At 70.8% G+C, this 55,866-nt stretch carries 53 protein-coding genes (1 of these 53 cut by a window edge); 25 read left to right on the top strand and 28 right to left on the bottom strand.

Annotated features, from left to right (window positions below; all coding sequences use genetic code 11):
• The 4 genes in view from ITJ57_RS04775 to ITJ57_RS04760 are tightly spaced (each overlapping or abutting the next) and all read left to right on the top strand, a layout consistent with a single transcriptional unit that may run on beyond the window.
• A protein-coding gene (locus ITJ57_RS04775; protein WP_194669080.1) for a hypothetical protein crosses the window boundary here: on the top strand, positions 1–210 show its 3' end. The gene continues 315 nt to the left of window position 1, outside the view; only the last 210 of its 525 coding nucleotides appear in the window; its start codon lies beyond the left edge, outside the window; its stop codon occupies positions 208–210.
• Complete coding sequence (locus ITJ57_RS04770) at positions 207–1,271, top strand: peptidoglycan-binding protein (protein ID WP_194669079.1); 1,065 nt, start codon at positions 207–209, stop codon at positions 1,269–1,271. The genes ITJ57_RS04775 and ITJ57_RS04770 overlap by 4 nt, the downstream gene beginning before the upstream one ends.
• Positions 1,268–1,999: an ABC transporter ATP-binding protein gene (locus ITJ57_RS04765; protein ID WP_194669078.1), complete on the top strand. Its 732-nt coding sequence runs from the start codon at positions 1,268–1,270 to the stop codon at positions 1,997–1,999. Before ITJ57_RS04770 ends, ITJ57_RS04765 begins: the two co-directional genes overlap by 4 nt.
• Positions 1,996–3,207: an ABC transporter permease gene (locus ITJ57_RS04760; protein WP_228506491.1), complete on the top strand. Its 1,212-nt coding sequence runs from the start codon at positions 1,996–1,998 to the stop codon at positions 3,205–3,207. The genes ITJ57_RS04765 and ITJ57_RS04760 overlap by 4 nt, the downstream gene beginning before the upstream one ends.
• Positions 3,208–3,294: 87 nt before the next feature.
• On the opposite strand, the gene ITJ57_RS04755 is transcribed toward ITJ57_RS04760, so the two are convergent.
• Positions 3,295–3,975 (bottom strand): TetR/AcrR family transcriptional regulator, encoded by a 681-nt coding sequence (locus tag ITJ57_RS04755; RefSeq protein WP_194669077.1) that lies wholly within the window; start codon positions 3,973–3,975, stop codon positions 3,295–3,297.
• Between the two features lie 159 nt (positions 3,976–4,134).
• Here ITJ57_RS04755 and ITJ57_RS04750 point away from each other — a divergent pair, with 159 nt between their 5' ends.
• The 3 genes from ITJ57_RS04750 to ITJ57_RS04740 all read left to right on the top strand — a co-directional run bounded on the left by ITJ57_RS04750 (position 4,135) and on the right by ITJ57_RS04740 (position 9,352).
• Positions 4,135–6,984 carry an MMPL family transporter gene (locus tag ITJ57_RS04750; protein WP_194669076.1) on the top strand — a complete coding sequence of 950 codons (2,850 nt, stop codon included), beginning with the start codon at positions 4,135–4,137 and terminating at the stop codon, positions 6,982–6,984.
• 76 nt (positions 6,985–7,060) lie between these two features.
• Positions 7,061–9,175: a YhgE/Pip domain-containing protein gene (locus ITJ57_RS04745; protein WP_194669075.1), complete on the top strand. Its 2,115-nt coding sequence runs from the start codon at positions 7,061–7,063 to the stop codon at positions 9,173–9,175.
• A gap of 36 nt (positions 9,176–9,211) precedes the next feature.
• Positions 9,212–9,352: a hypothetical protein gene (locus tag ITJ57_RS04740; RefSeq protein ID WP_194669074.1), complete on the top strand. Its 141-nt coding sequence runs from the start codon at positions 9,212–9,214 to the stop codon at positions 9,350–9,352.
• A 43-nt stretch (positions 9,353–9,395) separates the two neighbouring features.
• Here the strand turns inward: ITJ57_RS04740 and ITJ57_RS04735 are convergent, their stop codons facing one another.
• From ITJ57_RS04735 to ITJ57_RS04715, 5 genes are all read right to left on the bottom strand, one after another.
• Positions 9,396–10,388 carry an NADP-dependent oxidoreductase gene (locus ITJ57_RS04735; RefSeq protein WP_194669073.1) on the bottom strand — a complete coding sequence of 331 codons (993 nt, stop codon included), beginning with the start codon at positions 10,386–10,388 and terminating at the stop codon, positions 9,396–9,398.
• Positions 10,389–10,461: 73 nt separating this feature from the next.
• Positions 10,462–11,298 carry a carbohydrate ABC transporter permease gene (locus ITJ57_RS04730; RefSeq protein ID WP_056008838.1) on the bottom strand — a complete coding sequence of 279 codons (837 nt, stop codon included), beginning with the start codon at positions 11,296–11,298 and terminating at the stop codon, positions 10,462–10,464.
• Positions 11,295–12,275: a carbohydrate ABC transporter permease gene (locus tag ITJ57_RS04725; protein WP_194669072.1), complete on the bottom strand. Its 981-nt coding sequence runs from the start codon at positions 12,273–12,275 to the stop codon at positions 11,295–11,297. The genes ITJ57_RS04730 and ITJ57_RS04725 overlap by 4 nt, the downstream gene beginning before the upstream one ends.
• Before the next feature lie 6 nt (positions 12,276–12,281).
• Positions 12,282–13,580 (bottom strand): sugar ABC transporter substrate-binding protein, encoded by a 1,299-nt coding sequence (locus ITJ57_RS04720; RefSeq protein WP_056008845.1) that lies wholly within the window; start codon positions 13,578–13,580, stop codon positions 12,282–12,284.
• A 104-nt stretch (positions 13,581–13,684) separates the two neighbouring features.
• A complete protein-coding gene (locus ITJ57_RS04715; RefSeq protein WP_370582196.1) occupies positions 13,685–14,917 on the bottom strand; it encodes an aminotransferase class V-fold PLP-dependent enzyme in 1,233 nt (410 codons plus the stop codon).
• 235 nt (positions 14,918–15,152) lie between these two features.
• Here ITJ57_RS04715 and ITJ57_RS04710 point away from each other — a divergent pair, with 235 nt between their 5' ends.
• Complete coding sequence (locus tag ITJ57_RS04710; protein ID WP_194669071.1) at positions 15,153–15,845, top strand: FadR/GntR family transcriptional regulator; 693 nt, start codon at positions 15,153–15,155, stop codon at positions 15,843–15,845.
• A gap of 21 nt (positions 15,846–15,866) precedes the next feature.
• Here ITJ57_RS04710 and ITJ57_RS04705 read toward each other — a convergent pair whose 3' ends face one another.
• From ITJ57_RS04705 to aztA, 3 genes are all read right to left on the bottom strand, one after another.
• Complete coding sequence (locus ITJ57_RS04705) at positions 15,867–16,808, bottom strand: SDR family NAD(P)-dependent oxidoreductase (protein WP_194669070.1); 942 nt, start codon at positions 16,806–16,808, stop codon at positions 15,867–15,869.
• An 81-nt stretch (positions 16,809–16,889) separates the two neighbouring features.
• A complete protein-coding gene (locus tag ITJ57_RS04700; RefSeq protein WP_056008853.1) occupies positions 16,890–17,231 on the bottom strand; it encodes a chorismate mutase in 342 nt (113 codons plus the stop codon).
• Between the two features lie 61 nt (positions 17,232–17,292).
• Complete coding sequence (gene aztA, locus ITJ57_RS04695) at positions 17,293–17,985, bottom strand: zinc ABC transporter ATP-binding protein AztA (RefSeq protein ID WP_194669069.1); 693 nt, start codon at positions 17,983–17,985, stop codon at positions 17,293–17,295.
• Between the two features lie 50 nt (positions 17,986–18,035).
• On the opposite strand from aztA, the gene aztB reads away from it, so the two are divergent.
• Genes aztB through aztD form a run of 4 tightly spaced genes read left to right on the top strand, consistent with a single transcriptional unit; the run spans position 18,036 to position 22,451 of the window.
• Positions 18,036–19,022 (top strand): zinc ABC transporter permease AztB, encoded by a 987-nt coding sequence (aztB, locus tag ITJ57_RS04690; protein WP_194669068.1) that lies wholly within the window; start codon positions 18,036–18,038, stop codon positions 19,020–19,022.
• Positions 18,914–20,239, top strand: coding sequence for a hypothetical protein (locus ITJ57_RS04685; RefSeq protein WP_370582195.1), 1,326 nt, complete (start codon positions 18,914–18,916; stop codon positions 20,237–20,239). Before aztB ends, ITJ57_RS04685 begins: the two co-directional genes overlap by 109 nt.
• A 2-nt stretch (positions 20,240–20,241) precedes the next feature.
• Positions 20,242–21,174, top strand: a complete 933-nt coding sequence (gene aztC / locus ITJ57_RS04680) for a zinc ABC transporter substrate-binding protein AztC (RefSeq protein ID WP_194669067.1) — start codon at positions 20,242–20,244, stop codon at positions 21,172–21,174.
• A gap of 29 nt (positions 21,175–21,203) precedes the next feature.
• Positions 21,204–22,451, top strand: coding sequence for a zinc metallochaperone AztD (gene aztD / locus ITJ57_RS04675; RefSeq protein ID WP_194669066.1), 1,248 nt, complete (start codon positions 21,204–21,206; stop codon positions 22,449–22,451).
• Between the two features lie 90 nt (positions 22,452–22,541).
• Here the strand turns inward: aztD and ITJ57_RS04670 are convergent, their stop codons facing one another.
• From ITJ57_RS04670 to ITJ57_RS04620, 11 genes are all read right to left on the bottom strand, one after another.
• Positions 22,542–23,936, bottom strand: a complete 1,395-nt coding sequence (locus tag ITJ57_RS04670; RefSeq protein WP_228506487.1) for an FtsX-like permease family protein — start codon at positions 23,934–23,936, stop codon at positions 22,542–22,544.
• Positions 23,933–24,781: an ABC transporter ATP-binding protein gene (locus ITJ57_RS04665; protein ID WP_194669065.1), complete on the bottom strand. Its 849-nt coding sequence runs from the start codon at positions 24,779–24,781 to the stop codon at positions 23,933–23,935. Before ITJ57_RS04665 ends, ITJ57_RS04670 begins: the two co-directional genes overlap by 4 nt.
• A gap of 102 nt (positions 24,782–24,883) precedes the next feature.
• Entirely contained in the window at positions 24,884–25,174 is a 291-nt protein-coding gene (locus ITJ57_RS04660; protein WP_194669064.1) for a hypothetical protein, read from the bottom strand.
• A 130-nt stretch (positions 25,175–25,304) separates the two neighbouring features.
• On the bottom strand, positions 25,305–26,405 hold the full coding sequence (locus tag ITJ57_RS04655; protein ID WP_194669063.1) for an ABC transporter ATP-binding protein: 1,101 nt from the start codon (positions 26,403–26,405) through the stop codon (positions 25,305–25,307).
• Entirely contained in the window at positions 26,402–27,214 is an 813-nt protein-coding gene (locus tag ITJ57_RS04650) for an ABC transporter permease (protein WP_194669062.1), read from the bottom strand. The genes ITJ57_RS04655 and ITJ57_RS04650 overlap by 4 nt, the downstream gene beginning before the upstream one ends.
• Positions 27,211–28,179: an ABC transporter permease subunit gene (locus ITJ57_RS04645; protein ID WP_228506485.1), complete on the bottom strand. Its 969-nt coding sequence runs from the start codon at positions 28,177–28,179 to the stop codon at positions 27,211–27,213. Before ITJ57_RS04645 ends, ITJ57_RS04650 begins: the two co-directional genes overlap by 4 nt.
• The gene (locus ITJ57_RS04640) at positions 28,179–29,288 is read right to left on the bottom strand and encodes an ABC transporter substrate-binding protein (RefSeq protein ID WP_194670300.1); all 1,110 of its coding nucleotides are present in this window, start codon (positions 29,286–29,288) and stop codon (positions 28,179–28,181) included. Before ITJ57_RS04640 ends, ITJ57_RS04645 begins: the two co-directional genes overlap by 1 nt.
• A 246-nt stretch (positions 29,289–29,534) precedes the next feature.
• Complete coding sequence (locus ITJ57_RS04635; RefSeq protein ID WP_194669061.1) at positions 29,535–30,167, bottom strand: GNAT family N-acetyltransferase; 633 nt, start codon at positions 30,165–30,167, stop codon at positions 29,535–29,537.
• Between the two features lie 45 nt (positions 30,168–30,212).
• Complete coding sequence (locus tag ITJ57_RS04630) at positions 30,213–31,328, bottom strand: beta-propeller fold lactonase family protein (protein WP_194669060.1); 1,116 nt, start codon at positions 31,326–31,328, stop codon at positions 30,213–30,215.
• Between the two features lie 42 nt (positions 31,329–31,370).
• Positions 31,371–31,664, bottom strand: coding sequence for a winged helix-turn-helix transcriptional regulator (locus tag ITJ57_RS04625; protein ID WP_194669059.1), 294 nt, complete (start codon positions 31,662–31,664; stop codon positions 31,371–31,373).
• Positions 31,665–31,687: 23 nt separating this feature from the next.
• Complete coding sequence (locus ITJ57_RS04620; protein WP_056008884.1) at positions 31,688–32,974, bottom strand: adenylosuccinate synthase; 1,287 nt, start codon at positions 32,972–32,974, stop codon at positions 31,688–31,690.
• Between the two features lie 252 nt (positions 32,975–33,226).
• On the opposite strand from ITJ57_RS04620, the gene ITJ57_RS04615 reads away from it, so the two are divergent.
• Complete coding sequence (locus ITJ57_RS04615) at positions 33,227–33,979, top strand: HAD-IIB family hydrolase (protein ID WP_194669058.1); 753 nt, start codon at positions 33,227–33,229, stop codon at positions 33,977–33,979.
• Positions 33,980–34,103: 124 nt separating this feature from the next.
• Here the strand turns inward: ITJ57_RS04615 and ITJ57_RS04610 are convergent, their stop codons facing one another.
• Positions 34,104–34,580: a DUF3151 domain-containing protein gene (locus ITJ57_RS04610; RefSeq protein WP_194669057.1), complete on the bottom strand. Its 477-nt coding sequence runs from the start codon at positions 34,578–34,580 to the stop codon at positions 34,104–34,106.
• Between the two features lie 125 nt (positions 34,581–34,705).
• Here ITJ57_RS04610 and ITJ57_RS04605 point away from each other — a divergent pair, with 125 nt between their 5' ends.
• The 3 genes from ITJ57_RS04605 to ITJ57_RS04595 all read left to right on the top strand — a co-directional run bounded on the left by ITJ57_RS04605 (position 34,706) and on the right by ITJ57_RS04595 (position 37,959).
• Positions 34,706–35,365, top strand: a complete 660-nt coding sequence (locus ITJ57_RS04605; RefSeq protein ID WP_194669056.1) for a TetR/AcrR family transcriptional regulator — start codon at positions 34,706–34,708, stop codon at positions 35,363–35,365.
• Positions 35,355–36,011, top strand: a complete 657-nt coding sequence (locus tag ITJ57_RS04600) for a hypothetical protein (RefSeq protein ID WP_194669055.1) — start codon at positions 35,355–35,357, stop codon at positions 36,009–36,011. The genes ITJ57_RS04605 and ITJ57_RS04600 overlap by 11 nt, the downstream gene beginning before the upstream one ends.
• Before the next feature lie 70 nt (positions 36,012–36,081).
• A complete protein-coding gene (locus tag ITJ57_RS04595; protein WP_194669054.1) occupies positions 36,082–37,959 on the top strand; it encodes a YhgE/Pip domain-containing protein in 1,878 nt (625 codons plus the stop codon).
• A 410-nt stretch (positions 37,960–38,369) separates the two neighbouring features.
• Here ITJ57_RS04595 and ITJ57_RS04590 read toward each other — a convergent pair whose 3' ends face one another.
• Positions 38,370–38,690: a hypothetical protein gene (locus ITJ57_RS04590; RefSeq protein ID WP_194669053.1), complete on the bottom strand. Its 321-nt coding sequence runs from the start codon at positions 38,688–38,690 to the stop codon at positions 38,370–38,372.
• A 254-nt stretch (positions 38,691–38,944) separates the two neighbouring features.
• Positions 38,945–39,559, bottom strand: a complete 615-nt coding sequence (locus ITJ57_RS04585; protein ID WP_194670299.1) for a TrmH family RNA methyltransferase — start codon at positions 39,557–39,559, stop codon at positions 38,945–38,947.
• 162 nt (positions 39,560–39,721) lie between these two features.
• On the opposite strand from ITJ57_RS04585, the gene ITJ57_RS04580 reads away from it, so the two are divergent.
• Together ITJ57_RS04580 and ITJ57_RS04575 are read left to right on the top strand one after the other, a co-directional pair.
• A complete protein-coding gene (locus ITJ57_RS04580) occupies positions 39,722–40,516 on the top strand; it encodes an HAD-IIA family hydrolase (protein ID WP_056008903.1) in 795 nt (264 codons plus the stop codon).
• 54 nt (positions 40,517–40,570) lie between these two features.
• Positions 40,571–41,611 carry a zinc-dependent alcohol dehydrogenase family protein gene (locus ITJ57_RS04575; protein ID WP_194669052.1) on the top strand — a complete coding sequence of 347 codons (1,041 nt, stop codon included), beginning with the start codon at positions 40,571–40,573 and terminating at the stop codon, positions 41,609–41,611.
• 63 nt (positions 41,612–41,674) lie between these two features.
• Here the strand turns inward: ITJ57_RS04575 and ITJ57_RS04570 are convergent, their stop codons facing one another.
• The 3 genes from ITJ57_RS04570 to ITJ57_RS04560 all read right to left on the bottom strand — a co-directional run bounded on the left by ITJ57_RS04570 (position 41,675) and on the right by ITJ57_RS04560 (position 47,260).
• Positions 41,675–44,995 carry a hypothetical protein gene (locus ITJ57_RS04570; RefSeq protein ID WP_194669051.1) on the bottom strand — a complete coding sequence of 1,107 codons (3,321 nt, stop codon included), beginning with the start codon at positions 44,993–44,995 and terminating at the stop codon, positions 41,675–41,677.
• Positions 44,995–45,543, bottom strand: coding sequence for an orotate phosphoribosyltransferase (gene pyrE, locus ITJ57_RS04565; RefSeq protein WP_056008912.1), 549 nt, complete (start codon positions 45,541–45,543; stop codon positions 44,995–44,997). The genes ITJ57_RS04570 and pyrE overlap by 1 nt, the downstream gene beginning before the upstream one ends.
• A gap of 160 nt (positions 45,544–45,703) precedes the next feature.
• Positions 45,704–47,260 (bottom strand): amino acid permease, encoded by a 1,557-nt coding sequence (locus ITJ57_RS04560; RefSeq protein WP_194669050.1) that lies wholly within the window; start codon positions 47,258–47,260, stop codon positions 45,704–45,706.
• Between the two features lie 238 nt (positions 47,261–47,498).
• Between ITJ57_RS04560 and ITJ57_RS04555 the strand changes: the two genes are divergently transcribed.
• The 5 genes from ITJ57_RS04555 (at position 47,499) to ITJ57_RS04535 (ending at position 52,810) form a co-directional block, all read left to right on the top strand.
• Entirely contained in the window at positions 47,499–48,866 is a 1,368-nt protein-coding gene (locus tag ITJ57_RS04555) for a glutamine synthetase family protein (protein WP_194669049.1), read from the top strand.
• Complete coding sequence (locus tag ITJ57_RS04550; RefSeq protein WP_194669048.1) at positions 48,853–49,692, top strand: gamma-glutamyl-gamma-aminobutyrate hydrolase family protein; 840 nt, start codon at positions 48,853–48,855, stop codon at positions 49,690–49,692. The genes ITJ57_RS04555 and ITJ57_RS04550 overlap by 14 nt, the downstream gene beginning before the upstream one ends.
• A complete protein-coding gene (locus tag ITJ57_RS04545) occupies positions 49,689–51,044 on the top strand; it encodes an aldehyde dehydrogenase family protein (RefSeq protein WP_194669047.1) in 1,356 nt (451 codons plus the stop codon). The genes ITJ57_RS04550 and ITJ57_RS04545 overlap by 4 nt, the downstream gene beginning before the upstream one ends.
• A 160-nt stretch (positions 51,045–51,204) precedes the next feature.
• Positions 51,205–51,993, top strand: coding sequence for a 3-oxoacyl-ACP reductase (locus ITJ57_RS04540; protein ID WP_228506481.1), 789 nt, complete (start codon positions 51,205–51,207; stop codon positions 51,991–51,993).
• A gap of 52 nt (positions 51,994–52,045) precedes the next feature.
• Complete coding sequence (locus ITJ57_RS04535) at positions 52,046–52,810, top strand: FadR/GntR family transcriptional regulator (RefSeq protein WP_194669046.1); 765 nt, start codon at positions 52,046–52,048, stop codon at positions 52,808–52,810.
• Between the two features lie 103 nt (positions 52,811–52,913).
• Here the strand turns inward: ITJ57_RS04535 and ITJ57_RS19605 are convergent, their stop codons facing one another.
• On the bottom strand, positions 52,914–53,036 hold the full coding sequence (locus ITJ57_RS19605) for a hypothetical protein (protein ID WP_255353622.1): 123 nt from the start codon (positions 53,034–53,036) through the stop codon (positions 52,914–52,916).
• Between the two features lie 71 nt (positions 53,037–53,107).
• Between ITJ57_RS19605 and ITJ57_RS04530 the strand changes: the two genes are divergently transcribed.
• Complete coding sequence (locus ITJ57_RS04530) at positions 53,108–54,058, top strand: LysR family transcriptional regulator (protein ID WP_194669045.1); 951 nt, start codon at positions 53,108–53,110, stop codon at positions 54,056–54,058.
• 16 nt (positions 54,059–54,074) lie between these two features.
• Here ITJ57_RS04530 and ITJ57_RS04525 read toward each other — a convergent pair whose 3' ends face one another.
• Positions 54,075–54,773 carry a DedA family protein gene (locus tag ITJ57_RS04525; RefSeq protein ID WP_194669044.1) on the bottom strand — a complete coding sequence of 233 codons (699 nt, stop codon included), beginning with the start codon at positions 54,771–54,773 and terminating at the stop codon, positions 54,075–54,077.
• Positions 54,774–54,996: 223 nt separating this feature from the next.
• Here ITJ57_RS04525 and ITJ57_RS04520 point away from each other — a divergent pair.
• Positions 54,997–55,866, top strand: an 870-nt coding sequence (locus ITJ57_RS04520; protein ID WP_194669043.1) for an exodeoxyribonuclease III, incomplete at its 3' end; no start/stop codon positions are given.

Below are 55,866 nucleotides of genomic sequence, written 5' to 3'. Positions count from 1 at the left end.
CCCGCGCCGTCGAGCGGCGACGTACCCGTCTCGGACCGGTTCGACGATCAGCTCACGATGGCCGAGTGCTTCCGAGAGCACGGCATCGACGTCCCCGACCCGGTCAAGGGTGAGGCGATGAACATCCCGAGTGACATCCCCGAAGACGTGCTCGACGCCTGCGGCCTCGAGCTGAGCAACGGCAGCTCGCTCGGTTCGACCGACCGATGAGCATCCGTCCTCGGATCATCGCAGCCCTCTGCGTCGGCGCCGTCCTGATCTCGGGCGGCGCCGTCGCGAGCATCGCCGCCCTGTCCTCGGCCGAAGCCACCGGTCAGGAGGAGCCGTCGGACACCGTCCGCACCGGCACCGCGCCGATCACGGCAGGCGACCTCGCCGGCACGACCCAGGCGACCGGCACCCTCGACTACGCCGATCAGCGGACCATCGGCGGCGGAGCCGGTATCGTCACCACGGTCCCCACCCCCGGCAGCACGGTGTCGCTCGGCGGCACCCTCTACGCCCTCGACAACGTCCCGGTCACGCTCCTCCACGGACCACTCCCCGCCTGGCGTGCGTTCGAATCGGGCATGAGCGACGGACCGGACGTCCGGCAACTCGAGATGAGCCTCGCGGCGCTCGGGTACTTCGACCGCGAACCGGACGACGAGTTCGCCGCGTCCACCGCGCGTGCCATCGAGCGTTGGCAGGAGGCCCTCGGCGTACAGGAGACGGGACGACTGGAGCTCGGCTCGGTCGTGTTCATGCCGGGCGACGTGCGGATCGCCTCGGTGGACGCAGCGGTCGGCGCCGCCGCCTCGGAGAACGTCGTCACCGTGTCGTCGCTGATCAAGCGCATCGACGTCCCGTTGAAGCTCGCGGATCAGCGTCTCGGCGTCGTCGGGACGAAGGTCGACGTGAACCTCCCCGGCGGCCAGCGCACGACGGGCACGGTGAGCGAGGTCGGCGTCCCGACCGAATCGGACGCGGACGGGCAGAAGAAGGTCACGATCCCCGTCGGTGTCACCCTGGACGACCCGGCGGCGGCCGCGGACCTCCAACGTGCGACCGTCACGGTCGGCTTCCCCACGGAACGACGCGAGAACGTCCTCTCGGTGCCGGTCGAAGCGCTCATCGCCATCGACGACACGACCTTCGGCGTCGAGGTCGTCGACGGGAAGGGCAAGCACCGCCAGGTCCCCGTCACCACGGGGCTGTTCGCCGACGGGCGGGTCGAGGTCTCGGGCGACGGTGTCCGCGAGGGCCTCGACGTCGTGGTGCCGGTGTCATGAGCGACCTGCTGACGGCATCGTCCGCCACACCGGCGCGGACGGCCAGACCACCGATCATCCACCTCGAGGGAGTCACCCGCGAGTACGGAGAGCCACCCACCCTCGCGCTCGCCGGTGTCGACCTGGCGGTCGAGGAGGGCGAGTTCGTCGCGATCGTCGGGCCGAGCGGCTCCGGGAAGTCGACGATGCTCAACCTCATCGGAACGCTCGACCGTCCCACCAGCGGGACCGCCCGGATCGCAGGCTCGGACGTCGGGCGCCTCTCGGATGCGAAGCTCTCGGCCCTCCGTGCCTACCGCATCGGCTTCGTGTTCCAGCAGTTCCATCTCGCCGACGGCTCGACTACGGTCGACAACGTCGCCGACGGCCTCATCTACGCCGGAGTCCCCCGGGCCGAGCGCCGACGACGAGCGGTCGTCGCCCTCGAACGGGTCGGCCTCGGACACCGTCTCGGCCACCGCCCCACGCAACTGTCTGGCGGTGAGCGGCAGCGGGTCGCGATCGCGCGCGCCGTGGTCGGCGACCCGCCGCTCCTCCTCGCAGACGAGCCCACCGGCAATCTGGACTCCGTGTCCGGGGCGAGCATCGTCGATCTCCTGCACGAACTGCACGAAGCGGGGACGACGGTCGTCGTCATCACGCACGACGCCGAACTCGCAGCCCGACTCCCCCGACAGGTGGCGATCCGTGACGGTCACGTCGTGAGCGATTCGGGGCGGGCCGCATGAACGGGCCCCGCATGGACCCCGACCACGACCGCCGGTCACGGCTCCTCGGTCGCGACATCCTCCGGCTCGGGACGACGGGTCTCCGGGCACGGCCGACGCGTGCGGTCCTGTCCGCGCTGGGGATCGCGATCGGCATCGCGGCGATGATCGCGGTCGTCGGGATCTCCTCGTCCAGTCAGGCGAAACTGCAGGCGCAGCTCTCGGCCCTCGGGACGAATCTGCTGACCGTCGAACCGGGCCAGAACCTGTTCGGCGAGGCGGCGACCCTGCCCGCGAACACCGTCGGCAAGGTGGGACTGATCGACGGCGTCGAACAGGCCGGCTCGGCAGCAGCGCTCGACGGCGTGCTCGTCTATCGCAGCAGCCTCATCGACCGGGCGTCGAGCGGCGGACTCTGGGCGGCCGCGGTGTCGGAGGGTCTCCTCGACGTCGTCGGCGGGACGCTCGCCACCGGCGACTGGCTGAACCGGGCGACGGGCAGCTATCCCGCCGTCGTCCTGGGGTCCAAGGCCGCCGAACGTCTCGGCATCACGACGGTCGGGTCGATGGTCCAGCTCGGCGACCAGTACGTCACGGTGGTGGGCATCCTGGATCCACTCGACCTCGCACCGGAACTCGACACCGCGGCCATGGTCGGCGAGAACGTCGCCACCGAACGCTTCGGGTACGAGGGCGAACCGACCACGGTGTACGAACGGTCCACCGACGAGCGCGTCGAGGCCGTCCGCGACCTCCTCCCCCGCACGGTGAACCCTGCGGCGCCCGAGGAGGTCGAGGTCTCCAGGCCGTCGGACGCCCTCGCCGCCAAGCAGGCCGCCGATCAGGCCTTCACCGGGCTGCTCCTCGGACTCGGTTCGGTGGCGCTGCTCGTCGGGGGCATCGGGGTGGCGAACACGATGGTGATCTCGGTGCTCGAACGCCGCCGTGAGATCGGCCTGCGTCGGGCGCTCGGTGCCACGCGCGGCCACATCCGGTCGCAGTTCCTGACCGAAGCACTGCTGCTCTCCGCCCTCGGTGGGGTCGCGGGCGCCGGCCTCGGAACGGCGGTGACGAGTGTCGTTGCGGCGATGAACGACTGGCCGACCGCTGTGCCGCCGGAGGTGCTGCTCGCGGGCGTCGGCGCCACCCTGGCGATCGGGGCGATCGCCGGCCTCTACCCGGCGATCCGCGCAGCCAGGACCCCGCCGACCTCGGCCCTCAGCGGCTGAGCCGGCCGAGGGACCCGGAACCCGACGCAGCCGTCTCGGGCCCGCTCACGGCGACACCGGAGCGGGCCCGGACACGCGGAACCACCGTCAGTCGTCGACCGCCTCGGTGAGGGCACGGACGATGGCCGGGAGCGTGCGCATGGCGAGTTCGCGCGGCGAGCCCTCGTCGCCGTCCGGGTCCATGAGGACCGCCGTCTGGATCGCCGACTCGTAGAGGGCGACGACGATGTTCGCGATGTCCGGCGTCGGGATCGTGAACCTGACGTGCGCCAGCCCGGCCGCCTGGTCGAGCCACGCAGCGAGCTGCCGGCCCGCGCTCTCCTGATGCTGGAGATACCGGGCGGCGACGTCGGCGTCGCGCATCGCCAGCATCCGGAACTCCGACTGCACGAGGCACCAGCGGCGGTCGTCCGGCTGGAGTTCGAGGAATGCGCGGATCAGGGCTTCGAGCGATCCCTCGGTGTACCGACCCGCCGCGTCGAGGAGCGACGGGCTGACGGTCTGCAGTCCGGCCTCCAGGCGGTCGAGCCGGAGCTGGTTCTCGCGCGACTCGAGCGCGAAGAAGAGCTCCTCCTTCGAGTCGAAGTTCGAGTAGAAGGCACCCCGGGTGAACCCGGCGCGCTCACTGATCTGCTCGACCGAAGCCGCATGCACCCCGAGTTCGGCGAACACCTCGTAGGCGGCGTCGACGAGCCGCTCGCGGGTCCGTTGCCGGCGAGCCGATTCGACCGGCGCCTCGTCGTTCGGGGACTCGACTCCTTCGCGCACGTGCATCCTGACACCTTACTGACAGCAGTTCCGGCCCCTTGCCGATACACGAGTGTATCGAATACAGTCATGTATCGGATACACCGCTGTATCGAATCTGTCCGAACCCGTCGGCCGGTCCGACTGCTCGCAGCGCACCGGCCTCGCTAGGAGCGACGCGTGTCCTCACTGCTGTACACCCTCGGCCGCTGGGCCTTCCGCGCCCGGAAGCTCGTGCTGATCCTCTGGATCGCCGTGCTCGCGCTCGCCGGCGCCGGCGCACTGCTCCTCAACCAGGGCACCGACAACGCCTTCTCCATCCCCGGCACCCAGTCGCAGGAGGCGCTCGACTCGCTCGAGCACACCTTCCCGCAGGTCAGCGGCGCGTCCGCCCAGATCGTCGTCGTCGCACCCGCAGGCGACACCGTCGAGGACGCCGCTGTCCGGTCCGCCATCGACGACGCCGTCACCTCGCTCGGCCGCATCGACCAGGTCGAGCAGGCGGTGTCGCCGTTCGACGAGAACATCACCGGCGCCGTCTCCGACGACCAGCGGGCCGCCCTCATCTCGATCCAGTTCGACAGCGCCCAGTCGGACATCACCGCGAAGACCGTCGCCGGCCTCGAGCGAGCGGAGGCGGACCTCGCCGACAGCCTGCCGACGGGCGCACAGTCGTCGCTCGGCGGGCAGTTGTTCAGCAACAGCCTGCCCACGCTGAGCATCATCGAGCTCATCGGTGTCGTCGTCGCCCTCGTCGTGCTCGTCCTCACCTTCGGCTCCTTCCTCGCGGCCGGCATGCCCCTCATCACCGCGCTGCTCGGGGTCGGCATCTCGATGGCGCTCATCTTCGTGGCGACGGTCTTCGGACCGATCTCCTCCACCACGCCGATGCTCGCGCTCATGCTCGGCCTCGCCGTCGGGATCGACTACGCCCTCTTCATCATCTCGAGGCACCAGGACGGCCTGCGCACCGGTCTCGATCCGGAGGAGGCGACCGCCCGCGCCACCGCCACGGCCGGTTCCGCCGTGATCTTCGCCGGCCTCACCGTCATCATCGCGCTGCTCGGCCTGGCCGTCGCGAACATCCCTTTCCTCACCACGATGGGCGTGGCAGCGGCGGTCGGCGTCGCGATCGCGGTCGTCATCTCACTCACCCTCATCCCCGCGATGCTGGGCTTCGCCGGCGAACGGCTCCGGCCGAAGGTGAAGCGCGCCAAGCGGCACGCCCCGGCCCCTGAGCAGCAGCAACCGGTCCCTGAGCCGCACCACGCGGTCCCTGAGCCGCACCACGCGGTCCCTGAGCTTGTCGAAGGGCACGAGCCGGCCCCCGAGCCGGCCGAAGCGCGTCCCAACCGCTTCTTCCTCGGCTGGGTCCGCGGCGTCACCCGCCTGCCCATCGTCACGATCGTCGCCGTCGTGGCCGTGCTCGGCGCCCTCGCCATCCCCGCCCTGTCGCTCCGGCTCGCGCTCCCCGACGCGGGCTCGCTCCCCGAGGGCGACAGCGCCCGCATCACCTACGACCTCGTCTCCGAGCACTTCGGCGAAGGCTTCAACGGCCCCCTCGTCGTCACGGGGAGCATCGTCGGCAGCACGGACCCGCTCGGGCTCATGGCCGACCTCAAGCAGGAGATCGAAGGACTCGACGGTGTCGCAGCCGTCCCGCTCGCCACCCCGAACGCGACGGCCGACACGGGCATCATCCAGGTGATCCCGAGCGGCAGCCCCGATTCGCAGGCCACCAAGGACCTCGTCGCCGAGATCCGCGGGCTGCACCAGTACTTCCTCGACGAGTACGACGTCGATCTCAAGGTCACTGGGTTCACGGCGATCGGCATCGATATCTCCGACCGCCTCGGCGGCGCACTCCTCCCCTTCGGCCTCATCGTGGTCGGCCTCTCCCTCGTGCTGCTCACGATGGTGTTCCGGTCCATCTGGGTGCCGGTCAAGGCGACGCTCGGCTACCTCCTGTCCGTCGCGGCCTCCTTCGGGGTCGTCGCGCTCGTGTTCGAGCACGGCGTGTTCGCCGAGGCGCTGCACGTCGCGCGGACCGGGCCGGTCATCAGCTTCATGCCGATCATCCTCATGGGCGTGCTGTTCGGGCTCGCGATGGACTACGAGGTCTTCCTCGTCTCCCGCATGCGCGAGGACTTCGTCCACTCGAAGCTCGCGCGCCGATCCGTGGAGACCGGCTTCCTCGGCTCGGCCAAGGTCGTCACCGCGGCCGCCGTGATCATGTTCGCCGTGTTCGCCGCCTTCGTGCCGGAGGGCGACACGAACATCAAACCCATCGCGCTCGGGCTCGCCGTCGGGGTGTTCGTCGACGCGTTCATCGTCCGGATGACCCTCGTCCCCGCGGTGCTCGCCCTCCTCGGCGACCGCGCCTGGTATCTGCCGCGATGGCTCGACAGGGTCCTTCCCTCCTTCGACGTCGAGGGCGAGGGGCTGCAGCGGGAACTCGAGCTGCGGGCCTGGCGCGGCGAGGCAGACGTGGCGATCGCCGCGGACGGGCTCACCCTCGCGGGCCCTCGCGGCGCACTGTACCGCGACGTCGAGACGACGGTGTCCGTCGGTGAAGTGCTCGCCGTCCAGGGATCCCGACCGGTCTCCGTCACCGCGCTCCTCCTGACGCTCGCAGGCCGACTCGAGCCCGACAGCGGCCGCCTCAAGGTCGCCGGACTGGTCCTGCCCGTCCGGGCCGGCGCCGTCCGGTCCCGCGTCGCGTACGTGCGTCTCGACCACGGCGAACCGGTGGCCACCCTCACCTCGGCGCTCGCCGAGCGTCCGGCGGTCGTCGTCCTCGACGGTGTCGACACCGTGCCGGACGCGGACACCAGGCGCGCCCTGTACGAGCGGCTCCTCGTCGCGAAGCAGGCAGCAGCCCGGGCTGCCCGGCCACTCACGGTCGTCATCGGCACCGACGACGTCGCGTCGCTGTCGGACGTGCTGCCCAGCGGCGCGACCGAGGTGCTCGACCTCGATCACGCCGCCCCCTCCCCTACCACCAGCGCTGAATCGAAGGTCGACGCATGAGTACCATCCTGAACCGTCTCGACCTCGATCACGCCGCCCTCTCCCCCACCACCAGCGCTGAATCGAAGGTCGACGCATGAGCACCATCCTGAACCGTCTCGAACGGGCCCGCACCGGCAAGGGCGTCACGGTCGTCTCCATCATCGGCCTCATCCTCGTACCCCTCGTGATCGCCGGCGGCCTCGTCTGGGCCCTGTGGAACCCGGCGGAGCGCCTCGGCCAGGTCACGGCGGCGATCGTCAACGAGGACGAGCCGGTCACCGTCGACGGACAGACGGTGCCACTCGGTCGACAGCTGTCCGCCGGGCTCGTCGACGGCGACCAGGAGACCAACTACACCTGGGTCATCACCGACGCCTCGGACGCGAAAGCCGGACTCGCCGACGGGTCCTACACCGCCGTCGTCACGATTCCCGAGAACTTCTCAAAGGCCGCGACCTCCTTCTCGGGCGACGCGGCCGACGCCGAGCGGGCACGCCTGGACGTCACGACGAGCGACCGCAGCAAACTCGTCGACGACGCCATCTCCCAGACCATCACGCAGACCGCCGCCTCGCTCCTCGGGCGCCAGCTCACGACCAGCTACCTCGAGAACGTCTACGTGGGGTTCAACACCCTCCACGACCAGCTCGGTACGGCCGCCGACGGCGCTGAGCAGCTCTCCGTCGGCGGACTCTCCCTGGCGCAGGGCGCGCAGCAACTCGCAAACGGCACCACGCAGCTCGCCACCGGAGCAACGCAACTGTCGACGGGTGCGACGCAGCTGAGCGACGGGGTGGGGGCGCTGGCCGACGGCGCGACGCAGCTGTCCTCCGGCGCGACCCAGCTGAGCGGCGGCGCGAGCCAGCTCGCCAGTGGCGCCGCGACGTTGAACGCCGGGGCGCAGGGCGACGGCAGCACCGAGAACCCGGGGCTGGTCGCTGGAGCGGCGGAACTCGCGAGTGGTGCCGGTGAGGTGTCGTCCGGGCTGGCGGGGCTGTCGGCCGGCGCCCAGGCCACCGAGCAGCTCACGGCCTCCGTCGCCGCACAGCTGGCCACGCTCACCGCCGACTGCGCTGCATCTGGAGCGTCCGCGATCTACTGCGCTGACGTGGCGAAGGCGAGTGGACTCGCCACCACGGTCGCGACCGGCGGGCCGATCGGCGCGCCCACGGACTACCCGGGGACCGCGTCGCTGGCCGACCGCACCGCCCAGGCAGCCGACGGCGCCGCCGGTCTGGCGGCCGGGGCGACGACCTTCTCCTCGAAGATGCCGGCCCTCGTCGCCGGCATCGCCCAGCTCAACACGGCCGCGGCACAGATCGCCGCCGGTGCGGCCGGGCTCGCCGACGGTGCGTCCCAGGCGGCCACCGGGACGGCGCAGCTGCAGACGGGTGCGTCCGCGCTCGCCGACGGCGCCGGCCAGACGGCCACGGGCACCACCCAGCTCGCCGACGCGTCGAGCCAGCTCGCGTCGGGCGCCGGGACCCTGTCCGGTGGGATCACCTCCCTCTCCTCCGGCTTGCAGAGCGCCGTCGACAGCCTGCCGACGTACACGAGCGACGACCGGAAGAACCTCGCCGACGTCGTCGCCGACCCGGTGTCCGCCGGGGACTCGGCGACCGTGTCGTTCGGCACGAACAGCGCCCCCTTCTACGCCGTGCTCGCCCTCTGGCTCGGCGCCCTCGCGAGCTTCCTCGTGCTCCGGCCGGTGCCGACGCGGGCGTTCGGCTCCACCCGCTCCTCGCTGCGACTCGCGCTCGGCGCCTTCGTGCCCGCGGGTGCGATCGGGATGCTGCAGGGGCTCCTCGTCGCCGTGATCACCGCGCCGCTGCTCGACCTCGACCCGGCGGGGTGGACCGCGTACGCCGGGATCGCCGTGCTGGCCGGGCTCGCGTTCGCCGCGGCGAACCAGGCGCTCAACGCCCTGTTCGGCGGTGCGGGTCGGTTCATCTCGATGATCGTCGCGATCGTCGGCCTGGCGACCGGGATCATCGCGACCGTCCCCCAGGTGCTGGACCAGCTCCTCGCCTTCCTGCCGATCGCCCCAGCGCTCGGCGGTCTGCAGGCGATCGCCATCGGCGACACGGGAGCGGCGGCCGGCGTGGTGGGCCTCGTGCTCTGGCTCCTCGGGTCACTCGCCGCGACGGCCTTCGCGGTCGCCCGGGTGAGGACCACCTCGGTCAAAGCGCTCGTCCCGGCCACCGCCTGATGCCGGGGTGAACCACCTCGCCGATAGGCTGGGGTGATGAGCAGTGGCGAAGACCGGGAACTGGCCGAGTGGGGCGAGCAGCGCAAGCGCCGTCAGCGGCTGGTCGCCTGGGTGCTCGTCGTCGCGCTCGTCCTCGGCGGCGGAGGGGCTACCGTCCTCGGCTTCATCTTCAACTAGCCGAGACCGGCTTCACGGCAACCAACCGGGACGCCGACCGAGGCTAGGGCCTCGCGTCGTGCAGGTCGCGCTGCTTCACGATGCGGTCGGGGTTCGCCGGTCGCATGCCGACGATGATCTTGCCGCGGGCGTGCAGCCGCTCGAGGTCCTCGAAGGCGTCGATGATGAGGTCGAACGGGTAGAACGCCGAGACGACGACCTTCAAGGCGTGGTCGGCCGCGTACTCCGCGAGCCGCTCGAGTTGCTTCGTGGCGTGCGCGGCGAACTCCTCGTCGGGCTCGAGCGCCGCCAGCTCGATCGCCTTCCGGTCCTCACTCGACCGGTACTTCTCCGCCGGGACACCGAGCTCGGCGGCGAGCTGCTGCCCGTCCTGGCCGAAGTTGTCGATGAACGCCGTCACGCCGTTGGGAGCCAGGGTCCGGATCCGACCGGCCATCCCGTCGCCGTAGACGACCGGCTTCACGCCCTGTTCGCGGAGGAAGTCATGATTCCGTTCACCGCAGGTGCCGATCACCCGCACACCCGCGAAGGTCGCCAATTGCGCCTCGATGTTCCCGACACCGCCGGCAGCAGCGGAGATCACGAGCGTGTCACCGCGCTTCAGGTGCAGGCCGTCGAGGGTCTCGAGCGCGGTGAGCCCGGCGAGGTAGAGACCGCCCGCCTCCTCCCAGCTCACGCGCTTGGGCTTGCGGACGAGCGACGACGCCGGGACCACGACCTGCGTGGCATGCGCCCCGCGGACCGCGTGGCCGATCACCTCGTCGCCGCGCTTCCACCCGGTGACGCCCGTGCCGACCTCACGGATCAGGCCGGCGAAGTCGCTCCCCTGCCCGGTCGGCAACTCGATCGGGACCGTGTCTGCAAGGTTCCCCTCGCGGACGAAGGCCTCGATGTGGTTGATCCCGCTCGCGAGGACGTCGACGACGACCTCACCCCATCGCGGATGCGGCATCTCCGACTCGACGAACTCGAGCACGTCTGGGCCGCCGTAGCGGGCGTATCGGAGGGACTTCGTCGTCTGCTTCGAACCGAACATGGTTCATCATCCACCTGGAGATCGCTAGAGAGTCGAACTACCAGCTCGCGTCCAGGTTCGATTCGCTCAGGCGTCAGCCCTTCACCGCCCCCGAGGTCAGGCCCTGCACGATGTACCGGCTGGCGAAGGCGAACAGGACCATCGTCGGGATGATCGTGAGCACGGCCGCCGCCGACATGGAGCCCCAGTCGATGTTGTAGCTCGTGATGAAGCCGTTGAGCGCCGTCGGGATCGTCTTGTTCGCGTCGCTGTTGATGAGCGTCACCGAGAGGAACAGCTCGTTCCAACAGTTCACGAAGTTGAAGATGAACGCCGCCACGATGCCGGGCTTCAGCACGGGGACGAGCACCCGGAACAGGGCTCCGAACCGCGAGCAGCCGTCGATCATGGCCGCCTCCTCGAGTGCGTCCGGGATGTTCTCGAAGAACCCTCGCAGCATCACGGTGCAGAACGGGATGCACACCGCGATGTAGATGAGGATGAGCCCGAACCGGTTGTCGACGAGCTTCAACTGCGTCATCAGCAGGTACAGGGGCCCCAGCGCGATGAACGACGGGATCATCTGGGTGGCGAGGAACGCGAGGAGGATCGCTCCCTTGCTCCGGAACTCGAACCGGGCCAGCACGTAGGCCGACAGCATCGAGATGAAGGTCGCCACGACGGCCGCGACCGTCGCGACGATGAGGCTGTTCAGCACGTAGGTGCCGAACTGCGCCTTGCTGAACAGGCCCAGGTAGTTCTCGATCGAGAACACCTCCGGCCAGTACGTCAGCGGGTAGGAGAAGATCGCCCCCGGCTTCTTGAACGAGGTCACGACGATCCAGTACAGCGGGAACACCGTGATCACGAGCCACAGCCCGAGGAAGAGGAACTTGACGACCTTCGCGGTCCGGGTCTCCTGGTCGATCATGCCTTCACCTTCTTCTCGCGAATGGACAGGAGGTAGAACGCCGTGAAGACGAGCAGGATCGCAACGACGATGAGTCCGATCGCGGAAGCCCGGCCGTAGTCACCGCGCTGGGTGGTCGCGATCATCCAGGTCGTGAGGATGTGCGTCTGGTTCGCCGGACCGCCACCCGTCATGCCGTAGATGATGTCAGGGAAGTTGAAGATCCAGATGACCCGCAGCAGTACCGTGAGGGCGAGCGTCGTCCGGATGTACGGGATCGTGATCTGGAAGAGCATGCGCGCCTTCCCCGCACCGTCGAGCGCGGCGGCCTCGAAGAGGTCCTCGGGCACCGATTGCAGGGCGGCGAGGATCATGATCGCGAAGAAGGTGACGCCGTACCAGACGTTCGCCACGATCACGGCGAACATCGCGGAGTTCGGGTCCGCGAGCCACGGGATCGGGGTGTCGATGAGCCCGACCTTCTGGAGGAGGTCGTTGATGACACCGAACTCGCTGTTGAACATCCAGCGGAACAGGATGCCGATGAGGAATCCGGAGATCGCCCACGGGAAGAAGATCATCGCCTGGTAGAGCCCACGGAAGCGGAACTTCCGGCGCAACCAGAGCGCGATGCCGAAGCCGATGACGAACTGCGGGACGATCGAGGCGACCACCCAGAGGACGGTGTTCGCGACGACCTTGCCGAACGCGGGGTCGGCGAACACCGCCAGGAAGTTCGCGAAACCGACCCAGGACGTGTCCGTGAGGTTGGCGAGGTTCCAGTTGCGGAACGCCATCTGGGAGCCGGCGATCATCGGGTAGTAGATGAAGATCGCAACGAAGATGAACGCCGGCGCGAGGAACGCGAGGAGGCCGAAGCCGCGGCGCACCGTGAAGGTGCGCCGCCGACGCCCGCCGGCGGTCCTGGACGGACCGGCCGGGGGTGTCGGGGTCGCAGGCTGCTGCCTGCGACCCGCTTCGTCAGTGGTGGTCGTCATGGACGGTTACTCGCTCTTCCACTTCTCGGTCCAGTACTCGTCCCAGCCCGCGAGGAGCTTCTCCGGCGTCAGCTGGCCGATGAGGACCTGCTGGATCTCGGAGTCGGACTTCTGGATCCATTCGGTCCACCAGGAGGAGCCGCGCGGCTGCGTGACGCTCAGGTAGGTGTCCGGGTTCTCGTTCATCGTGACGTAGCTGGCCCACGGACCGGTCTTGTAGAAGTCGCTCTCGGCGGCGCTCTTCACGATCGGGACGAGGCTGTTCTCCTGGGCGAACGTCGTCGCCTGCTTGTCCTCGGACAGGAACTCGATGAGCTTCGCCGCCTCCGCCTTGTGCTCACTCGACGCCGCCGTGCCCCAGCCCGCGGTCGCCATGGGCTGCGCGGCCTTGCCGGTCGGTCCGGTCAGCAGCGGCGCCGTGCTCCACTGCTCGGCCGTGATCGCCTCGGACTGTTCGACGGTCGCGATGACCTCGGGGTCCTGCAGCAGGAATGCGGTCGAGCCGTTCGAGAAGCCCTCGACCATCTCGGGGTAGCCCCACGCGACGGACGACGGCGGCGAAGCCTCCTTGAAGAGGTCGAAGTAGGTGTTGACCGCGTCCAGCGCCTCCGGTGCGGAGAAGATCGTGTCGCCGTTGGTCAGCTTGAACGCGTTCTCCGTGTCGAGGTCGTCGGCGACGTAGGCCTCGATCGCGGCGACGACGTTGCTGTTGGCGTTGGTGCCGCCGCGGAAGGCGTAGCCGAACTGGTTCTTCGAGGGGTCCTGGATGGCCGACGCCTGCTCGAGGAGGTCCTCCCAGCTCGCGGGCGGGCCGTCGAATCCGGCCTCCTTCACGAGGTCGGTGCGGTAGAAGAGGCTGAGGCCGTAGAAGCCGTAGGGCACGTACCAGACCTTGCCGTCCTCACCCTTCGCGTACTTCGTCGCGTTGTCGGTGAGGTCGTCCCAGCCCTTCCAGTCCTTCAGCTCGCTGTCCATGTCGGCGAGCCAGCCGTTGGTGGAGAACGGGCCGACGGTGATGTCGCGGACCTCGAGCACGTCGACCCCGGAGCCGGACTGCAGCATCTGGGTGATCTTCTGGTCGGCCTGATCGGTCGGCGGCGAGATGAGCTCGACCTTGATCTTCGGGTTCTCGGCCTCGAAGTCCGCGATGAGCGTCTTCAGGACCTCGGTCCGGGCGGGGTTGGTCAGACTCTCGACCATCTGCAGGGTGACGGTGCCGTCGCTCGCTCCGCCGGCGCAGGCCGACAGGGCGAGGCCGGCGACGACGGACAGGCCGATGGCGGCCGATGCACGTGACTTCCTCATGCTCGCTTCTCCTTTGAGTGGTGCTGGTGGGGGTGCTGTGTGGGGGTGCTGGTGTGACGGTGTGGGGTGCTGGTATGACGATGTGGCGGGGCCGCTCTCGACGCTCAGCTCGTGGCCGCGCGCTCCTGCTCGGCCCATCGCGCGAGCACCGGGACGGCGTGCTCGGCGAAGTCCTCGAAGTCCTCGGGGGTGTTGTAGACGTGGGTCGAGAGGCGGACGTAGCCGATCCCGTCGAGGCTCGTGAACGCCCCTTCGACACCGAGTTCGGCCGAGACGCGGTCGCGGAGGCCGTCGGCGGTGGCGTGCGTCGTCGCGAGACCCGTCGGCAGCTTCACGAGTCGGAGGGCGTTGACGGGCATCCCGACGTCGACCCGGCTGTCCTCGCCGGTGATGGCGGAGACCGCGTCGGACACGACCTCGACGGCGTAGTCCGCGAGCTCCGTCATGTAGGTGCGCGCCTCGTCCCAGCCCCAGCTGTCCTCGATGAACCCGAGCGAGGTGCCGGCCGCGAGGTAGCTCGTGACGTCGACGGTGCCCTGGGTGTCGAAGCGCTCAGGGAACGGGTACGGCGAGCCCCAGGAGTCGATGAGGGGGTACAGCTCCTGCGCGAGCGGGCTGCGGGCGACGAGGACGGCAGCCCCTCGCGGCGCGCACCCGAACTTGTGGAGGTTGCCGACCCAGAAGTCGCAGTGGAGGTCGCGCATCGGATCGGCGTACAGGCCGGGGACGTGGGCGGCGTCGACGAGGGTGGGGATCCCGGCGGCACGGGCGGTGTCCGCGATCTGCTGGACCGGCAGGAGGCGGGCCGTCGGCGAGGTGATCTGGTCCATCACGACGAGGGCCGTGCGGTCGCTGAACTCGGCGACCACGGCGTCGTGGGCGGCCTGGGCGTCGGCGCCGAGCGGGATCCGCGCGGTCCTGACGGTGCCACCCCAGCGACGTGCGAGGCGCTCCGCACCCATCGTGACGGCGCCGTAGCCGTGGTCGGTGACGACGATCTCCAGGCCGCGCTGCACCGGGAGGCTGGAGAAGACGACGCTGGCGCCGGCGCTGGCGTTCGGGACCATCGCGAGCTGGTCGACCGATGCGCCGAGGAACTCGGCGATGCCGACGCGCGCTGCGGCGACTTTCGCGGGGAGTGCGGGGAACCAGGTGAGCGGCGCGGCCTCCATCTCGCGGCGGAGCGCCTGCTGGTGGTCCTGGGCGACGATCGGGACAGCACCGAAGGAACCGTGGTTGATGTGGCGCTTGGTCGGATCCAGCGTCCACGCGGCCGTAGCCGGTCGGCCGTCGCCGAGCATGAGCGGCGCTGGCCGTGCGATGGTGCGAGTGTCCACAGTGACGTTCCTCCGAGTCGATTATGCAGTGGATTGTCCGATAACCATAGGGGCCACGTTTGATGACTTTGGTTTCTATCGTGTTACAACTCGTCGAAAGCACACTTGTGGGCGTGATTCATCGGATGACTTACGTCGGACGCGTACAGTCATCGGATGTCTCGTCGACTCACGTGCCCCCTGCACGCGTCGCCCCGGCCGCTACGATGGCGTGACGACCCTTGGGAGGACCGGCATGTCAGCAGTCGACACGGCGTTCCACGGCCTCCGGCACATGATCGCCTCCGGACGCCTCGTCGCCGGTCAGCGCTTCCCTGCGGAGAGCGAGCTGTGCGACGAACTCGGTGTGTCCCGTGGCTCGTTGCGGGAGGCCGTCCGCATGCTCGCGGCGCTCGGCATCATCGAGTCACGCCACGGATCAGGCACCTACGTGTCGATGCTGCGTCCCGAGGAGATCATCGGCAGTCTGTCGCTGACCGTCGACCTTCTCCCCCTCGACGGCCTGCTGCAGATGTACGAGCTCCGGCGGGTCCTCGAGACCCATGCGGCCTCGCAAGCGGCCGCCCGCGCCGGCGAGCAGGTCCACGCCGAGCTGGCATCACTCGTCGCGGCGATGGAGGAGACGACGGACCCCACGGAGTCGAGCGAACTCGACCACCGGTTCCACGAACTGATCGCTCGGACCGCCGGCAACGCTACCCTGACGGCACTCCTGCAGGTGTTCCGCTCGCGCTCGCGGGCCTACGACGTCTTCAGCCTGCCCGACGGCGACGAACTGCGGCGGGTCAGCAACCGAGGCCATCGCTCGATGACGGAGGCCATCATCGCCCGCGACCCGGTGGGTGCGGCCGGGGCGGCTTCCGCCCACGTCGCGCAGACCGAGGAATGGCTGCGCGTGCTCCAACCCCCGGCCACCCCCGCCGACTGAGCGGCGCGGATCGGGCGATGGTCAGCGAGTGGGCAGGATCGGCGTGCCGATCAGCCGCTCGAGCTCGGTCCACAGTGCCGATGCGACGTCCCGGTCGGTCGTGATCGCCGCAGGGGTCTGGCGCACGGCGTCACCCTTCGTCAGCCACCGGGGGCCGAAGAACCAACCACCGTCGGCCGACTCGTCGGTGACCGCGCGAAGCGTCGGCTCAGCACCGCGCTGCTTGCTCTGCGCGTAGACGGACTGCAGCATGTCGGAGCAGCGACGTCCGCGCGTCGGCTCGTTCACGCCGGGGACACGACGGTCGAGTCCGTTGACGGAGTAGCCGGGGTGCGCGACGAGCGCCCGGACGGTGCTGTGCGACGCGGCGAGCCGGCGGTCGAGCTCGAAGCCGAGCGACGACAGGGCGATCTTCGACTGCGCGTAGGCCTGCCAGCCGCTGTACCCCTCACGGAGCTGGAGGTCGTCGCCGTGGAATCGGACGAGCAGGGTGGAGAGGCTTCCGAGGAGCACGACGCGGGGTGCGGTGTCGTGCTCGTCCGCCGTGCGCTGCAACACGGGGAGCGCTTCGGCGAGCAGGGCGGCGTGCCCGACGACGTTCGTCGCGAAGACCAACTCGATGCCGTCGGCGGTCTCCTGCCGTTCCTTCGGCATGTGCACCATGCCGGCGTTGGCGACGAGGGCGTCGAGCCGGTCGAGCTCCGACAGCCGTCCGGCCGTCGCGCGCACGGAGTCGAGCGAGGAGGTGTCGAACGGGAGGTGGCTGAGCCGGGCGCCAGGCACCTTCACCCGGATGGCGCGCATGGCCGCTTCGGTCTTCGACGCACTCCGCGACGCGAGGATCACCTCCGCGCCCGCCCGAGCGAGCCCGAGGCTCGTCCAGAAGCCGAGGCCGGCGTTCGCCCCGGTGACGAGGACGACGCGTCCGGTCTGATCGGGCAGGGAGTCGGCGTTCCAGGTCATGGACCCATCCTGGCGCAGGACGCTGGGCGCCGCCCGAAGTGGGTCACCCCTTGCGCGGCGGAATTCGAGGGGTGTCTCGGATCAGTGCTGGTTGGCGAGGCGCTCGTGGTGGTGGATGACCTCGGCGACGACGAAGTTGAACCACTTCTCGGCGAAGGCCGGATCGAGGTGGGACTCCTCGGCGAGCGCCCGCAGCCGCGTGATCTGGCGTTGCTCGCGCGCCGGGTCGCTCGCGGGCATGTCGTGTTCGGCCTTCAGTCGGCCGACCTCCTGCGTGCACTTGAAGCGCTCGGCGAGGAGGTGGACGAGGGCGGCGTCGATGTTGTCGATGCTGCTCCGGAGCCGGCCGAGACGTTCGGTGGCCGCTGGATCCGTCGCAGCTGCGCCGGCGGTGGGTTCGGGGTGCTGGTCGGCCTGGCTCATGCCGAAACTCTAGCAACGCGCCGAGCCCGCGCAGCAGGCGACCAGGCGATACGCAGCCGGTTCACCGCAACGCCGGGACGAGGTGGCCGGACTCGAGGTGCAAGCGCGCGTCGGCCTCCGTGACCGCGAGCGGGTCATGCGTCACCTCGACGACCGTCGCGCCCCGATCCGCCTCCGCACGCAGGACCGCTCGGATCGCCCGCCCTGCGGCCAGGTCGAGGCCGACGGTCGGTTCGTCGAGCAGGAGGAGCTCGGCTTCGCGCGCGAGCGCCTGCGCGATGAGGACCCGTTGACGCTGGCCGCCCGAGAGCTCCCCGAAGGATCGCGGCGCGAGGGGGAGGACGTCGAGGCGATCGAGACTCGCGTCCACGATGCGGCGATCGCGGGCGTCGAGCCGGGCCCAGCGATGGCGGAGCGTCGGCCACCGCCCCATCGACGCGACGTCGCGTGCCGTCACCGGGAAGTGCTCGGGCACGGCGCTCCGTTGCGGGACGTAGGCGACAGGACGCCCTGCCAGCCCGTCGACCTCGCCGGCGATCGGGCGGTGGATCCCGGCGAGCACTGCGAGCAGTGTCGACTTCCCGGCTCCGTTCGCGCCGGTGACGGCCGTGATCGCGCCCGACCGGACCTCGGCGGAGATCCCGTGCAGCACACGCTCACCGTCGTATTCGGCCGACACCTGGCGCAGTCGGACGACGACGGGCGCCGGACGGTCGGGCCCCGCCTGGGCAGGACGGTTCGGCGTGGTTCGCATGGCGCCACTCTATCAATACTGAGAATCATTTTCATGTAGAGTGCTCGACCATGACCTGGATCACCGAGCCGTTCACCGCGGCCTTCCTGCTGCGCGCCCTGGTCGGCGGCGTGCTGGTGGCGGGGATCTGTGGTGTCGTCGGCACCTGGGTCGTGCTCCGCGGACTCGCCTTCCTGGGTGAGGCGATGGCCCACGGGATGCTCCCCGGCGTCGCCACCGCGGCGCTGCTCGGGCTCCCGCCGGTCGCCGGCGCAGCCGTCAGCGCCGTGGTCATGAGCGCCGGCATCAGCCTCGTCTCCCGACGCGGCCGGCTCTCCCACGACACCTCCATCGGCCTGCTCTTCGTGGGCATGCTGGCGCTCGGGGTCATCATCGTCTCGTCGAGCAGATCGTTCGCGACGGACCTCACGGCGATCCTCTTCGGCGACATCCTCGCGATCCGGAACGCCGACCTGCTCGGCCTCGCCGTCGCCCTCATCGTCACGGTGCTCGTCGCGATCGCGTTCCACCGCCCGTTCGTCGCGCTCGCCTTCGACCGTCGGGTCGCCGCGACGATGGGCCTGCGCCCACGCCTCGCCCACGCGGCGCTCGTCGGCCTCGTGACCCTCGCCGTCGTCGCCTCGTACAGCGCCGTCGGCACGCTCCTCGTCGTGGCGCTCCTCCTCGGCCCGGCGGTCGCCGCCGCCCACTGGGCCCGATCCATCCCGCTGATCATGCTGCTCGCGACCGGCTTCGGCGCGCTCGCCGTCCTCCTCGGCCTGCTCGTCTCCTGGTACGGCGACACCGCCGCCGGGGCCTCGATCGCCGCCTGCTCGATCCTGCTCGCAGCCGCGTCGTGGGCCGTGCGGTCGCTCGTCGCGCGCATCCGGCGGCCGGGCAGCCCCCACCTCGAACCCTCGACCGATCCGACCCACCTGGAAAGCGCACCGTGCACCGACTCCCCCGACCGATCATCCGAACCGGCCCCACTGCCGGCACCGACCATCGCGGCCCCCGCACCACGCGGACCGCACTCGCTCTCGCCGCGCTCGCGCTGACCCTCACCGCCTGCGCGTCGCCCGGCGCGGCATCGCCGACCCCGACCGACACCGGTGAGGCGCGCGGCCACGGCTACGTCGAGGGGGCGAGCGAACTCGCCGAGCCGCAACTGCACCTCGCGACGGCCGACCAGGCCGGCACCGTCGAACTGACCGATCTCCTCAGCGAGGAGCGTGCGACGATCGCCGAGCTCGGCCCGCTCTCAGCGCTCACGGGCGACGGACGGTTCGTCGCCGCACATTCCGAGCCCGCCGGCACCGTCACGATCATCGACACCGGCGTCTGGACGGTCGACCACGAGGACCACCAGCACTACTACCGGGCCGAGCCGCGTGTGGTCGGTGAGGTCGAGGGTGACGGACCAGCGGATGTCATCGCCGGCTCGACGACCACCACCGTCCGGTTCGCGGGCTCGGGCGAGACCGTCCTCCTCGACACCGCCGCGCTCGGCACGGGCGACCTCGCCGAGTCCGGACGGATCGAGACCTCCCCCGGCGCCCCCGGCTTGGCCGTCCCGATCGGCGAGACCGTCGTCGCCACCGACGGCAGCGGCAGGCTGCGCGTCCACGGCGCCGACGGTGAACTCCTCGACCCCTCGTCCGCGTCCGTGACCGCGGCCGACGTCCTCCTCGCCGGTTGCACCGAACCGGCAGGCACCATCGCGACGAACGTCGGCGTCGTCATCGGTTGCGCCGAGGGCGCGCTCCTCGCCGTCGTCGACCGCAGCTCGAGCGACCCCGACCCGGTCCCCGCGTTCGAGGCGATCCCGTATCCGCAGGCCGTCTCCGCCGACGGGCGCGCGACGTCCTTCCATGCGCGTCCCGGTCGTCCGACCGTCGCCGCCGTCGCCGGTACGTCCGGTGTCTGGCTCCTCGACACCCGCGAACGCCGTTGGACCCTGCTGCCGACGCCCACACCCCTGCAGCTGGTCACCGCCGTGGACGACCGCGACCAGCACGTCGTCGGCCTGACGACGACCGGCGACCTCCTCGTCCTCGACGGTGCCACCGGTGCCGTGACCGGGTCCGCGACCGCGCTCGTCGGTGCCGCCGACCTCGCCGCCGGTGTCCAGCTGGAGGTCGACCAGAACCGCGCCTACCTCAACCTCCCGAGCACCCGCACCGTGGTCGAGATCGACTACGGCGACGCCGCGCGGATCGCCCGGACCTTCACCTTCGACACGGCACCGGCGTTCTTCGCCGAGACGGGACGCTGACCATGCGTGCGACCATCCCCCGACCGACCGCGCTCCTCCGCACCGCAGCCGTGCTCGCGTCGGCCCTCGTGCTCGGCGCGGGCCTCACGAGCTGTGCGGCGAGCGCCGGCGAGCGCCCGCTGGTGGTGGCGACGACCAACATCCTCGGTGACGTCGTCGGCGAACTCCTCGGCGACCAGGCCGAGGTCATGACCCTCATGCCGCCGGACGCCGATCCGCACTCCTTCGAGATCTCGGCGAGGGATGCGGCTCGGATCACCGGTGCGCAACTGATCGTCTCGAACGGGCTGGGGCTCGAGGAGGGACTCGCCCAGCACCTCGAGACCGCGGCCGAGGAGGGCGTGCCGCTCGTCGAGGCGGGGTCGCTCGTCGACGTCCTCGAGACGGCGTCCGGCGCGGCGGACCCGCACTTCTGGACCGACCCGGTGCAGATGGTCGCGGTCGTCGGAGGGGTCACCGAGGCCGTGATCGACGAGGTGCCGGGTGTCGACGCCGCCGAGGTGCGGTCGAACGCCGAGCGGTACACCGCGGAGCTCGAGGCACTCGACGCGGAGATGGCCGAGGCCTTCGCCGCCATCCCGGTCGAGCAGCGGAAGCTCGTCACCAACCACCACGTGTTCGGCTACCTGGCCGCGCGCTATGACTTCGCGGTCATCGGAGCCGTCATCCCGAGCGGGACGACGCTCGCGGCGCCGAGTGCCTCCGACCTCGACGAGCTGTCCACCGCGATCGAGGACGCCGGCGTCCACACGATCTTCGCGGACTCCTCGCAACCCGACCGGCTCGTCCAGGTGCTCGCCGACGAGGCGGACGTCTACGTCGCCGTGGTCCCGCTCTTCACCGAGTCGTTGACCGCCGGATCCGGCGAAGCACCCACCTACCTCACCATGATGCTTGCCAACACCGAGCGCATCGCCACCGGACTCTCGCCATGAGCGGGCGTCCACGAACCCAGAAGGAAACCATGCAGCAGCACCACCGCAGTCCCCTGGCCTCGCGCACGAAGCGCGGCCGGACCCCGTTCCTCGCCGTCGGCACCGCCGCGGCCCTCCTCCTCACCGGATGCTCGACCGCGAGCGGTTCCGCGCCGGACCCGAGCGCCTCCGCGTCCGACGGGCCGCAGAGCCGGATCGCCCTCACCTACGACGGTGGCCTCCTCGTCGTCGACGCCGCCACCCTCGACGTCGTCGGTGACATGCCGCTCGCCGGCTTCAACCGCGTGAACGCCGCGGGCGACGGCCGCCACGTCCTCGTCACGACGACGAAGGGCTTCCAGGTGCTCGACACCGGGACGTGGACGGACGAGGACGGCACCTCGAAGCAGGCCGAGCCGGTCCTCACGGACCTCGTGTTCCCCGCCGACACCGCCGGCCACGTCGTGCGTCACGCCGGGAAGACCATCCTCTTCGCCGACGGCTCCGGTGACACGACGATCTTCGACAGCGCGGACCTCCTCGACGCCACCGACGAGCTGCCCGAGACCGAGACCGTCTCCTCGGAGGCCGCGCACCACGGCGTCGCCATCGAGCTCGAGGACGGCACCCTGCTGTCGACGATCGGCACCCCGGACGCCCGCACCGGTGTCCGCGTGCTCGACGAGTCGCGCACCGAGATCGCCCGCAACGAGCAGTGCCCCTCCGTCCACGGCGAAGGCACCGTCAAGGACGAGACCGTCGTCTTCGGGTGCAGCGACGGCGTCCTCGTCTACGACGACGGCGTCTTCACGAAGATCCAGGCTCCGGACACCTACGGCCGGACCGGCAACCAGTACGTGAGCGAGACGTCGTCCATCGCGGTCGGCGACTACAACAGCGACCCCGACGCCGAGGGCTACGACCTCCGTCAGCTCGCGTTCACCGACACGGTCGCCAAGACGACGAAGATCGTCGACCTGCCGGAGGGTGTCGGCTACACCTGGCGCGACGTGGCCCGTGGGCCCAACGACGAGGTCGTCGTCCTCGGCAACGACGGATCGCTGCACGTCCTCGACGAGCAGACCGGTGCCGTCACCGACACCATCGCCGTCATCGACGCGTGGGAGCCACCGGCCGAGTGGCAGGACGCCCACCCGGCGCTGGTCGTCCACGACGGTGTCGCCTACGTGACCGACCCGGCGACGAAGACGCTCCACGCCGTCGACCTCGCCTCGGGTGACATCACGACGGGCGAGCTGCCCGGTGTCCCGAACGAGATCGCGGTCGTCACCGGCTAGGACCGATCGCAGTTCGAGAGCGCCCGTTCCGTCACATGCTGGGATCCAGCCGACGGGACGGGCGCTCTCCGCGTGGAGCGCCGGGTGTGGTCAGACGCGTTCCGGCGCGCCGAGCACCCGGGTGACGACCGGTCGGGTGGCGTGGAGCGCCGCCCAGACGAGGCCGATGCCGCCGACGAAACACCCGACGATCACGAGGACCGACAGTGGGGCGAGGATGATGCTGATGCCCGCCATCGGGAGGACGAGGAGGACGCCGAGTCCGGCCGAGCCGAGGGCGACGACCCGCAGCGGCAGCATGACGGCGCGGGTCCGAGCCCGCTCCATGACCTGCCGGGGCACTCCGAGGCGGTCGAGGCTCACGTACAGGTCTCGTCGGTCGAGCACCGCGGAGGCCTGGTTCACCCCGACGGAGCAGGCGACCATGAGGAACGACGCGACGAGCGTGATGATGACGCCGGTGCGGATGTCGTCGATGAGGATGGCGCTCTCCCGGTCGAGCTCGGCGCCTCCGGCGGCGTCCATGAGGGCGACGCCCGTGCCGGCGACGACGGCGACGAAGCTCGTCATCGCCACGCCGCTGACCTGCCGCCAGGCGGCCTTCGGCGACTCGAGGATGCTCCGGGCGGCGAGCAGCCGCTCCGGGGACGAGGCGCGCTTCGCCGACCCCCGCCCGATCATCCCGACGACCCACGGGCCGATCAACCCGAGCACACCGACGCCGGCGCCGAAGCCCACGCCCAGGACGGCGACGATGGCGGCGACCTCCTGCAGCCCGGTCACGACGGACAGCATGGCGTAGGCGACGAGGACCACGGCGGCACCGATGACGACGCGCACCCAGTGCACCGTCGGCGCCTGCTGCTTCGTGCGGACCCCGAGCGGGCTCACGTTCACGGCGCGCAGACCGATGGCCGCACTGGCCGCCGCGAGGAGCGTGACGCCGAGCACCACGGCCGCCGCGACCGGCACACCGACCCAGACACCCTCGATGCCGATCGGCGAACCGCCGAAGGGGATGAGGCCGACGAGGGGCAGCATGCCGAGGTACAGCACGATGCCGGCGAAGGAGCCGAGCAGCGCCACCGCCGCCGATTCGAGCACGGTCATCGCGGAGACGGTGCCGGGCGTCGCGCCGAGCAGCCGGAGGGTGGCGAGTCGGTCGTCGCGACGGCGCGCGGACAAGCGCGCGGCCGCTCCACCGAGGGAGCCGAGCGGGACGAGCAGCAGCGCCAGGGCCAGCACGCTGAGCACCTGGTAGAGCAGTGCCGTCTCGCCGGTCCACCGCCAGAACATCATCGCGCCGCCGAGCACGGTGAGCACGAGGGCCGTGGTGACCGCGAACGCGACCGCCGGGAGGACGATCGTCGCGGGGCTCTGGGCTCCCGGCCGGGCGAGCATCCAGGTGAGGCGGAGGACGGGGCTCCGACCCGACCCGGCGGGGACGGGTGTCCGCGGCGGGGCCGTGTCGATGACGGCGCTCATGAGCGTGCGCCGTTCGGGACGACGCCGGCCTGCGGGTACGCCTGGACCTGTGACTGCGGCGGGTACGCCTGGACCTGTGGCTGCGGCGGGTACGCCTGACCCTGCTGCGCCACCGGGTACGGCGGCTGCGGCGCGGGCGGCGCACTCAGCGGCCCCGCGTCCTGGCGTTGTCCGACGATGCGGCCGTCGGCGAGGCGGATGGTGCGCGAGCAGCGGGCAGCCACGGTCTCGTCGTGCGTCACCAGGACGAGCGTGCGGCCCTGACCGGTGGTGGCGTGGAGGAGCGCACCCATCACGTCGGCCGAGGTGCGGGAGTCGAGCGCGCCGGTCGGCTCGTCGGCGAACACGATGGGGGCACCCGTCACCTGGGCACGCGCGATCGCGACGCGCTGCGCCTGACCGCCGCTCAGTTCGCCGATCCGGCGGCCTTCGAGGCCGGCGAGACCGAGGGCAGCGAGCCACGCCGCCGCACTCGCTTCGGCCGCGGCCCGCGGCGTGCCGCCCAGCATGAGGGCGATGGCGACGTTCTCGACGGCCGTCAGCTCGGGGATGAGCAGGCCCTGCTGGAAGACGAACCCGAAGGACTCGCGCCGCAACTGCGAGCGCCGCTTCTCGTCGAGCTGGTCGACGCGGACGACGCCGGTCGGGGTGGCGAAGGCGATCGAACCGGTGTCCGGGGTGACGATCCCGGCGAGCGCGTGCATGAGGGTGGTCTTGCCGGAGCCGGAGGCGCCCATGATGGCGACCGACTCGCCAGGAAGGATGTCCAGGTCGACGCCGGCGAGGGCGAAAGTGGCCCCGTACTGTTTCGTGAGTCCGCGGGCGGAGAGGATCGATGTGTTCATGATCCCATCGTGCGCGGCGGACCGGGTGCGGCGCGTCGGCCGGGCGATGCACGCTGGAAGGCGGCGGTCATCCGCGAGGTGGACCCGGGGTCGGCCGCGAGGTCAGACGCCGCGGCGGCGGTACTGCGCGAAGAGGGCGGCGTCGGCGGCCCAGCCCGCACCGAGGAAGCGGAGTCCCGAGCCGGTGTCGGTGGCGTCACCCGACGGCGCTGGAGCCGGCGCGGCCGAGAGGTCGACACCCGCAGCGCCGCCGGCGACGTGCGCCGAGGCCCTGACTCGCTCGGCGACCTCCACGGGCGCAGGGTCCTCCTCGACCGCACCCTGCACCGGGACCGCCCGCAGCGGAGCGGTGACCCGGGTGTGGACGGCGTGCGACTGGGTGCTGGAGGACATGCTCCCATCGTGCCGAGCGGCCGTCCGACGCACATCCCGCAGTCGGGTGATCCTCACCGGCGCGGACTCATCCTCCGGTACCACACGGGCCGGCGGAACACGCGGCTCCCGCCGAGCGGAGCCCGCGGGATCAGATCGACTGCACCGGCACTGGCCGACCGACGAAACGGATCCCGACCCGCTCCCCCGCCTCGAGCCGTTCGGTCGCGCCATGCTGCACCGCGACGAGCGTCCCGTCAGGCAGTTCGACGGTCGTGCGACGCACCGGCCCGAGGAAGCTCGAGGTGAGCACCACCGCGTCGGACGAACGAGTGGGCTGCTCCCCCTCGTCCGTGAACACGACATCCTCCGGCCGGACGAGCGCGACGACGTCCCCATCGGCCGTCGGCTCGCCGAGCACCGGCAGCACCTGACCGAGCACCAGCACACCACCGTCGACGAGCGTTCCCGGGATCCGGTTGCTCAACCCGATGAACTCGGCCACGAACGGCGAGGACGGTCGGGAGTACAACTCCTCGGGCGTGCCGATCTGCTCGATGACCCCGGCCCGCATGACGGCCACCCGGTCGGCGACGGCGAGCGCCTCCTCCTGGTCGTGCGTCACGAACAGCGTCGTGATCTGCAGCTCCGACTGGATGCGACGGATCTCGTCGCGCAACTGGACGCGCACCTTGGCGTCGAGGGCGCTGAGCGGCTCGTCGAGGAGCAGGACCCGCGGTCTCGTCACGAGCGCCCGCGCGAGGGCGACGCGCTGCTGCTGCCCACCGGACAGCTGGTGGGCGTAGCGGCCGCCGAGGTGGCCGAGACCGACGAGCTCCAGGCTCTCGGCCGCGCGGGACTGCCGCTCGGCGCTCGGCACCCGGCGCATGCGCAGGCCGAACTCCACGTTCTCCAACACGGTCAGGTGCGGGAAGAGCGAGTACGACTGGAACACCATGCCGAGGTCGCGCTTGTTCGTGGGCACCGACACGACGTCGACCCCGTCGATCAGCACGCTGCCCGAGGTGATGTCCTCGAGCCCCGCGAGGCTGCGCAGCGCGGTCGTCTTCCCACAGCCGGAGGGGCCGAGGAGGGCGACGAACTCGCCCGGCGCGAGGTCGAGACTCACGCCGTCGAGGGCACGGGCGCCCGAACCGTAGTCCTTCACGACGCGTTCGAACCGCACCGCGGCGCCTGTCGGGCGGTCGGCTCCCGGTGCAGCCGGGGATGCCGACTGGTCGATCGAGGTCATGGTGTCTCCCTGATGCGGCGGATCGATCCGACGCGGCCGATGATGAACAGCAGGACGAAGGCGAACGCGAGCGCGAGCAGGGCGAAGGCCACCGCCACGAACGGGTCGCTCTTCGACACCTGCACGAGCGAGGTCTGCAGGGTGTTGCGCCCGAGGAGCGAGGCGATCGTGTACTCGCCGAGGACGACGGCCACCGAGATGACCGCGGCCGTGAGCACGCCTCGCCGAAGGTTGGGCAGGAGCACCCGGAACAGGACGGTCCCCCAGCCGGCACCGAGCGTGCGGGCGGCCTCGGCGAGGGTGCCGACGTCGACCGACTGCAGGTTCGCAGCGATCGCCCGGTAGGCGTAGGGCAGCACCGTGATCCCGTACGCGAACGCGAGCGTCCACGGGGCACTGCCGAGCAGCTTCGCCACCACCGAGTACACGGGCGCCAGTCCGACGACGAGCACGATCGCCGGCACGGTGATCGGGATGATGCAGACGAACTCCAGCACCCGCTGCAGCTTCGGGAAGCGGAGCTTGACGAGGATCATCGTCGGCAGGAGCAGGACGACGACGATGAGCACCGTCACCGCGGCGAGCACGACGGAGTTGCCGATGCCCTGGAACAGCACGCGGTACTTCCGCGAGTTCTCCGGGTCGACGATCGCCGCCCAGTGGCCGAGGTCGTGACCGCCGTCGATCCCGGCGCGGAGCGTGAACTCGAGCATCGACAGGATCGGCACGGCGAACACGAGCGCGACGACGACGAGGATGATCCGGCTCGTGAGCTTCGACGGCGTGGCCGAGTCGCGGACGGCGCTCATCGCTGCCACCGTTCCGTCCGGGCCTGGAGCGCGGAGTAGGCGGTCATCATGACGACCATCACCACGATCATGCCGATCGCGAGCGAGCCGGCGAGGTTCTCCCGCCCGAGGACCGTCTCGCTGATGAGGGCACCGCGGATCTGCAGCGGCACGATCTGGGCGCCCTGACTGATGAGCGCAGCGGCGGTCGCGTAACTCGAGAACGCGTTCGCGAAGAGGAGCAGGAGCGACCCGAGGAAGGAGGGAGCGAGGATCGGCATCGCGATGCGGGTCCAGTACGTGAAGCGCGTGCCGCCGAGCGTCGCGTTCGCCTCCGACCAGGTGCGCTTCAGCCCCTCCATCGCCGGCATGAAGGTGATGACCATGAGCGGCACCTGGAAGTACAGGTAGGGCAGGAGGAGACCGGGCACCTGGTAGAGCCAGACGCCGTCCGCGAAGAGGTCGATGCCGAGCCGGTCCTTGAGGAACACGGTGACGAGCCCCTGGATCCCGATCGTCGCGATGAAGGCGAAGGCGAGCATGACGCCGCCGAACTGCGCGAGCACGCTCGAGGCCGCGTCGACGAACGTGCGGACGAGCCCGTCGGGTCGCACCGCGAGCAGGGCGTAGCAGACGAGGGCTCCGATGACGGCGCCGGCGACCGCGGTGACCGCCGAGACCCAGAACGAGCTCGCGAAGGCGCCCAACACCGCCGGCTCGCCGAGAGCGGTCAGGTTGTCGAGGGTGAACGCGCCGTCACCGTCGAAGAAGCCGGTGGCGAGCGCGGTGACCGTCGGGATCGCCAGGAAGAGCAGGGTGTACAGCGCGAAGGGCGTCAGCCCGAGGAGGGCCCAGCGCGGACGGCGACGGGGGCGCGCCGCGGCGGGATCGGCCGAGGCGTCCGGTGTGGTGGTCGGCGGGAGCGAGACGGCGGGGTCGGCTTCCACCGACCCCGCCCCACTCCGCCGCGTGGCGGAGGCACTCATCAGGAGATCGCTGCCGCCCACTTCTCGGCGAGCAGCGAGGTGGCCTGCTCGGTCTGCTCCGGCGTGAACTGCACGAGGTCGGCGGGCATCTCACCGACGGCGTCGAGGGCCTTCTGGTCGACGGTGTCGGCCTCGACCATCGCAGCAAGGGTCGACGGGTACGCGCCGGCTGCGAGGTACAGGTTCTGCGCCTCGGGGCTGAAGATGAACTCCTGCCAGAGACGGGCCGCCGCTGGGTGCGGAGCGTCGACGTTGATCGCCTGGTTGTAGTAGCTGCCGACGGCCGAACCGGGGAGCACGGTCGTCTTCCAGTTGCGCTGACCCTCGTTCTCGGTCGCCGCGGCCAGGTTGTTGTAGCTCCAGTCGATGACGACGGGGGTCTCACCGGACGCGATCGTCGCCGGCGTCGGGTCGAGCGGCAGGAAGTTGCCGGCCTGGTTCAGCTTCTGGAAGAAGTCGACACCGGGCTGGATGTCGTCGGCCGAACCACCGGACTGCAGTGCGGCGAGGTAGACGCCGGCTGCGGCGGCACCCGCCTGGGTCGGGTCGCCGTTCAGCGCGACCTTGCCCGCGAACTCGGAACCGAGGAGGTCGTCGAGCGACTTCGGTGCCGGGACGGCGTCGGCGTCGTACCCGATGGAGACGAGGCCGGTGTAGTCGTACACCCAGAGGCCCGTCTTCTCCTTCGAGCCCTCGGGGATGTCGTCCCAGTTGGCGACCTGGTACGGCGCGAACTGGTCCAGGTTGTCGAGGGCGACGGCGGACCCGAGGTCGAAGACGTCGGGGGCGGTGTCCTGGCCCTGCTGGTTCTTGGCGGCCGTGATCTCCTCGGCGCTCGAGACGTCCGGGTCGGCCGAGTTGACCGTGATGTCGTACTTGTCCTCGAACGCGCTGATGATCTTGCCGTAGTTCGCCCAGGTGTCGGGGAGGGCGATGACGTTGAGCTCACCCTCCGCCTTGGCGGCCTCGACGAGCGCGTCCATGCCGCCGAAGTCCTCGGCTGAGGTCGCTTTCTTCGCGTCGACGTCGGAGGCGGCTCCGGTGTCCGCTCCGGCGGAGCATGCGGTGAGCGTCGTCGCGGCGAGCGCGACGATGGCGAGGGCGGTCATACGCCTGGTGTTCACGGTTCCTCCAGTGACGTCGGCGGCCGCCCGTGCTGTCGGGCCGTCGGATACCGCGTCCGTCGTCTGGAGGACAAGCTAGGGTCGCCACGTAGCGCGATCGGGACCGCACGGTGTCTCGCGGGTGAACAGTGCCCTTCGACAAGCTCAGGGACCGGGGTGGGCTCAGTGACCGGGGTGGGCTCAGGGACCGGGGTGGGCTCAGTGACCAGGGTGGGCTCAGGGACCAGGGGGTCAGCCGCGGAGCGCGACGGGCCCGGGGCTCCTGGCGAGACGCTCCTCGAGACCGGCGCGCACCTCCGGCCACTCCTCCGCGATGACGGAGAACAGGGCGGTGGTCCGCCAGGTGCCGTCGGCCCGCTGCTTGTCGCGGCGGATGAGGCCCTCGAAGGTGGCCCCGAGCCGCAGGATCGCGGTGCGCGAGCGCTCGTTGCGCTCATCGGCCTGGATCTTCACCCGCCCGAAACCCGCGTCGAAGGCGAGGCCGAGGAGCAGCAGCTTCGTCTCCGCGTTGACGGCGGTGCCCCAGACGCGCGGGTCGTACGCCGTCCAACCGAGGTGGGCCGCCTCCCCCGGTTCGTCGAAATCGCCGAGCGTGGAGGTGCCGACGAGGAGCCCGTCGTGGTCGCCGCCGAGGAGCCGGATGACGTAGGTGTTCCGGACGCCCGTCGTGAAGTACCCGTCGGCGAAGACGTCGAACTCGGCCTGCGTGGTCGGCAAGCCCTCTGGTCCACCGCCGTACCCGCCGGCGAACACCTCGGGGTGCGCGATCGCCGTGAACAGCTCGGGATAGTGCGAGCGGTCGAGCGGTTCGAGCCGGATGGTCCGGCCCTCGATCGGCTGGGGTACAGGGCGTCGTGCGGTCACCGTTCCACCGTATCCGCTCGCGAGCCGATCACCATGATGTCGACGTCAGGCCAGGATGAGGCAGGTCGGTGAACCCGCGTCGAGGGTCCCGAGGAGCGTCGTCGGGACACCCGTGCGCTCGTCGAGTCGGAAGCTCGCGACGGTGTCCGACAGCTGGTTCGCGACGTGGAGGAAGCGGCCCGACTCCCGATGGTGGCGCGGCATCGTCCCACCGCACTCGACGTCGGCCACGGCCTCCACCCGCGAGCCGTCGCCCGTCACGCGCAGGGTGGCGATGCGGTCGCTCCCCCGCACCCCGACGTGCAGCTGCTCGCGCGACGCGGCGAGGCTGATCTCGGCACCCGTGTCACCCTCCGACACCCCCTCCGAGGGCGCGACCGTGGCCGCGAGGATGTGCCAGTGGCCGTCCGTCCCGTCCACTCCGAGGGTGAAGACCTCGACCGAGTACTCGGTGATGACGTGGAGGTGACCGCTCGGGTGGACGACGAGGTGCCGCGGACCCGTGCCGCGCGGGAACACGACGGTGTGGTCGAGGACCAGCCGACTCCCCCGCAGCTGCCAGATCCGGACCGTGTCGTGGCCGAGGTCGGTCGTCGCGATCCGGCCGTCGGGCAGGAGGGCGGAGGCGTGTGCACGGGACGGCCGGGACGGCAGCGCCTCGCCGACGGCGGCCTCCAACGCGAGGAGCGTCAGGGCGTCCTCACCGGCGTCCGCGGATTCGGCGGCGAGTGCGGTGGGTGAGGCCCAGGGGTCGACGGACGCCTCTCCGAGCCGCGGGTCGCCTCCGAACGCCGCGTTGTCCGCGAGCGGCACGGACACCACCCGACCGTCGCCGTAACAGCTCGCGACGAGCAGGTCGGCGCCCGGGACGGTCGCGACGTGGCAGACGCCGTCGCCCGCTTCGAGTGGCTTGCCGAAGGGTGCGAGGCCGAACTCGCCGGAGCGCTTGAACGCCTCCACCGCGCCGGTCGACTCGCTGGCCGCGTAGACGATCGGCAGCGTCGGGTGCAGCGTCAGGAACGACGGCGACTGCGCCTCCGAGGACTGCACCAGCCGGAGGGTGCCCGCCTCGTCCTGCCGCAGCAGACTGATCCCGGCACCGGTGCCGTCGGCCTCAGCCGTGTAGGAACCGAGGAGGAGGTAAGGGGTGTCGTCGCTCATCCCCACAGTCTCCCACCTGCACCGACGCCCACCCGTGTCGGATCAGCTGGCGCGGCGGGCTCGGACCCCGGCCGCGTACTCCTTCGGACTCATGCCGATCGCTTCCCTGACGATCCGGATGAGCGTCGCCCGCGTGATGCCGAGGGCGTTCGCCAGGGTGACGAGTGAGAGGTCCGGGTCGTCGTCGAGGGTCGCCAGGGCACGCCGGACCCGTGGGTCGAGCGTGCCGGTGTCACGCGAGGGACGCGCCGCCGACCGTGGCCGGACCACGCCGGTCGAGAGTTCCTCGACCGGCGGGAGCCCTGGCAGGGACGGCTGACCGGATTCGTTCACCACGGCGAGCGACGCTCCTCCTCGGCTCAGTCGACGAGGTCGTGACGCACGACGATCGCGTCGCGGCCGGGGCCGACGCCGATCGCGGAGATGCGCGAACCACTCATCGACTCGAGCGCCAGCACGTAGTCCTGCGCGTTCTTCGGCAGGTCCTCGAAGCGGCGGACACCGGTGATGTCCTCCTGCCAGCCGGGGAACTCCTCGTAGATCGGGACCGCGTGGTGGAAGTCGCTCTGCGAGACCGGCACCTCTTCGACCCGCACGCCGTCGACCTCGTAGGCGACGCAGACCGGGATGGTGGCGAGGTCGTCGAGGATGTCGAGCTTCGTCAGGACGAAGTCGGTGACCCCGTTGATGCGTGCCGCGTACCGCGCGATCGGGGCGTCGTACCAGCCGACACGGCGCGGGCGCCCCGTCGTCGTGCCGAACTCGAAGCCCTTCGAGCGGAGGTAGTCGCCGGACTCGTCGAACAGCTCCGTCGGGAACGGACCGGCGCCGACGCGCGTGGTGTACGCCTTCACGATGCCGATGACACGGTCGAGTCGGTTCGGTGCGACACCCGAACCGGTGGCTGCGCCGCCCGAGGTGGCGTTGGAGGAGGTGACGAAGGGGTAGGTGCCGTGGTCGACGTCGAGCATCGTGGCCTGGCCGCCCTCGAAGAGGACGATCTTGCCCTCGTCGAGTGCCTCGTTCAGCACGAGGGCGGTGTCGGCGACCATCGGGCGCAGGCGCTCCGCGTAGGCGAGCAGGTCGGCGACGATCTCGTCGACCGTGATCGCGCGGCGGTTGAAGACCTTCACGAGGAGGTGGTTCTTCTGGTCGAGCGCGCCTTCGACCTTCTGGCGCAGGATGTTCTCGTCGAAGAGGTCCTGGATCCGGATGCCGACCCGGTTGATCTTGTCGGCGTAGGCCGGGCCGATGCCGCGGCCGGTGGTGCCGATCTGACGCTTGCCGAGGAAGCGCTCCGTCACCTTGTCGATGGTGCGGTGGTACTGGGTGATGACGTGCGCGTTGGCGCTCACCAGGAGGCGCGAGACGTCGATCCCGCGGGCCTGCAGCGCCTCGAGCTCGTGGAACAGCACCTCGATGTCGATGACGACACCGTTGGAGATGACGGGCACGACGCCGTTCGTCAGGATGCCGGACGGCAGGAGGTGCAGGGCGTACTTCTCGTCGCCGATGACGACCGTGTGCCCCGCGTTGTTGCCGCCGTTGAACTTCACGACGTAGTCGATGCGGTCACCGAGCAGGTCGGTGGCCTTCCCCTTGCCTTCGTCGCCCCACTGGGCGCCGACGATCACGATTGCTGGCATCTGGATGCCGCCCCTTCCGGATTCTCGTGTGCCCGGCGGACCCCCGGAGGAACCCAGCCCTGACAGGCCGGACGCCCACCCTCTGCGGGCGGGCGTCTCGTGCACGCACCCGTCCATCGTACCGGAGCCGGGTCTCGGGCACCGAGTTCCGGCCCGCGCTCGATACCATGATGGGATGCTCAGGCCCCGGCCGGCCGTCCCGCACGCCGATCGCCCTCGACGACCGACCTCCCGACCGACCGAACGGAATCCATGACCTCCCTGCCGCGCCTCGTCGCCTTCGATCTCGACGACACCCTCGCCCCGTCGAAGTCCGCGCTCGACCCTCGCATGGCCGAGCTGTTCGTCGCCCTCCTCGAGCGCACCTCGGTGTGCATCATCTCCGGTGGCCAGATCGTCCAGTTCCAGAACCAGGTGCTCGACCGCATCGGCGCCGCCTCGCCCGAGGCCCTCGGCCGCCTCCACCTCATGCCCACGTGCGGCACCCGCTACGACCGCTTCGACGGCACCGCGTGGACGACCGTCTACCGGCACGACCTGAGCGACGACCAGAAGGCCCGCGCGATGGGCGCCCTCGAGACCGAGGCGAAGCGACTCGGCCTCTGGGCAGAGGAGACCTGGGGCCCGATCCTCGAGGACCGCGGTTCGCAGATCACCTTCTCCGCGCTCGGGCAGACCGCGCCGGTCGACGAGAAGACGGCCTGGGACCCGGACGGAGTCAAGAAGGAGTCGCTGCGTTCCGCGGTCCAGGCGCTGCTGCCCGACCTGGAAGTGCGCTCCGGCGGATCCACCTCGGTCGACATCACGATGGCGGGCGTCGACAAGGCCTTCGGCATGACGCGCCTCGCGGAGCACACCGGCATCCCGCTCGAGGAGATGGTGTTCGTGGGCGACCGCCTCGACGAGGGTGGCAACGACTACCCCGTGCTCGCCCTGGGTGTGCCGTCGGTCGCCGTCCACGGCTGGCAGGACACGGCCGCGTACCTGGAGTCGCTCGGCCTGTAGGGGCACCCGTCCCTGCGCGTGTTGCCGGTCCCCGAGCCGCGCACCGGCCCCTGATCCGCGCCCCGGTCCCTGATCCGCGCCCCGGTCCCTGATCCGCGCCCCGGCCCCTGAGCCTGTCGAAGGGCTAGTCGGAGCCGAGGATGACGATCGCCGAGGTGGGCGGTGCCGCTGCGGCGACGAGGTACTCGATCTCCTCGGACGCCGTCGGGTCGGCCTCGCGCAGGAAGGTGTCGAGTCGCTCGACCTCTTCTGTCTCGCCGATCGCCTTCGCGGAGCGACGCAGGGCGTAGAGCGACCGCAGCACGCCGCGGTTCGGTGCGTGCGACCAGGGGATCGGCCCCTGGCCGCGCCAGCCGGCGGCGCGGAGGGAGTCGAGGCCCCGGTGGTAGCCGACGCGCGCTGCCGCGTAGCCGGGGATCGGCGACTGCGGGTCGTGCACCGCGTCGGCGAGCAGGGCCCAGCCGAGCGATGAGCGAGGGTGGGCTGCGAGGAGCTCGGCCAGCGCTTCGATCGAACCGATCGCCGCGTGGAACTCGGCTTCGGTGGCGCTGTCGTCCGGCAGCAGTGTCGGAGGGGTTGCCATGAGATTCTCACCGGTCATCGTTCAACCATAGCTCCGTTGCCGGAGCCCGGCGTGGGAGGAAGCTGGCAGCCCTCGCTGAGAGCTCGCCGCATGCGTCGCGAACGATATTGCACACCGCTGTGCAAGATAGTACGATCGCTGTCATGACCACCACCGAAGCGCCGCCGAGTCCACCCCGGGCTCCACGCCGTGACGCCACCGAGAACCGCGTCGCCCTGCTCGAGGCCGCCCGCCTCGCCCTTCGCAGCGACCCCGACGCGAGCCTCGAGACCATCGCCGCGGCCGCCGGTCTCACCCGCCGCTCGGTCTACGGGCACTTCGCCACCCGCGACGAGCTCGTGAACGCCGTCGTCGTGGCGGGCGCCGAACGCGTGGCCTCCTCGATCACGGCCGTCCGCGGCGACGAACCGCTCACGACGATCGCGCTCATCGGCGACGTCCTCTGGGCACAGGTCGACCACGTGCGCATCATGGCGCCGCTCGCCGTTCGCGGCCCACTGCGCGCCGTCACGGCGGCCGCCCTCGAACCCGTCCGCACCCTGCTCCTCCGCACCGTCCAGGCCGGGATCGCCGACGGCTCCATCCGTCCGGACATCGAGGCCGACATCCTCGCCCGCCTCGTCGAGAGCACCGCGATCGGCGTGCTGGAGGAGGCGAGCCGCTCCGAGCTCTCGACCGACGCCGGCCGTCGGCTCGTCATGCTCGCCACCCTCGGCGCGGTCGGCCTCTCCTGGCAGGACGCGAGCGCCGTCGCCGACCGCGCAGCCACCCACACCCACGAGGAGACCACCCATGCGCGTTGAACTCGACGGCGTCTCGAAGGGAAAGGGCGGCATCGTCCTCGAACCCACCTCGCTCTCCTTCCGGACCGGTGAAGCGACCTTCGCCCGCGCCGAGACCGAGCAGCGCCCGACCGTCCTCGGGCTCATCGCATCCGGACGCATGAAGCCCGACACGGGCACCGTGCTCGTCGACGGCACGACCGACCGCAAGACGATGCGCCGCACGATCGCCCTGATCGACGCGCCCGACGTCTCCGAACCCGCCAGCGGCGTCGCGGTGACCGGTGTCGTCGCCGAGGAACTCATGTTCGCCGGTCGTGCGAGCCACCCCTTCGCCGTGGCGAGACTCCTCGACTCCCTCGGTCTCGCCTCGCTCGCGAAGCAGCCGATCTCGACCGTCGCGCCGACCGAGCGTGTGCGCTTGCTCACCGAACTCGCCGTCCTCCGCGAAGACGTCACCGCGCTCGTCCTCGTCTCCCCCGACCGGCACGGCGGCGATCCGATCGGCTGGTGGACCATCGCCCGCCGGCTCGCGGCCCGCGGCTACGGCGTCCTCGTCATCGCCGGAGACGCCTCGGCCACCGCGATCAACGCCATGTCGGACGCCCCCGTGTCCGAGAACGCCACGGACGAACTCGTCCCCCTCTTCCAGCAGGACTGGTCGTGACGCACCACGTGCGCCGCCCCGACCCCGCCTTCCCCTCCGCCATCACCACCCGTCCCCAGAAGGACCTCCTGTGAAGATCTTCGCGATGATCCGCGCCGAACTCTCCCGCCTGTGGGCCACCCCCATGTCGCGCCTCGCCCTCGTCGCCCTCATGTGCGTGCCCCTGCTCTACGGCGGCCTGTACCTGTGGGCCAACCAGGACCCGTACGCGAAGCTCGACCAGGTGCCCGTGGCCCTCGTCGTCGAGGACTCCGGTGCGCCGGCGACCGACGACACCACCGGCGATGCGACCGGTGAGACGGAGAACTACGGCGACGACATCGCCGAGCAGCTCATCGAGGACGGTTCCTTCGCCTGGCACGAGGTCAGCGCGGCCGACGCCGCCCGGGGCGTGAACGACGGGACGTTCGACTTCAGCGTCACGATCCCCGCGGACTTCTCGACCTCCCTCACCTCCGCGTCCGGCGACGCGCCGCGACAGGCGACGGTCCAGCTCACCACGAACGACGCGAACAGCTACCTGGCGACGACGATCGGTGAGCAGGCGGTCAAGCAGATCAAGGCGACGATCGTGCAGACCGTCAACCGCCAGGCCGCCGGTCGGTTCCTCACCGCCCTCGACTCCATCAAGACCAAGCTCGTGGACGCCACCACCGGCGCCACGCAGCTGGCCGACGGCGCCCAGCAGGCCTTCGACGGCGCAGGGACCGCCCAGGCCGGTGCGGCGACCCTCGCGTCGGGCACGGCGCAGATCGCCGCCGGCACGGCCAGCCTGCCCGCTCAGACGGACCAGTTGGCTTCGGGCGCCGAGCAGGTCGCCGCGGGCACCTCGACCCTCGCCGGCAAGGGCGACGAGGTCGGCGCCGCCGCCCAACGACTCGTGAACTCGATCCCGGCGGCGCGTGCACAGATCGCGCAGACCCTGACCGAGAACGGCTTCACGGCCGAGCAGATCGCCCAGGTCCTGGCCCTCCTCGACCCGGTGGCGGCCGATGCCTCCACGGCCAACGAGCGGGTCCAGACCGTCGTGTCGCAGGTCGACCAGCTGAACAGCGGCGCCCAGCAGGTCGCGGGCGGCGCCAGGGCCCTGAGCAACGCCATGCCGGCGCTCGCCGCCGGGACGCAACAGGCCGCCGACGGCGCCGCATCGCTGCAGACCGGCCTCACCACGCTGCAGACGGGCCTCGGCACGCTGCGCGACGGCATCGTCACCCTCCGCGACGGACTGCAGTCGGGCGCCGACGCGATCCCGGCGACCACGCCGGACTCCCGGACGCTGCAGGCGAAGACGATCGCCGACCCGGTGAAGCTGACCAACGCCTCGGTGACGAGCGCGGGCACCTATGGCGCCGGCCTCGCCCCGTTCTTCGTGAGCCTCGCCGCTTGGATCGGCATCTACGCCCTCTTCCTCATCGTCAAGCCGGTGTCGCGCCGAGCGATCACCGCCCTCCACAGCCCGATCAAGGTGACGCTCGCCGGCTGGCTGACGCCCGGCCTCCTCGGCACGATCCAGATGGTCGCCCTGTTCGGCATCCTCGCGGGCGCCCTCCACTTCGAGGTCCACAACCCGCTCGGCACCTACGGCATGATGGCGCTCGCCTCGCTGACGTTCGCGGCGATCATCCTCACCCTGAACGTGTGGTTCGGAAGTGTCGGCCAGTTCCTCGGGCTCGTCCTCATGGTGGCCCAACTCGTCACCGCCGGCGGCACGTTCCCTTGGCAGACCCTGCCGGCCCCGCTCGCCGCGCTCCACCATGTGCTCCCGATGTCGTACGCCGTCGACGGCATGCGGCAGCTGATGTACGGGGGTCGGATGGACGCGGCGCTGCAGGACGCCGGCGTGCTGCTCGCATGGCTGGCGATCGCGCTGAGCCTCTCCGCCGTCGGGGTCACCCGGATGACGCACGCGAGGACCCTGCGCGATCTCCGCCCCAGCCTCATCGGCTAGCGGTCGGGCCGGACGCGGTGGAATCCGCGCCGGAGTGTCGTCCTCGGGTGGGGACGACGCTCCGGCGCGCGTGGTTCGCCGCTTCCGTGCGACGCCCATTCGGGTCGGGCATCGATCGCTGACGGCGGGAAGAGCGCGACCTCGATCGGGTTCGGGTGCGCCCGCCGTCGTCTCGCTCCCTTGAGTGATCGACGGAGCGGGCGATCATGACGCGGAATGCGGCAGATTCCTCGGAACAGGTCACGAGCGGGTGGAACCCCTCAGGCCTCGCCCGGAAACACCGGAGGCCGCCGGGAGTGGGGGGACTCCCGGCGGCCACCGGTGCGACGGAACGGTGCGGTTCCGTCTGGGCGCACACGATCGCGGCGGTTCGGGCCACCGTGATCAGGTGCAGATACGACGCGTGCTGATCAGAAGGGGATCAGCGACGCCTCCTCGCGCTGTTCCGCGAGCATCCGACGACGGGTCGCGAACGCGGCTCCCGCACCCCAGATGAGGAGCGAGGCGAACAACGCACCGGCAGGGGCGATGAGCTCGCTCGGGCCGGTCTGCGTTGCGCTGATCGACACCGAGGTGTCGTCGGCGCGGGTGTCCGCCTGAGCCGGCGCAGCGACGCCCACCAGGAGGGCGATCGCGAGCGCAGCGGGGACGGCGAGCGCGGTGACGCCACGGACCAGGGACGGGCGGGATCCTCGTTCGGGCGAGACTCCCAGGGCGGAGCTGTGCTTCATCTTCAGTTCATCCTTCGGGTGACCGCCGATGCGCACCGCACGGATTCGGGTCCGTGCGGTGGCCCTCAGTGGCTTCGGGTGCCGGGAGGGATTCGGGTTCAGCGGTGGAGCATTGCTCCGATACAAAGTATGCCGGTCCGTGTCGGCACTTTGGGGGACTACGTCCGCAATTGAGGGAATCTTGAGGTGTTCCTGAGGAACGCATAGGGGGATCCCTCGGAACCACCCGCGGACGGGGGACAACCCTGTCGACGTCAGTCGAAGGACACGTGCTGCATGACCCACGCGTGCATCGCGACAGCCGCTGCCGCGGACGCGTTGATCGATCTCGTCGAGCCGAACTGGGTGATCTCGAGCACCGCATCGGCCGCCGCGATCGCCTCCGCCGACAGACCGGGGCCCTCCTGTCCGAACAGCAGGATGCATCGCTCGGGGAGTCTGGTGGTCTCGATCGGGACCGAACCGGGGACGTTGTCGATCGCGATGATCGGTAGCCCCGCGTCGCGCGCCCAGGCGACGAGGCCCGCGACGTCGGCGTGGTACTCGACGTGCTGGTAGCGGTCGGTGACCATCGCCCCGCGCTTGTTCCAGCGACGTCGACCGACGATGTGCACGGTGTCGGCGGCGAACGCGTTGGCGGTGCGCACGATCGAGCCGATGTTCATGTCGTGCTGCCAGTTCTCGATGGCGACGTGGAACGGGTGACGGTGCTCGTCGATGTCGGCGACGATGGCCTCCATCGTCCAGTAGCGGTACCGGTCGACGACGTTGCGGGTGTCGCCGTCGCGCAGGAGCGCCTGGTCGTACCAGGGATCCTCGGGCCAGTCCCCCTGCCACGGGCCGACGCCGCCCTGGCTCGCGGGCGCCACGGGATCGGCGGGGTGGACGGCCGGATCGTCCTGGCTGGGCGGGGTCTCTGGCACCAGCCAACCCTACCCGCGCCGTGCCAGACTGGAGATCCGGGCCCGACGCCGCGCCACCCCATGAGGCGCGCCGCTCCCTCGGCCCGCCCGAACCACCTGGAGGAACGCATGTCACGTCGCGACGAGGTCGAGTGCTGGCTCACCGACATGGACGGGGTACTCGTCCACGAGAACCACGCCCTCCCGGGTGCAGCAGCACTCCTGCAGCAGTGGCAGGACCAGCGGACGCCCTTCCTGGTCCTCACGAACAACTCGATCTTCACCCCGCGCGACCTGAGCGCCCGCCTGCGCGCCTCCGGCCTCGACGTTCCGGAGGAGTTCATCTGGACCTCCGCCCTCGCCACGGCCGCCTTCCTCGCCGAGCAGGAGCCGGGAGGGTCGGCATTCGTCATCGGCGAGGCCGGGATCACCACCGCCATCCACGAGGCCGGCTTCACGATGACGGAGACGAACCCCGACTACGTCGTCGTCGGCGAGACCCGCAACTACTCGTTCGAGGCCATCACGAAGGCGATCCGCCTGATCGCCGGCGGCGCGCGGTTCATCGTCACGAACCCGGACGCCACCGGACCGAGCAAGGACGGCCCGCTGCCCGCGACCGGTGCGATCGCAGCGCTCATCACGAAGGCGACCGGCATGGAGCCGTACGTGGTCGGCAAGCCCAACCCGATGATGTTCCGCTCGGCCCTCAACAAGATCGGCGCGCACTCGGAGAACACCGGCATGATCGGCGACCGCATGGACACCGACATCGTCGCGGGCATCGAGGCGGGTCTCCACACGATCCTCGTCCTCACAGGCATCAGCGACGAGGCCGAGATCAACCGCTACCCGTTCCGGCCGAACGAGATCCTCAGCGGGGTCATCGACCTCGTGACCGACCCCGTCGAGGTCGAGATCTAGTCCAGCCCCTCCCGCAGCCACACCGACCCGCTCCCCCAGCTTCGAGGATCTCCCATGCGCGCCGTCGTCTACGACCAGTTCAGCACCGAGCCGACCGTTCGGGACGTCCCGGATCCGCAGCCGTCCGACGCCGGCGTGGTCGTGCGTGTGGAGACGACCGGCCTGTGCCGGAGCGACGCGCACGGGTGGCTCGGCCACGACGACGGGATCGCCCTCCCGCAGGTGCCCGGTCATGAACTCGTCGGGCGGGTCCACGCCGTCGGGCCACTCGTCGAGCGGTTCCAGGTGGGCGACCGCGTCACCGTCCCCTTCGTGTGCGCGTGCGGCCGCTGTGCCGAATGCCTCGCCGGGAACGGCCAGGTCTGCCCGAACCAGACCCAGCCCGGCTTCACCCACTGGGGGTCGTATGCCGAACTCGTCGCCCTGCACGATGCGGACGTCAACCTCATCCCGGTACCGGAGTCGCTCGACGCGGGCGCCGCAGCCCTCCTCGGCTGCCGCTTCGCGACGGCGTTCCGGGGGCTCGTGCACCGGGCCGCGCTGCGCAGCGGTGAACGCCTGCTCGTCGTCGGCTGCGGTGGCGTCGGGCTGAGTGCCGCCATGATCGGGGTGGCCCTGGGTGCCGAGGTCGTCGCCGTCGACATCGACGCCGCAGCCCTCGCCCGCGCCCGGTCGATCGGCGTCACGCACACGATCGACTCCAGCGGGCTCGACGAGGACGCCGTGCTCGCGCGCATCGCCGAGGTCAGCCCGGGCGGCGTCCAGGTCTCGGTCGAGGCCCTCGGTCGGGAGTCCACGATGCGTCTGAGTCTCCTGGCGCTGGCGCCCCTGGGCCGCCAGGTGCAGATCGGGCTGTTCTCCTCGGAGCCGACGCTCCCGATGCCGCGGATCATCGCCCAGGAGCTCTCCCTGCACGGCAGCCACGGCATGCCGGCATCCGACTACCGCGAGCTGCTGGACCTCGTCGCGAGCGGCGCGCTGCGCCCGCAGGACCTCATCGAGCATCGCATCGGCCTGGACGAGGCACCGTCGGCGCTCGTCGCTCTTGCTTCGGGCGACCGGTCGACGGGCGTGACGGTCATCGACGTCGCCTGAGCGAGGCGGCGGTCGCGGTCACCCTGCCCGTCCGGCGCGTGTGCTGCGCTCGACGGGCGAGCGTCAGGCGGAACCCTCCTCGGACGTGTCCGAGGAGAAGGACGACACCGTCGGCTGCGGGGTGACTCCCGCCGCACCCGCCGCACCGGCCGCGTTCGCCGCGCCGACGAGGGTGCCGAAGTAGAACGCGAGGAGCAGGAGGACCGCCGCGCCCAGTCCGACGACCACCCACAGGAGCGCCTTCGGGATGCTCTGGTCGAGCGCTTCGCCTCGGTACTCGGGGAGGTCGCGATCCGGGACCGACGTCGGCGTGGCGGACTGCTGCGTCGGGGACGGTGCGCTCGTGGGCTGCGGCGGCAGGGAGGCACCGACGATCCCGGCGGCCGCGGCCGGGGTCACGAAGCCGTTCGAGCCGTCGAGCTCGGGGAAGGCGACCGTCTCACCGGGAAGGGCCGCGGGAGCCGTCTGCACAGGATGCGTGGCCGGACCCTGCGACGGGACGGCGGCGGCGTGCGCGCCCAGAGCCGCACCGTAGGCGGGTGCCGGGCCGGCGGCGTGCTCGCCTGCGGTGGGTGCGTCGGACCCGCTCGAGGCGTCGTCGGCGCTGCGCTCGTCCGGATCCGTCGCATCCTCTGCGCCCGGCACCGTGGCATCGGCGGGAGCTGGTTCCGCATCGGCGACGGCGTCCGTCTGCAGCGACCATCCGCCCTCGGCGGCGAAGGCGTCTGCGAGGGAATCGGACGGTGTCGTCGGCGTGGCCGAGGCCGGACCATCCGTCGGCTCGGTGTCGGACGGCTCACCGTCGGACACCGGGACCTCCACCGTGTCGGTGTCGGGGCCGACGTCGAACAGCGACTCGAGCCGCAGCTCCTCGCTGACGGGCTCCGGCTCGGTGGCGTCGGGCGTGTCGGCGTCGGCGTCCGCTGCTTCGGCGTCGGGCGCATCGGGCGAGAAGGACGGCAGCGGCGTGGCGGCGGCCGCGGAGAGCGGGACCGCGTCGAACTGGACGATCTCCTCATCGAACTCGTCGTCGAGTTCCTCCGGATCGACCGCGAACCCGGCCGGCTCGGCCGGCCGGGCGTCGTCCGTCGGCGACGCAGGTGCGTCGACGGAAGCCGCAGCGTCCTCGGTGTCGCCGGGTGCACGCTCGTCGAGGTCCGCCCCGAGGACGGGCGCCGCGGATCCGAGGACGCCGAGACCACCGGCTGCGGCTGCGGCATCCAGGCTGGCGTCGAGTCCGCCGAGTGACAGCGTCGGGAACAGGTCGACCGTGTCGTTCGCGGCGGGGACCACGGCAGGCGTGTCCGAGTCCGCGTCGTCGATCGCGTCGTCGCGCCAGCTCGCGAACTCGTCGCCCGGGCCGTCGACGAGCGGTCGGCCGAGGGTCTCCGCGGCGAGGCCGGGAGCGAACGGCTGCACGTCGCCGGCGATGAACGCCGCATCGGGGACCTCGCCCTCGAGGGCGAGCTCCGACGGCGACTCGGCGCTGACCGCAGGCGTGTCGGTGCCCTCCCACTGCACGGCGGGCACGGGGATCGGCTGTGTCGTCGGAGCGGCGTGCACGAGAGGGTCGAGTGCGTCGTTGGGAGCCAGGTCCCAGACGAAGGGGGCGCTCCCGAAGGGGCTGACCGTCGGCTCGGGCTGTACGCCGTCGAGGGAGATGAGTTCGGTGATGGAGCGCTCGGCCTGGGGGGTCGGCGGGCCGAAGGCGGGCGGGACCTCGGAGGTCTCCGTGGCCGCGTCGTCCACCGGGGCGTCGGTGCCGGCGGATCGCTCCGCGGTGACGGGCTCGGGGTCGACCGGGAACGGCTGCTCTGCAGCCGCGCCACCGAGGGCGGAGAATCCGGGGCCGCCGAGGCTGTCGAAGGGCCGCGTCTCGTCGAGCGGTTCGGCGGAGGCGTCCGGCACCGTCTCGGGCCACGGCACCTCGGCCGGTGCACTCGGCGCGGCCGGTGTCGGCGAGGCGACGACCGTGTCCCAGCGGAACGGGGCGGCAGGCGTGACGGGTGCTGAGCTCGCGGCGGCGTCCGGTGTCGGTTCGGTGACCGTCTCGGGCTCGATCGGGGCGGGCTGCGCGGCGAGGGAGTCGTCGACGACATCGACCGGCTCGGAAGCCGGGTCCGTGGAGGCGACGTCGGCGCGCGACTCGGCCTCGAGCGGCCAGGGCTGCGCTGCGATCGGGTCGGCGGCGTCGGCCGACTCGGGAGCCGCGTCCGTGTCGACCGGATCGGCGGCATCGGACGGCTGGGCAGCCGGTGACGTCTGGTTCGCGCCGAACGTCTCGCCGAACGGCTCCGTGAGCCAGGCGAGGGGGTCTGTCCGTGGGGCGGACGTCGTGGCGTCGTCCGATGTCGAGGCGTGATCTGGGGCGGCGTCGGTGGCCGTCCGGGCGTCGGCCGGGACCGTGGAGTCGGTCGTCACCGTGTCGGTGGCGCGGTCGCGGACCTCGACGGTCTCACCGCCGAGCACGTCGTCACCGAAGGTCTCGGAGAGGCTCCAGGAACCCTCCGGGAGGTCGTCGTCCGAGTCGGCGTCCGCAGGGGGGAAGGCCGGCTCGACCCGCTGCGCGCCGAACGTCGCGGCGGGAGGCTGCGGTGCGTCGACGGATTGCGGTGCATCAGCAGGCTGCGCCGGGTCGGCGGGCTGCGGCGCGGCCGGTTCGGCGTCCGGCGCCGTGACGAAGCCACTCGGGCGCGCCGGGGTGTCGGTCGTCGGGGGCGCGTGCTCCGCGTCGACGGCCGCCCAGGCCTCGGGATCGTCCGCAGCGAGGGCCCGCGCGGTCGGCAGGGCCATCGTCGAGACGTCTTCCGGTGCCGGTCGCGCGTCGTCATCGCTCGCGCCGAGGCTCCAGGGCTCGTCGTCGACGGGTGGGAGGACGACCGGATTGGTCGGTGCGGGACGGAACGTGCCGGCGGGAGCGTGCTGGAGGACGGAGTCGGTGTCGACCGTGAGCTCGTTGCGAGCCGGCGGCACCGGAGCCGCCGGGGCCGGGGTCGGCGGGACGACGGGCAGTTCGAGGGCGTTCGGGTGCCGGAGCGCGCCCGACTCGGCGGACGCGGCTTCGGGTGCCGGGGTGGACTGGGGCGCGGGAGTGGGCTCGGCGACCGGCGTCGACTCGGACACGGGCGTCCACGCGGGAGCCGGAGCCGACTCGGGTGCGGGCGTCCACGCGGGAGCGGGGGCCGACTCGGGCGCGGGCGTCTCAGCCGGTACGGGGTCGGGGACGACGGGAGGCGCGGAGGGCCGCTCGGCTTGAGCGTCGTCCGGCTGGGTCTCGATCGCCTCCGTGTCGTCGGCGTCGAGCTGCGACAGGAGCCAGTCGGTTCCGTCTGCCGAATCGTCCGGCAGGCCGGAGCCGCCGCGGTCGGTCCCGTCGCCGGACATCAGGCGAGTCCCAGGTCTTCCAGGCCGATGGCGGCCAGGTACTGGTAGCCGGCTGCCTCGATGATCTCGCGGGCACCGGTGGCGCGGTCGACGACGACGGCGACGGCGACGACCTCGGCGCCGATCTTCTCGAGTGCCTCGGCGGCCTTGAGCGGCGAGCCGCCCGTGGTCGAGGTGTCCTCGAGGACGATCACGCGCTTGCCCTGGAGGTCCGGGCCCTCGACCTGCTTGCCGCGGCCGTGGTCCTTGGGCTCCTTGCGGACGACGAACGCGTCGTACGTCAGGCCGCGGGCGGCACCCTGGTGCAGGATCGCGGCGGCGACGGGGTCGGCTCCCATGGTGAGTCCGCCGACCGCGAAGACGTCGGGGACGTCGGCGATGAGGTCGATCATGACCTGGCCGATGAGCGGCGCGACGCGGTGGTCGAGGCTCACCTTGCGGAGGTCGACGTAGTACGTCGCTTTCTTGCCGCTCGTCAGGGTGAAGTCACCGTGGAACACGGCTTCTGCCGAGATGTGGTCAATGAGCTGAGCTCGTGCGTCCGTCACGCCGACGAGTCTACAAGCTGTGACCCCCATCGCCGCAGTCGCCCGGATGGGGGCATAGGATCCCCCCGACGCAGGAGAGCCCCGGCGTGTCGGGTCGACGCGCCGGGGCTCGGTGCGGCCACACCGCCACCGTCCTGAGACGGGGAGGCGGGGCCGGGGGTCAACGCACCTGGCCGGACCCGGGCTGCTCAGGCGGGTCGGTCGCGAGGAGTCCGGCCTCGGTCGCGCCACCGTAACCTTCGGTCTCCGGGTCGCCGTGCAGACCACCGGAGACCGCGTACTCCTCCTCCGGCGACATCACGAGGCGGTGGCGCCCCCAGACGGCGAAGGCGACGAGCATGACGACGTACACCACCACGATCGCGATGATCGCCGGCAGGAACGTCGGGTTGAGGAGGAAGCCGACGAAGATGAGTGCAGCGATGACGGCCGCGATGACCGCACCGGGCACACCCCACGGGCTGAGGTAGGGGCGCTTCGCGTTCGGGAACTTCTTCCGGAGCAGCAGGAACGCGATCATCTGCATGAGGTACGCCAGCACGGCGCCCCAGACGGCGATGTTCAGCACGATCGCCCCGGCCACACCGCCCGAGCCGCCCGCTGCTTCCACGATGAGGAGCGCCACGAACCCGATGAGGGCGCCGGCCACGAGCGCGACCCACGGGGTCTGGCGCTTCCCCGTCAGGGAGAGGAAGCGCGGGTAGTACCCGGCGCGCGACAGCGAGTACATGTTGCGGCCGTAGGCGAACATGATCCCCTGCAGCGAGGCGAGCAGGCCGATCAGCGCGAACAGGGCGAGCACGGCGGCGGCACCGTCACCGACGATCGCCCGGAAGCCGTCGAGCAGCGGTTCGCCCGCGGTCCCCGTCGCCTCGGCACCGATCACGCCGGTGTTGAGGAACAGGACGAGCAGACCCGTGACGATGAGGGTGCCCCGAGCCCAGAAGCCGGCCTTCGGGATGTCGCGCGCGGGGTTGTGGGACTCCTCCGCGGCGAGCGGCAGCTCCTCGATGCCGAGGAAGAACCACATGGCGAACGGCAGGGCGAACAGGATCGGGAGCACGCCGTGCGGCAGGAACTCCGTCTGCCCGGGGTCGGGCGCGATGTCGAAGAGGTTCGCCCACGCGAACTGGCCGGAGAAGACCGCCATGGCCGAGAAGACGAGCAGGATGCCGATGGAGATGATCGAGACGACGATCGCGAAGCGGAAGGAGATGCTCGCGCCGGCGGAGTTCAACGCGATGAAGGCGAGGTAGAGGATCGCCCACCAGACCGGTGACGGCATCGAGAACCCGAGGAGCTCGCTCGTGATGGCGTCGGCGTAGGAGGCCGAGAAGTACACGATCACCGCGGTCGTGGCGACGTACTCGATCGTCTCGGCGAGCCCGGTGACGAAGCCGCCGAGCGGACCCATCGCCGCTCTCGCGAAGGAGTACGCACCGCCCGTGTGGGGCATGGCCGCCGCCATCTCCCCGATGGAGAAGATCATGCCGTAGTACATCGCCACGAGGATGATGAAGGCGATGAGCATGCCGCCGAACCCGGCGAAGTCGATGCCGAAGTTCCAGCCGGAGAAGTCTCCGGAGATGACCGCCGCGACGGCGAGGCCCCAGAGCCCCCACACGCCGGCGGATCGTTTCAAACTGCGTTTCTCGAAGTAGCCCTCGCCAGCCGCGGTGTAGGTCACCCCGGAGATCTTGCGCGTTTCGTTGGCCATCGACAGGTCCTGTTCGCTCGGGTTGCGCGCTCGTCGGGCCCGCACAACGTCCTCAGATCGGTTGGCCCGACTATAGGACCTGCAATGGTCGCGTGTACATACCTTTGTGGCAGATCCGGTCCGTTGAACTCCTGCGCGTCTCGGGCATGCTGTGGTGTAATGGTCGAGTTCGCGACCTTTCAGTTCTCCGCCGCTGCAGAACGACCGACGGCGGGTCCCCGACCCACGAGGAGCTCCCATGCACCCACGTTCAGGAAACCTGACGCTCGAGGAGCTCACGACCGCGGTCGCGGCGAAGGAGATCGACACCGTCATCCTCGCCTTCACCGACATGCAGGGCCGACTCGTCGGCAAGCGCGTCTCGGCGCGACTCTTCGTCGAGGACGTCGCCGAACACGGGGCGGAGTGCTGCAACTACCTCCTCGCGGTCGACGTGGAGATGAACACCGTCGACGGCTACGCGATGTCGAGCTGGGAGCGCGGCTACGGCGACATGGCGATGATCCCCGACTTCTCGACCCTCCGTCACGTGCCCTGGCTCCCGGGGACGGCCCTCGTCACCGCCGATCTGCAGTGGCTCGACGACACCCCCGTGGTCGCCTCCCCCAGGCAGATCCTCATCGCCCAGCTCGAACGGCTCGCAGAACGCGGACTCGTCCCCTTCGTCGGCACGGAGCTCGAGTTCCTCGTCTTCGACGACACCTTCCGCGAGGCCTGGGCGAAGGACTACACGAAGCTGACCCCGGCCACCGACTACAACATCGACTACGCGATCCTCGCCTCCACGCGCATGGAGCCCCTGCTCCGCGACATCCGCAACGCGATGGACGACGCGGGGATGTACTGCGAAGGCGTCAAGGGCGAATGCAACCTCGGCCAGCAGGAGATCGCGTTCCGGTACGACCACGCCCTGGCCACCTGCGACAACCACTCCATCTACAAGAACGGTGCGAAGGAGATCGCGGACGCACACGGCAAGAGCCTCACGTTCATGGCGAAGTTCGACGAGCGCGAGGGCAACAGCTGCCACATCCACATCAGCCTCCGCGGCGAGGACGGCTCGGCGGTCTTCGCCGACCCCGACGCCCCCGACGGCATGTCGAAGCTGTTCCGGCACTTCCTCGCCGGACAGATCGCCGCCATGCGTGAACTGACGATGTTCTTCGCGCCCAACATCAACTCCTACAAGCGCTACGTCGACGGCAGCTTCGCCCCCACCGCGGTGGCCTGGGGTCACGACAACCGCACGTGCTCGCTGCGCGTCGTCGGACGAGGGCTCGGGATGCGCGTCGAGAACCGGGTGCCGGGCGGTGACGTCAACCAGTACCTCGCGGTCGCCGCGCTCATCGCGGCCGGGCTGCACGGGATCGAGAACGAACTGGAACTCGAGGAGGCGACGACCGGCAACGCCTACACGGGCGGCGCCCCACGCGTGCCGACGTCGCTGCGGGAGGCGGCGGAGCTGTTCTCGCGGTCGACGATCGCCCGCGAGGCCTTCGGCGACGAGGTCGTCGACCACTACCTCAACTTCGCGAAGGTCGAGCTCGCCGCCTTCGACGCGGCGGTGACGGACTGGGAACGGGTGCGCGGCTTTGAGCGCCTCTGATCAGGACGGCCCCGAGCCGTCCGCGCCGACTCCCGAGGCGCCGGTCTCGAGCGCCCCGCTCATCGGCGTCACCACCTACCTGGAGCAGGCCCAGACCGGCGTGTGGGACGTGCCCGCGTCCTTCCTCCCCAAGGTCTACCTCGACGCCGTGACCGACGCCGGCGGGATCGTCGTCCTCCTCCCGCCGCAACCCGTGAACCGCGCGGTCGCGGCCTCCGTGCTGTCACGCCTCGACGGGCTGATCGTCTCCGGCGGCGCCGACGTCGACCCCGGGCTGTACGGGCAGGTCGCCCATCCGCGCACCGGTCGACCCCGCACCGATCGGGACGCCTGGGAGGAGGCCCTGCTCACCGCTGCGATCGACGCCGAGCTGCCGTTCCTCGGCATCTGTCGCGGTGCACAGCTCCTCAACGTCGCCCTCGGGGGGACGCTCATCCAGCACCTGCCCGACGTCGTCGGCGACGACTCGTTCCAGCCCGGCGAGGGCGTCTTCGGGCCGAAGACCGTGGCGATCGACGCCGACTCGCGGCTCGCCGCCCTGCTCCGCCAGGACGACGACGAGCTCGACGTGCACGTGTACCACCACCAGTCGATCGACCGAGTCGCCGACGGACTCGTCGTGACCGCCCGCACCGAGGAGGGCGTCATCGAGGCCGTCGAGCTGCGCGACGTGCCGTTCGGGCTCGCGGTGCAGTGGCACCCCGAGGAGGAGACCGCCGACCGACGCCTCTTCGCCGGCCTCGTCGACGCCGCCCGCCGGCACCGCGACGGCACCGACCGCACCCCCAGCACCACCGGTACCACTGACAGGAGCACCGCCCAGTGAGTCACACGATCCTGAACCCCGCGAACGAGCACGTCGTCACGACCGTCGAACACCTCGACGTCGCCGAGACCGACGCCGCCATCACCCGCGCGGCCGTCGCCCAGCGCGCGTGGGCCGCGCTCGCACCGGCCGACCGGGCGCAGGCCCTCCGCCGGTTCGCCGACGCGGTCGACGCCGACCGCGAGCACCTCGCGAGCCTCGAGGTCGTCAACTCCGGGCACCCGATCACTCAGGCACGCTGGGAAGCCGGTCACGTGCGCGACGTGCTGGAGTACTACTCGGGATCACCCGAGCGGCTCTTCGGGCAGCAGATCCCCGTCGCCGGCGGGATCGACCTGACCTTCCACGAACCGCTCGGTGTCGTCGGCATCATCACCCCGTGGAACTTCCCCATGACGATCGCCGCCTGGGGCTTCGCACCGGCGTTGGCGGCGGGAAACGCCGTCGTCCTGAAGCCGGCGGAGTGGACCCCTCTCACGAGCATCCGCCTCGGCGAGCTCGCGCTCGAGTCCGGGCTTCCCGAGGGCCTGTTCCAGGTGCTCCCCGGCCGTGGATCGGTCGTCGGCGAGCGGTTCGTCACGAACGAGACCGTTCGGAAGGTGGTGTTCACCGGCTCGACGGCCGTCGGCAAACGGATCATGGCGGGCGCCTCCGAGCAGGTGAAGCGGGTCACCCTCGAGCTCGGCGGCAAGAGCGCGAACATCGTGTTCGCCGACGCCGATCTCGAACGAGCGGCCGCGACCGCCCCGTACGGCGTGTTCGAGAACGCCGGCCAGGACTGCTGCGCCCGCAGCCGCATCCTCGTCCAACGGAGCGTCTACGAGCGTTTCATGGAACTGCTCGAACCGGCCGTGCAAGGCGTCGTCGTCGGCGACCCGAACGACCCGGCCACCGAGATGGGCCCGCTCGTCTCGGCACCGCACCTGGCGTCCGTCCGCTCCTACGTGCCGGACGACGCGCCCGTCGCGTTCACGGGGAGCGCGCCGGACGGCCCCGGGTACTGGTTCGCTCCGACCGTGCTCACGCCCGAGCGTGGCGACCGGAGCGTGCGGGAGGAGATCTTCGGGCCGGTCGTCACCGTGCTCCCGTTCGACGACGAGGCCGACGCGCTCGCCCTCGCCAACGACACGGAGTACGGGCTGTCGGGATCGATCTGGACGCGGGACGTCGGACGCGCCCTCCGCGCGGCCCGCGCCGTCGAGGCGGGGAACCTGTCCGTCAACTCGCATTCCTCCGTGCGCTACTCCACCCCGTTCGGCGGGTTCAAGCAGTCCGGCCTGGGGCGGGAGCTCGGACCGGACGCGCCGCTCGCCTTCACCGAGACGAAGAACGTCTTCATCGCCACCGACTGACCCACCAGCACCACGCCGTTCCACCAGCAGCACCCCGGTCCACAAGCGCCACCCCGGTCCACGAGCACCACCCCCGGTCCCTGAGCACCACCCCCGGTCCCTGAGCACCACCCCCGGTCCCTGAGCCTGTCGAAGGGCGGGCAGACAGAAAGAGCACCACATGACCATCACCCCCATCGACCTCACGCAGCGGCTCGCCGGGAAGGTCGCCGTCATCACGGGCGGCGCGAGCGGGATCGGCCTCGCCACCGCCAAGCGCTTCGCCGCGGAGGGCGCGATCGTCGTCATCGGTGACCTCGACCCCACGAGTGGACAGGCGGCCGCCGAGCACGTCGACGGGCTCTTCGTCCAGGTCGACGTGACCGACCAGGCGCAGGTCGACCACCTCTTCGACACCGCCGCCGACACCTACGGCTCCGTCGACATCGCCTTCAACAACGCCGGCATCTCGCCGCCGGACGACGACTCCATCGAGACGACCGAGCTGCCCGCCTGGGAACGGGTGCAGGACGTCAACCTGAAGTCGGTCTACCTCTGCTCGCGCGCGGCGATCCGCCACATGGTGCGGCAGGGCAAGGGCTCGATCATCAACACGGCGTCGTTCGTCGCCGTGCTAGGGTCGGCGACCTCGCAGATCTCGTACACCGCGTCCAAGGGTGGCGTGCTCGCGATGAGCCGCGAGCTCGGCGTCCAGTTCGCGCGGCAGGGCATCCGGGTGAACGCGCTCTGCCCCGGCCCCGTGAACACCGCGCTGCTCCAGGAGCTCTTCGCGAAGGACCCGGTGCGCGCGCAACGGCGTCTCGTCCACATCCCGATCGGCCGGTTCGCGGAGCCCGAGGAGCTCGCCGCCTCCGTCGCCTTCCTCGCGAGCGACGACTCCTCCTTCATCACCGGCTCGACGTTCCTCGTCGACGGCGGCATCTCCTCGGCCTACGTCACCCCGGAATGAGCTGACAGGGTGCCCGGGCGGGGCGGCGACTCGCGGGAAATAGACTGATCCGATGAGCGAGACGCGCAAGGGGGACGACGGCACCGAGGTGCTGAGCGCGGAGCTCCTCCTGCGCCCGGGCCGTGCCGGCAACGCGTTCGAGGAGACCGTGCAGCGGCTGCTGCAGTCGATCCGCCTCGGGCTCATCGAGCCCGGCGGTCGCCTGCCAGCCGAACGCGACCTCGCAGCCATGCAGGGGGTCAGTCGCGACACCGTCCGGGACGCGATCGCCGCGCTCACCGAGGCGGGTTACCTCACCTCGCGTCGCGGACGCTACGGCGGCACCTTCGTCATGGACGAGCTGCCCGACGACGACACCGTCGACGGGCTCGGTGCCGAGGAGGGCGCACGCGTCGCGGTCTCGGCCGAACGGATCGAGGACACCCTCGTCCTCCGCAGCATCCTCGAGGTGGGAGCGGCCCGCGAGGCGGCGCAGTGCAAGCTCTCGGGCGCCGACCGCGAACGACTCTGGCAGGCGCTCGGCGAGTGCCGCGACGCCGCCCCGGCCGACTACCGCCGCCACGACTCCCGGTTGCACCTGCTCATCGCCGAGCTCGTCGGTGCACCGAGCCTCCTGCCGCTCGTCGCCGAGTCACGGATGCGCGTCAACGAACTGCTGAACGGGATCCCGCTGCTGGCCGTGAACATCGCCCACTCCGACGAGCAGCACGAGCGCATCGTCAAGGCGATCCTGCGCGGGCATCCCGACGAGGCGGCCCAGGCCATGGCCGAGCACGTCGCCGGGTCCGAGGCCCTGCTCCGCGGCTTCCTCGCCTGAGCTCCCCCGGTCCCCGAGCCTGTCGAGGGGGACATGGAACGACCTCCCGGCGACGAGTCGCGAGGAGGTCGGATGCGCCGGACGTGCCGGCGGGTGCGAGGTCTCAGATGGACTTCGGGTAGGTGCGGGCCGGGATGGCACGGTAGCCGTCGCGCTTGACGACGACGACGGAACCGACGGCTGCACTGGCAGCGAGGAGGGCGATGATGCCGAGGTAGATGGTCATGCTCCTATGAAACGCCCGTTCGCCATGAAGGACAAGCTCACAATACTGTCGATACTCGGTAGCCTCGCTACATGGACGTGCGCCGACTCGATCTCCTCCGTGAACTCGCCGACCGCGGCACCGTGCACGCGGTCGCCGCGGCGACCCACCGGACGCCGTCTGCGGTCTCCCAGCAGCTCAAGGTACTCGAGCGCGAGGCCGGCCTCCCCCTCACCGAGCGTCGCGGCCGCGGCCTCGTCCTGACCGACGCCGGCCGGGCGCTCGCCGCGAGCGCCACGGACGTCGCCGTCGCGATCGAGCGCGCGACGAGCGTCTGGGACGAGTACCGCAACCATCCGACCGGCACCGTCACGCTTGCGACGTTCCCCACCTTCGGGCAGATGGTGGTGCCAGCGGCACTCCGCGCGCTCGAAGCAGTCCCTGGCCTGCGCGTCGAGGTGAGCGACCGCGACCCGGACCTGGAGGACTTCCCCGACCTCGCCGCCGACTTCGACATCGTCATCGCCCAGGCGATCAGCGGCGAGCGCACCTGGGTGCGTCGCGGCCTCCGGATCACCCAGCTCCTCGCTGAGCCCCTCGACGTCGTCCTGCCGATCGGGCACCGGCTCAGTGGCCAGACGGTGCTGACGCCGGCCGACCTCGCGGACGAGTCCTGGATCGGGGTCCCGGTCGGCTACCCGCTCGACCGACTGCTGCGCAGCATCGAGGCGGAGTCGGGCGCGGAGCTGCGCGTCGTGCAGCGGGTGAGCGACAATCGCATCGCCGAGGCGATGGTCGCGGCTGGACTCGGCATCGGCCTCCTCCCGCGGTTCACGGCGAGCGGTCCGGAGCGGGGCATCGTCCTCCGGCCGATCGCCGGGCTCGACGCGACCCGGCGGATCGTCGCGCTGTCCCGCCCGGACCGCGCCGAGCGGCTCGCCGTGCGGACGGTCCTCGAGGCGATCCGCACCGAGGCGCGGTCGGTCGCCGCCTCGCACACCGCAGCGGAGCCCGAGGAGCTCACCACCCCGCGCTGGGTGTGACCCGTCCGGATCGTGCTCAGTCGTCGGACGAAGCGGCCTCGCTGCCTTCCCGGCGGTACCGCTTCACGCCCTTCCAGATCGTGAAGCCGAGGGCGATGACGACACCCGCGATGACGACCTTCTGCAGGATGCCCGCGTACTCCTCGACGATGTGCCACTGCTCTCCGAGGAAGAACCCGGCGAGCACGAAGATGGTGTTCCAGATGCCGCTGCCGGCCAGGGTCAGGAGGGCGAAGCGCAGGACCGGCATCCGTTCGACGCCCGCGGGGATGGAGATGAGGCTCCGGAAGATCGGCAGCATGCGCCCGAAGAACACCGCCTTCGAGCCGTGCTTCTGGAACCAGGCCTCCACCCGGTCGACGTCCTCGACGTGGACGAGGGGGACGCGCGCGACGAGGCGACGCATGCGGTCACGCCCGAGGACGGCGCCGATCGCGTAGAGGGCGAGCGCCCCGACCACCGAGCCCGCGGTCGTCCAGATGAGGACCTCGACGAGGCCGAGTTTGCCTTGGCTGGCGGCGAACCCGGCGAGCGGCAGGATGACCTCGCTCGGCAGTGGGGGGAAGAGGTTCTCGAGCGCGATCGCGAGCGCGGCACCCGGGCCGCCCAGGGTCTCCATGAGTCCGACCGCCCATTCGGCGACGCCTCCGAGTGCACTGTCACCTCCGGTCGAGGCGGTGGGCAGGCTGATCGTGGCGGCGGTGGACGTCGTCATGTCATCGACGCTACGCGACACCTGCTCGCTGTCCCTGGGAACATCCGCTCAATCCCCCACCCGTCGTCCTGCCCGACGCCCGACGCCCGGCCCCCCTAACTCAGGAAGCAACCGGCGTGTCGGGGCTGACCGGCGGCGAGCACAGGCCGACACGCCCCGCGTCTCCTGAGTTGGGGAAATCGGACCGGGACCGAGGGCGGGGCGGGTTCGATAGCGTTGGGGCATGCGCATCGCCACCTGGAACGTCAACTCGATCCGTACCCGCGTCGGCCGCGTGGTCGACTGGCTCGTCCGCGAGGACGTCGACGTCCTCGCCATGCAGGAACTCAAGTGCAAGCCCGAGCAGTTCCCGATGGAGGCCTTCACCAAGGCCGGCTACCAGGTGGAGCTGCACGGACTCAGCCAGTGGAACGGCGTCGGCATCGCCAGCCGCCTGCCCATGGAGGACGTACAGATCGGGTTCCCCGACATGCCCGGGTTCGGGAAGCCACCGGCGAGCCTCGCCCTCGACGGCCCCGGCTTCGACGCCGACGGGCTCCCGCTCGAAGCCCGCGCGATCGGAGCCACCGTCGACGGCGTCCGCCTCTGGAGCCTCTACGTCCCGAACGGGCGCGCGGTCGGCGACCCGCACTACGACTACAAGCTGCGCTGGCTCGCCGCCCTCGAGGCCGACACCCGCACCTGGCTCGCCGAGAACCCCGAGCTGCCCCTGGCCCTCATGGGCGACTGGAACGTCGCACCGCTCGACTCCGACGTCGGCGACCCGAGCTTCGGGCCGGGCTCCACACACATCTCCGCGCCCGAGCGGGCCGCCCTCGCCGCGTTCGTCGACGCCGGCCTGCAGGACACGGTGCGTCCGTTCGTCCCGGAGGGCTACACCTTCTGGGACTACAAGCAGCTCCGGTTCCCGCGGAACGAAGGACTCCGGATCGACTTCATCTACGGCTCGCAGGCCTTCGCGGACCACGTCGTCGAAGCGTCGATCCACCGCAACGAGCGCAAGGGCGACAGCCCGAGCGACCACGTGCCCGTCGTCGTCGACCTCGACTTCTCACTCTCCGACGAGGAGAACGACGACTCACCGATGATCTTC

This window comes from Plantibacter sp. VKM Ac-2880 (assembly GCF_015351235.1).
Classification (GTDB): domain Bacteria; phylum Actinomycetota; class Actinomycetes; order Actinomycetales; family Microbacteriaceae; genus Plantibacter.
Note: the sequence above shows the minus strand (reverse complement) of the source record. Positions and strands in the feature narration are given on the sequence as shown.

Excerpts from the sequence above, each read along its gene's own strand:
- ITJ57_RS04720 (WP_056008845.1), bottom strand. The coding sequence starts at position 13,580 with ATGAGGAAGTCACGTGCATCGGCCGCCATCGGCCTGTCCGTCGTCGCC.
- ITJ57_RS04650 (WP_194669062.1), bottom strand. The coding sequence starts at position 27,214 with ATGAGCGCCGTCCGCGACTCGGCCACGCCGTCGAAGCTCACGAGCCGG.
- ITJ57_RS04570 (WP_194669051.1), bottom strand. The coding sequence starts at position 44,995 with ATGTCCGGCGACGGGACCGACCGCGGCGGCTCCGGCCTGCCGGACGAT.
- ITJ57_RS04535 (WP_194669046.1), top strand. The coding sequence starts at position 52,046 with ATGAGCGAGACGCGCAAGGGGGACGACGGCACCGAGGTGCTGAGCGCG.
- ITJ57_RS04760 (WP_228506491.1), top strand. The coding sequence starts at position 1,996 with ATGAACGGGCCCCGCATGGACCCCGACCACGACCGCCGGTCACGGCTC.
- ITJ57_RS04725 (WP_194669072.1), bottom strand. The coding sequence starts at position 12,275 with ATGACGACCACCACTGACGAAGCGGGTCGCAGGCAGCAGCCTGCGACC.
- ITJ57_RS04615 (WP_194669058.1), top strand. The coding sequence starts at position 33,227 with ATGACCTCCCTGCCGCGCCTCGTCGCCTTCGATCTCGACGACACCCTC.
- ITJ57_RS04735 (WP_194669073.1), bottom strand. The coding sequence starts at position 10,388 with ATGTTCGGTTCGAAGCAGACGACGAAGTCCCTCCGATACGCCCGCTAC.
- ITJ57_RS04540 (WP_228506481.1), top strand. The coding sequence starts at position 51,205 with ATGACCATCACCCCCATCGACCTCACGCAGCGGCTCGCCGGGAAGGTC.
- ITJ57_RS04740 (WP_194669074.1), top strand. The coding sequence starts at position 9,212 with ATGAGCAGTGGCGAAGACCGGGAACTGGCCGAGTGGGGCGAGCAGCGC.
- ITJ57_RS04640 (WP_194670300.1), bottom strand. The coding sequence starts at position 29,288 with ATGACCGCCCTCGCCATCGTCGCGCTCGCCGCGACGACGCTCACCGCA.
- ITJ57_RS04610 (WP_194669057.1), bottom strand. The coding sequence starts at position 34,580 with ATGACCGGTGAGAATCTCATGGCAACCCCTCCGACACTGCTGCCGGAC.
- ITJ57_RS04590 (WP_194669053.1), bottom strand. The coding sequence starts at position 38,690 with ATGAAGCACAGCTCCGCCCTGGGAGTCTCGCCCGAACGAGGATCCCGC.
- ITJ57_RS04605 (WP_194669056.1), top strand. The coding sequence starts at position 34,706 with ATGACCACCACCGAAGCGCCGCCGAGTCCACCCCGGGCTCCACGCCGT.
- ITJ57_RS04575 (WP_194669052.1), top strand. The coding sequence starts at position 40,571 with ATGCGCGCCGTCGTCTACGACCAGTTCAGCACCGAGCCGACCGTTCGG.
- ITJ57_RS04660 (WP_194669064.1), bottom strand. The coding sequence starts at position 25,174 with ATGTCCTCCAGCACCCAGTCGCACGCCGTCCACACCCGGGTCACCGCT.
- ITJ57_RS04525 (WP_194669044.1), bottom strand. The coding sequence starts at position 54,773 with ATGACGACGTCCACCGCCGCCACGATCAGCCTGCCCACCGCCTCGACC.
- ITJ57_RS19605 (WP_255353622.1), bottom strand. The coding sequence starts at position 53,036 with ATGACCATCTACCTCGGCATCATCGCCCTCCTCGCTGCCAGTGCAGCC.
- ITJ57_RS04700 (WP_056008853.1), bottom strand. The coding sequence starts at position 17,231 with ATGAGCCAGGCCGACCAGCACCCCGAACCCACCGCCGGCGCAGCTGCG.
- ITJ57_RS04645 (WP_228506485.1), bottom strand. The coding sequence starts at position 28,179 with ATGAGTGCCTCCGCCACGCGGCGGAGTGGGGCGGGGTCGGTGGAAGCC.
- ITJ57_RS04765 (WP_194669078.1), top strand. The coding sequence starts at position 1,268 with ATGAGCGACCTGCTGACGGCATCGTCCGCCACACCGGCGCGGACGGCC.
- ITJ57_RS04745 (WP_194669075.1), top strand. The coding sequence starts at position 7,061 with ATGAGCACCATCCTGAACCGTCTCGAACGGGCCCGCACCGGCAAGGGC.
- ITJ57_RS04560 (WP_194669050.1), bottom strand. The coding sequence starts at position 47,260 with ATGGCCAACGAAACGCGCAAGATCTCCGGGGTGACCTACACCGCGGCT.
- ITJ57_RS04770 (WP_194669079.1), top strand. The coding sequence starts at position 207 with ATGAGCATCCGTCCTCGGATCATCGCAGCCCTCTGCGTCGGCGCCGTC.
- ITJ57_RS04730 (WP_056008838.1), bottom strand. The coding sequence starts at position 11,298 with ATGATCGACCAGGAGACCCGGACCGCGAAGGTCGTCAAGTTCCTCTTC.
- ITJ57_RS04555 (WP_194669049.1), top strand. The coding sequence starts at position 47,499 with ATGCACCCACGTTCAGGAAACCTGACGCTCGAGGAGCTCACGACCGCG.
- aztA (WP_194669069.1), bottom strand. The coding sequence starts at position 17,985 with ATGCGAACCACGCCGAACCGTCCTGCCCAGGCGGGGCCCGACCGTCCG.
- ITJ57_RS04600 (WP_194669055.1), top strand. The coding sequence starts at position 35,355 with ATGCGCGTTGAACTCGACGGCGTCTCGAAGGGAAAGGGCGGCATCGTC.
- ITJ57_RS04710 (WP_194669071.1), top strand. The coding sequence starts at position 15,153 with ATGTCAGCAGTCGACACGGCGTTCCACGGCCTCCGGCACATGATCGCC.
- ITJ57_RS04530 (WP_194669045.1), top strand. The coding sequence starts at position 53,108 with ATGGACGTGCGCCGACTCGATCTCCTCCGTGAACTCGCCGACCGCGGC.
- aztD (WP_194669066.1), top strand. The coding sequence starts at position 21,204 with ATGCAGCAGCACCACCGCAGTCCCCTGGCCTCGCGCACGAAGCGCGGC.
- ITJ57_RS04655 (WP_194669063.1), bottom strand. The coding sequence starts at position 26,405 with ATGACCTCGATCGACCAGTCGGCATCCCCGGCTGCACCGGGAGCCGAC.
- ITJ57_RS04580 (WP_056008903.1), top strand. The coding sequence starts at position 39,722 with ATGTCACGTCGCGACGAGGTCGAGTGCTGGCTCACCGACATGGACGGG.
- ITJ57_RS04665 (WP_194669065.1), bottom strand. The coding sequence starts at position 24,781 with ATGAACACATCGATCCTCTCCGCCCGCGGACTCACGAAACAGTACGGG.
- aztC (WP_194669067.1), top strand. The coding sequence starts at position 20,242 with ATGCGTGCGACCATCCCCCGACCGACCGCGCTCCTCCGCACCGCAGCC.
- ITJ57_RS04620 (WP_056008884.1), bottom strand. The coding sequence starts at position 32,974 with ATGCCAGCAATCGTGATCGTCGGCGCCCAGTGGGGCGACGAAGGCAAG.
- ITJ57_RS04705 (WP_194669070.1), bottom strand. The coding sequence starts at position 16,808 with ATGACCTGGAACGCCGACTCCCTGCCCGATCAGACCGGACGCGTCGTC.
- ITJ57_RS04630 (WP_194669060.1), bottom strand. The coding sequence starts at position 31,328 with ATGAGCGACGACACCCCTTACCTCCTCCTCGGTTCCTACACGGCTGAG.
- aztB (WP_194669068.1), top strand. The coding sequence starts at position 18,036 with ATGACCTGGATCACCGAGCCGTTCACCGCGGCCTTCCTGCTGCGCGCC.
- ITJ57_RS04670 (WP_228506487.1), bottom strand. The coding sequence starts at position 23,936 with ATGAGCGCCGTCATCGACACGGCCCCGCCGCGGACACCCGTCCCCGCC.